Annotated in this window: 65 protein-coding genes, 1 tRNA gene and 2 pseudogenes (2 of these 68 only partly in view); 62 read left to right on the top strand and 6 right to left on the bottom strand. The window is 43.6% G+C overall.

Annotation, left to right across the window (positions count from 1 at the left end):
- The 12 genes and pseudogenes from J2S23_RS00625 to J2S23_RS00565 form a co-directional block, all read left to right on the top strand.
- Positions 1-131, top strand: the 3' portion of a protein-coding gene (locus tag J2S23_RS00625; RefSeq protein WP_307120830.1) for a DUF2829 domain-containing protein. 106 nt of this gene lie to the left of the window's left edge; the window shows 131 of its 237 coding nt (coding positions 107-237); its start codon lies off the left edge, out of view; the stop codon is at positions 129-131.
- Positions 124-822 (top strand): 3-oxoacyl-ACP reductase, encoded by a 699-nt coding sequence (locus J2S23_RS00620; RefSeq protein ID WP_307120829.1) that lies wholly within the window; start codon positions 124-126, stop codon positions 820-822. Before J2S23_RS00625 ends, J2S23_RS00620 begins: the two co-directional genes overlap by 8 nt.
- Positions 819-1,077 (top strand): annotated as a pseudogene (locus J2S23_RS11370) (DUF3977 family protein). The gene J2S23_RS00620 and the pseudogene J2S23_RS11370 overlap by 4 nt, the downstream one beginning before the upstream one ends.
- Positions 1,074-1,517, top strand: coding sequence for an ASCH domain-containing protein (locus J2S23_RS00605; RefSeq protein ID WP_307120827.1), 444 nt, complete (start codon positions 1,074-1,076; stop codon positions 1,515-1,517). Before J2S23_RS11370 ends, J2S23_RS00605 begins: the two are co-directional and overlap by 4 nt.
- A 129-nt stretch (positions 1,518-1,646) precedes the next feature.
- Positions 1,647-3,026 carry a bifunctional UDP-N-acetylglucosamine diphosphorylase/glucosamine-1-phosphate N-acetyltransferase GlmU gene (gene glmU, locus J2S23_RS00600; protein WP_307120826.1) on the top strand — a complete coding sequence of 460 codons (1,380 nt, stop codon included), beginning with the start codon at positions 1,647-1,649 and terminating at the stop codon, positions 3,024-3,026.
- Between the two features lie 242 nt (positions 3,027-3,268).
- On the top strand, positions 3,269-3,721 hold the full coding sequence (locus J2S23_RS00595) for a LytTR family DNA-binding domain-containing protein (RefSeq protein WP_307120825.1): 453 nt from the start codon (positions 3,269-3,271) through the stop codon (positions 3,719-3,721).
- Positions 3,711-4,169, top strand: coding sequence for a hypothetical protein (locus tag J2S23_RS00590; protein WP_307120824.1), 459 nt, complete (start codon positions 3,711-3,713; stop codon positions 4,167-4,169). Before J2S23_RS00595 ends, J2S23_RS00590 begins: the two co-directional genes overlap by 11 nt.
- The gene (locus tag J2S23_RS00585) at positions 4,162-4,995 is read left to right on the top strand and encodes an ABC transporter ATP-binding protein (RefSeq protein ID WP_307120823.1); all 834 of its coding nucleotides are present in this window, start codon (positions 4,162-4,164) and stop codon (positions 4,993-4,995) included. The genes J2S23_RS00590 and J2S23_RS00585 overlap by 8 nt, the downstream gene beginning before the upstream one ends.
- The gene (locus J2S23_RS00580; protein WP_307120822.1) at positions 4,992-5,780 is read left to right on the top strand and encodes a DUF2705 family protein; all 789 of its coding nucleotides are present in this window, start codon (positions 4,992-4,994) and stop codon (positions 5,778-5,780) included. The genes J2S23_RS00585 and J2S23_RS00580 overlap by 4 nt, the downstream gene beginning before the upstream one ends.
- 127 nt (positions 5,781-5,907) lie before the next feature.
- Positions 5,908-6,486: an NUDIX hydrolase gene (locus tag J2S23_RS00575; RefSeq protein ID WP_307120821.1), complete on the top strand. Its 579-nt coding sequence runs from the start codon at positions 5,908-5,910 to the stop codon at positions 6,484-6,486.
- Positions 6,461-6,763: a cell wall synthase accessory phosphoprotein MacP gene (macP, locus tag J2S23_RS00570; protein ID WP_307120820.1), complete on the top strand. Its 303-nt coding sequence runs from the start codon at positions 6,461-6,463 to the stop codon at positions 6,761-6,763. The genes J2S23_RS00575 and macP overlap by 26 nt, the downstream gene beginning before the upstream one ends.
- Before the next feature lie 10 nt (positions 6,764-6,773).
- A complete protein-coding gene (locus J2S23_RS00565) occupies positions 6,774-7,466 on the top strand; it encodes a 5'-methylthioadenosine/adenosylhomocysteine nucleosidase (protein WP_307120819.1) in 693 nt (230 codons plus the stop codon).
- Between the two features lie 40 nt (positions 7,467-7,506).
- Here the strand turns inward: J2S23_RS00565 and J2S23_RS00560 are convergent, their stop codons facing one another.
- Positions 7,507-8,151 carry an HAD family hydrolase gene (locus J2S23_RS00560; protein WP_307120818.1) on the bottom strand — a complete coding sequence of 215 codons (645 nt, stop codon included), beginning with the start codon at positions 8,149-8,151 and terminating at the stop codon, positions 7,507-7,509.
- 201 nt (positions 8,152-8,352) lie between these two features.
- On the opposite strand from J2S23_RS00560, the gene J2S23_RS00555 reads away from it, so the two are divergent.
- Positions 8,353-9,702: a glucose-6-phosphate isomerase gene (locus J2S23_RS00555; RefSeq protein WP_307120817.1), complete on the top strand. Its 1,350-nt coding sequence runs from the start codon at positions 8,353-8,355 to the stop codon at positions 9,700-9,702.
- Between the two features lie 48 nt (positions 9,703-9,750).
- Here the strand turns inward: J2S23_RS00555 and J2S23_RS00550 are convergent, their stop codons facing one another.
- Positions 9,751-10,536, bottom strand: coding sequence for a peptidylprolyl isomerase (locus tag J2S23_RS00550; RefSeq protein WP_307120816.1), 786 nt, complete (start codon positions 10,534-10,536; stop codon positions 9,751-9,753).
- Between the two features lie 149 nt (positions 10,537-10,685).
- On the opposite strand from J2S23_RS00550, the gene J2S23_RS00545 reads away from it, so the two are divergent.
- The 3 genes and pseudogenes from J2S23_RS00545 to gloA2 form a co-directional block, all read left to right on the top strand.
- Positions 10,686-11,219: a hypothetical protein gene (locus J2S23_RS00545; RefSeq protein WP_307120815.1), complete on the top strand. Its 534-nt coding sequence runs from the start codon at positions 10,686-10,688 to the stop codon at positions 11,217-11,219.
- Between the two features lie 22 nt (positions 11,220-11,241).
- A complete protein-coding gene (locus tag J2S23_RS00540; protein ID WP_307120814.1) occupies positions 11,242-13,620 on the top strand; it encodes a DNA translocase FtsK in 2,379 nt (792 codons plus the stop codon).
- Between the two features lie 29 nt (positions 13,621-13,649).
- Positions 13,650-14,018 (top strand): annotated as a pseudogene (gene gloA2, locus J2S23_RS00535) (SMU1112c/YaeR family gloxylase I-like metalloprotein); the annotation flags it as partial.
- A gap of 28 nt (positions 14,019-14,046) precedes the next feature.
- Here gloA2 and J2S23_RS00530 read toward each other — a convergent pair.
- Positions 14,047-14,403, bottom strand: coding sequence for a DUF3397 family protein (locus J2S23_RS00530; RefSeq protein WP_307120813.1), 357 nt, complete (start codon positions 14,401-14,403; stop codon positions 14,047-14,049).
- 148 nt (positions 14,404-14,551) lie between these two features.
- Here J2S23_RS00530 and rplK point away from each other — a divergent pair, with 148 nt between their 5' ends.
- The 10 genes from rplK (at position 14,552) to J2S23_RS00480 (ending at position 23,164) form a co-directional block, all read left to right on the top strand.
- Positions 14,552-14,977, top strand: a complete 426-nt coding sequence (gene rplK, locus J2S23_RS00525; protein ID WP_307120812.1) for a 50S ribosomal protein L11 — start codon at positions 14,552-14,554, stop codon at positions 14,975-14,977.
- A gap of 89 nt (positions 14,978-15,066) precedes the next feature.
- A complete protein-coding gene (gene rplA, locus J2S23_RS00520; RefSeq protein WP_307120811.1) occupies positions 15,067-15,756 on the top strand; it encodes a 50S ribosomal protein L1 in 690 nt (229 codons plus the stop codon).
- Positions 15,757-15,835: 79 nt separating this feature from the next.
- Complete coding sequence (locus J2S23_RS00515; protein WP_307120810.1) at positions 15,836-17,212, top strand: MATE family efflux transporter; 1,377 nt, start codon at positions 15,836-15,838, stop codon at positions 17,210-17,212.
- Positions 17,213-17,303: 91 nt separating this feature from the next.
- On the top strand, positions 17,304-18,029 hold the full coding sequence (gene pyrH / locus J2S23_RS00510; protein WP_307120809.1) for a UMP kinase: 726 nt from the start codon (positions 17,304-17,306) through the stop codon (positions 18,027-18,029).
- Between the two features lie 18 nt (positions 18,030-18,047).
- Positions 18,048-18,605, top strand: coding sequence for a ribosome recycling factor (frr, locus tag J2S23_RS00505; RefSeq protein ID WP_307120808.1), 558 nt, complete (start codon positions 18,048-18,050; stop codon positions 18,603-18,605).
- Between the two features lie 68 nt (positions 18,606-18,673).
- Positions 18,674-19,531: an RNA-binding virulence regulatory protein CvfB gene (cvfB, locus tag J2S23_RS00500; RefSeq protein WP_307120807.1), complete on the top strand. Its 858-nt coding sequence runs from the start codon at positions 18,674-18,676 to the stop codon at positions 19,529-19,531.
- Positions 19,532-19,640: 109 nt separating this feature from the next.
- On the top strand, positions 19,641-20,150 hold the full coding sequence (msrA, locus tag J2S23_RS00495) for a peptide-methionine (S)-S-oxide reductase MsrA (protein ID WP_307120806.1): 510 nt from the start codon (positions 19,641-19,643) through the stop codon (positions 20,148-20,150).
- Entirely contained in the window at positions 20,150-20,365 is a 216-nt protein-coding gene (locus J2S23_RS00490; RefSeq protein ID WP_307120805.1) for a YozE family protein, read from the top strand. The genes msrA and J2S23_RS00490 overlap by 1 nt, the downstream gene beginning before the upstream one ends.
- A 66-nt stretch (positions 20,366-20,431) precedes the next feature.
- Positions 20,432-21,397, top strand: a complete 966-nt coding sequence (locus J2S23_RS00485) for a PhoH family protein (protein WP_307120804.1) — start codon at positions 20,432-20,434, stop codon at positions 21,395-21,397.
- A gap of 261 nt (positions 21,398-21,658) precedes the next feature.
- A complete protein-coding gene (locus J2S23_RS00480) occupies positions 21,659-23,164 on the top strand; it encodes a phosphohexomutase domain-containing protein (RefSeq protein ID WP_307120803.1) in 1,506 nt (501 codons plus the stop codon).
- Positions 23,165-23,234: 70 nt separating this feature from the next.
- Here J2S23_RS00480 and ald read toward each other — a convergent pair whose 3' ends face one another.
- A complete protein-coding gene (ald, locus tag J2S23_RS00475; protein ID WP_307120802.1) occupies positions 23,235-24,347 on the bottom strand; it encodes an alanine dehydrogenase in 1,113 nt (370 codons plus the stop codon).
- 132 nt (positions 24,348-24,479) lie between these two features.
- Between ald and J2S23_RS00470 the strand changes: the two genes are divergently transcribed.
- The 4 genes from J2S23_RS00470 (at position 24,480) to J2S23_RS00455 (ending at position 27,404) form a co-directional block, all read left to right on the top strand.
- A tRNA-Thr gene (locus tag J2S23_RS00470) sits at positions 24,480-24,552 on the top strand.
- Between the two features lie 109 nt (positions 24,553-24,661).
- Positions 24,662-25,081 carry a low molecular weight protein-tyrosine-phosphatase gene (locus J2S23_RS00465; protein ID WP_307120801.1) on the top strand — a complete coding sequence of 140 codons (420 nt, stop codon included), beginning with the start codon at positions 24,662-24,664 and terminating at the stop codon, positions 25,079-25,081.
- 81 nt (positions 25,082-25,162) lie between these two features.
- Positions 25,163-25,576, top strand: a complete 414-nt coding sequence (locus J2S23_RS00460) for an MORN repeat-containing protein (RefSeq protein WP_307120800.1) — start codon at positions 25,163-25,165, stop codon at positions 25,574-25,576.
- Positions 25,566-27,404, top strand: coding sequence for an acyltransferase family protein (locus J2S23_RS00455; protein WP_307120799.1), 1,839 nt, complete (start codon positions 25,566-25,568; stop codon positions 27,402-27,404). The genes J2S23_RS00460 and J2S23_RS00455 overlap by 11 nt, the downstream gene beginning before the upstream one ends.
- Before the next feature lie 373 nt (positions 27,405-27,777).
- On the opposite strand, the gene rsmG is transcribed toward J2S23_RS00455, so the two are convergent.
- Positions 27,778-28,491: a 16S rRNA (guanine(527)-N(7))-methyltransferase RsmG gene (rsmG, locus tag J2S23_RS00450; RefSeq protein WP_307120798.1), complete on the bottom strand. Its 714-nt coding sequence runs from the start codon at positions 28,489-28,491 to the stop codon at positions 27,778-27,780.
- 91 nt (positions 28,492-28,582) lie between these two features.
- Here rsmG and J2S23_RS00445 point away from each other — a divergent pair, with 91 nt between their 5' ends.
- The 17 genes from J2S23_RS00445 (at position 28,583) to J2S23_RS00365 (ending at position 43,858) form a co-directional block, all read left to right on the top strand.
- Positions 28,583-29,152 carry a LemA family protein gene (locus tag J2S23_RS00445; RefSeq protein ID WP_307120797.1) on the top strand — a complete coding sequence of 190 codons (570 nt, stop codon included), beginning with the start codon at positions 28,583-28,585 and terminating at the stop codon, positions 29,150-29,152.
- 1 nt (position 29,153) lies between these two features.
- The gene (htpX, locus tag J2S23_RS00440; protein ID WP_307120796.1) at positions 29,154-30,053 is read left to right on the top strand and encodes a zinc metalloprotease HtpX; all 900 of its coding nucleotides are present in this window, start codon (positions 29,154-29,156) and stop codon (positions 30,051-30,053) included.
- 10 nt (positions 30,054-30,063) lie between these two features.
- Positions 30,064-30,600 carry a DUF177 domain-containing protein gene (locus J2S23_RS00435; protein ID WP_307120795.1) on the top strand — a complete coding sequence of 179 codons (537 nt, stop codon included), beginning with the start codon at positions 30,064-30,066 and terminating at the stop codon, positions 30,598-30,600.
- Positions 30,601-30,686: 86 nt separating this feature from the next.
- On the top strand, positions 30,687-32,111 hold the full coding sequence (gene gnd, locus J2S23_RS00430; RefSeq protein ID WP_307120794.1) for an NADP-dependent phosphogluconate dehydrogenase: 1,425 nt from the start codon (positions 30,687-30,689) through the stop codon (positions 32,109-32,111).
- Between the two features lie 3 nt (positions 32,112-32,114).
- Positions 32,115-32,807 (top strand): winged helix-turn-helix transcriptional regulator, encoded by a 693-nt coding sequence (locus tag J2S23_RS00425; protein ID WP_307120793.1) that lies wholly within the window; start codon positions 32,115-32,117, stop codon positions 32,805-32,807.
- A gap of 220 nt (positions 32,808-33,027) precedes the next feature.
- Positions 33,028-33,870: an SAM hydrolase/SAM-dependent halogenase family protein gene (locus J2S23_RS00420; protein ID WP_307120792.1), complete on the top strand. Its 843-nt coding sequence runs from the start codon at positions 33,028-33,030 to the stop codon at positions 33,868-33,870.
- Positions 33,871-33,879: 9 nt separating this feature from the next.
- Positions 33,880-34,428, top strand: coding sequence for an ECF-type riboflavin transporter substrate-binding protein (locus J2S23_RS00415; protein WP_307120791.1), 549 nt, complete (start codon positions 33,880-33,882; stop codon positions 34,426-34,428).
- Between the two features lie 175 nt (positions 34,429-34,603).
- Positions 34,604-35,590: an oxygen-dependent tRNA uridine(34) hydroxylase TrhO gene (trhO, locus tag J2S23_RS00410; RefSeq protein WP_307120790.1), complete on the top strand. Its 987-nt coding sequence runs from the start codon at positions 34,604-34,606 to the stop codon at positions 35,588-35,590.
- 163 nt (positions 35,591-35,753) lie between these two features.
- Complete coding sequence (locus tag J2S23_RS00405) at positions 35,754-36,257, top strand: DUF6773 family protein (protein WP_307120789.1); 504 nt, start codon at positions 35,754-35,756, stop codon at positions 36,255-36,257.
- A gap of 377 nt (positions 36,258-36,634) precedes the next feature.
- Complete coding sequence (locus J2S23_RS00400; RefSeq protein WP_307120788.1) at positions 36,635-37,408, top strand: nucleoside phosphorylase; 774 nt, start codon at positions 36,635-36,637, stop codon at positions 37,406-37,408.
- 1 nt (position 37,409) lies between these two features.
- Positions 37,410-38,048 carry a uridine kinase family protein gene (locus J2S23_RS00395; RefSeq protein ID WP_307120787.1) on the top strand — a complete coding sequence of 213 codons (639 nt, stop codon included), beginning with the start codon at positions 37,410-37,412 and terminating at the stop codon, positions 38,046-38,048.
- Between the two features lie 81 nt (positions 38,049-38,129).
- Positions 38,130-39,812, top strand: coding sequence for an ABC transporter ATP-binding protein (locus J2S23_RS00390; protein WP_307120786.1), 1,683 nt, complete (start codon positions 38,130-38,132; stop codon positions 39,810-39,812).
- The gene (locus J2S23_RS00385) at positions 39,802-40,635 is read left to right on the top strand and encodes an energy-coupling factor transporter transmembrane component T family protein (protein WP_307120903.1); all 834 of its coding nucleotides are present in this window, start codon (positions 39,802-39,804) and stop codon (positions 40,633-40,635) included. Before J2S23_RS00390 ends, J2S23_RS00385 begins: the two co-directional genes overlap by 11 nt.
- Positions 40,636-41,491: 856 nt before the next feature.
- Positions 41,492-42,292: a sensor histidine kinase gene (locus tag J2S23_RS00380; RefSeq protein ID WP_307120785.1), complete on the top strand. Its 801-nt coding sequence runs from the start codon at positions 41,492-41,494 to the stop codon at positions 42,290-42,292.
- 1 nt (position 42,293) lies between these two features.
- Positions 42,294-43,031: a LytR/AlgR family response regulator transcription factor gene (locus J2S23_RS00375; RefSeq protein WP_307120784.1), complete on the top strand. Its 738-nt coding sequence runs from the start codon at positions 42,294-42,296 to the stop codon at positions 43,029-43,031.
- Between the two features lie 261 nt (positions 43,032-43,292).
- Positions 43,293-43,541, top strand: a complete 249-nt coding sequence (locus J2S23_RS00370; protein ID WP_307120783.1) for a prevent-host-death protein — start codon at positions 43,293-43,295, stop codon at positions 43,539-43,541.
- Complete coding sequence (locus J2S23_RS00365) at positions 43,541-43,858, top strand: type II toxin-antitoxin system RelE/ParE family toxin (protein WP_307120782.1); 318 nt, start codon at positions 43,541-43,543, stop codon at positions 43,856-43,858. The genes J2S23_RS00370 and J2S23_RS00365 overlap by 1 nt, the downstream gene beginning before the upstream one ends.
- Positions 43,859-44,561: 703 nt before the next feature.
- On the opposite strand, the gene J2S23_RS00360 is transcribed toward J2S23_RS00365, so the two are convergent.
- A complete protein-coding gene (locus tag J2S23_RS00360) occupies positions 44,562-44,873 on the bottom strand; it encodes a hypothetical protein (RefSeq protein ID WP_307120781.1) in 312 nt (103 codons plus the stop codon).
- Between the two features lie 107 nt (positions 44,874-44,980).
- On the opposite strand from J2S23_RS00360, the gene J2S23_RS00355 reads away from it, so the two are divergent.
- The 15 genes from J2S23_RS00355 to J2S23_RS00285 form a co-directional block, all read left to right on the top strand.
- Positions 44,981-45,757, top strand: coding sequence for an aminoglycoside 3'-phosphotransferase (locus tag J2S23_RS00355; RefSeq protein ID WP_307120780.1), 777 nt, complete (start codon positions 44,981-44,983; stop codon positions 45,755-45,757).
- A gap of 13 nt (positions 45,758-45,770) precedes the next feature.
- Positions 45,771-46,547, top strand: coding sequence for a recombination regulator RecX (recX, locus tag J2S23_RS00350; RefSeq protein WP_307120779.1), 777 nt, complete (start codon positions 45,771-45,773; stop codon positions 46,545-46,547).
- An 86-nt stretch (positions 46,548-46,633) separates the two neighbouring features.
- A complete protein-coding gene (ntdP, locus tag J2S23_RS00345; RefSeq protein ID WP_307120778.1) occupies positions 46,634-47,167 on the top strand; it encodes a nucleoside tri-diphosphate phosphatase in 534 nt (177 codons plus the stop codon).
- 113 nt (positions 47,168-47,280) lie between these two features.
- Positions 47,281-47,685, top strand: coding sequence for a GNAT family N-acetyltransferase (locus J2S23_RS00340; RefSeq protein WP_307120777.1), 405 nt, complete (start codon positions 47,281-47,283; stop codon positions 47,683-47,685).
- A 150-nt stretch (positions 47,686-47,835) separates the two neighbouring features.
- Positions 47,836-48,153: a DUF960 domain-containing protein gene (locus J2S23_RS00335; RefSeq protein WP_307120776.1), complete on the top strand. Its 318-nt coding sequence runs from the start codon at positions 47,836-47,838 to the stop codon at positions 48,151-48,153.
- Between the two features lie 92 nt (positions 48,154-48,245).
- The gene (locus tag J2S23_RS00330) at positions 48,246-48,485 is read left to right on the top strand and encodes a DUF1858 domain-containing protein (RefSeq protein WP_307120775.1); all 240 of its coding nucleotides are present in this window, start codon (positions 48,246-48,248) and stop codon (positions 48,483-48,485) included.
- Positions 48,478-49,812, top strand: coding sequence for a DUF438 domain-containing protein (locus tag J2S23_RS00325; RefSeq protein WP_307120774.1), 1,335 nt, complete (start codon positions 48,478-48,480; stop codon positions 49,810-49,812). Before J2S23_RS00330 ends, J2S23_RS00325 begins: the two co-directional genes overlap by 8 nt.
- On the top strand, positions 49,809-50,063 hold the full coding sequence (locus J2S23_RS00320) for a DUF1912 family protein (protein WP_307120773.1): 255 nt from the start codon (positions 49,809-49,811) through the stop codon (positions 50,061-50,063). The genes J2S23_RS00325 and J2S23_RS00320 overlap by 4 nt, the downstream gene beginning before the upstream one ends.
- A 31-nt stretch (positions 50,064-50,094) precedes the next feature.
- Complete coding sequence (locus J2S23_RS00315; protein ID WP_307120772.1) at positions 50,095-50,514, top strand: helix-hairpin-helix domain-containing protein; 420 nt, start codon at positions 50,095-50,097, stop codon at positions 50,512-50,514.
- A 281-nt stretch (positions 50,515-50,795) separates the two neighbouring features.
- Positions 50,796-51,203 (top strand): VOC family protein, encoded by a 408-nt coding sequence (locus tag J2S23_RS00310; protein WP_307120771.1) that lies wholly within the window; start codon positions 50,796-50,798, stop codon positions 51,201-51,203.
- Positions 51,184-51,765 carry a GNAT family N-acetyltransferase gene (locus J2S23_RS00305; protein ID WP_307120770.1) on the top strand — a complete coding sequence of 194 codons (582 nt, stop codon included), beginning with the start codon at positions 51,184-51,186 and terminating at the stop codon, positions 51,763-51,765. The genes J2S23_RS00310 and J2S23_RS00305 overlap by 20 nt, the downstream gene beginning before the upstream one ends.
- Positions 51,762-52,319 carry a GNAT family N-acetyltransferase gene (locus tag J2S23_RS00300; RefSeq protein ID WP_307120769.1) on the top strand — a complete coding sequence of 186 codons (558 nt, stop codon included), beginning with the start codon at positions 51,762-51,764 and terminating at the stop codon, positions 52,317-52,319. Before J2S23_RS00305 ends, J2S23_RS00300 begins: the two co-directional genes overlap by 4 nt.
- Positions 52,319-52,672 (top strand): VOC family protein, encoded by a 354-nt coding sequence (locus J2S23_RS00295; protein ID WP_307120768.1) that lies wholly within the window; start codon positions 52,319-52,321, stop codon positions 52,670-52,672. Before J2S23_RS00300 ends, J2S23_RS00295 begins: the two co-directional genes overlap by 1 nt.
- A gap of 1 nt (position 52,673) precedes the next feature.
- Positions 52,674-53,255 (top strand): GNAT family N-acetyltransferase, encoded by a 582-nt coding sequence (locus tag J2S23_RS00290; RefSeq protein WP_307120767.1) that lies wholly within the window; start codon positions 52,674-52,676, stop codon positions 53,253-53,255.
- A 1-nt stretch (position 53,256) separates the two neighbouring features.
- A protein-coding gene (locus tag J2S23_RS00285; protein ID WP_307120766.1) for an HsdM family class I SAM-dependent methyltransferase crosses the window boundary here: on the top strand, positions 53,257-54,766 show its 5' portion. Its footprint extends 473 nt past the window's final position; 1,510 of the gene's 1,983 nt are visible here — the first part of the coding sequence; the start codon lies at positions 53,257-53,259; the stop codon falls past the right edge of the window.

Here is a 54,766-nt window from a genome sequence, read left to right as displayed (position 1 = left end):
TCAATGGCACCAAACTTGAGGCGACGCCCTACTTCCTCATCAATGTAACCGGTGAAGGCGAAGGCTTCTCCATGTGGAGTCCGACACCTTGTGATGTGCTGGCGACAGATTGGGTGGAAGTCCATGACTAAACGGGTGCTAGTCACAGGCGCTTCATCCGGCATTGGTCTTGCTCAGGCAAGGCTTTTTTTGGAAAAAGGCTACGCGGTTTACGGGATAGATCTGGCTGAAAAACCAGCTCTCTCCGGTTCATTTGAGTTTCTGCAGTTGGATCTGACAGGAGATTTGTCAGCTGTGTTTGACTGGTTGCCAAGGGTTGATATTCTCTGCAATACGGCAGGAATCTTAGACGATTACCTGCCGCTCTTAGACATGCCAGAAGACCGGTTTGAGCAGGTCTTTCAGACTAATTTTTTGGCCACAGTCAAGCTGACCCGCCACTACTTGGCTGACATGGTGTCTCGACAATCAGGCATCATCATCAATATGTGCTCGATCGCTTCTTTTCTAGCAGGCGGTGGCGGAGCGGCCTACACAGCTTCAAAGCACGCCTTAGCAGGCTTTACCCGCCAGCTGGCGCTGGACTATGCGTCGTCTGGCATTCAGGTCTTTGGTATCGCACCAGGAGCTGTAGAGACCAATATGACCAAGGCTGATTTTGAGCCTGGTGGCCTAGCTGACTGGGTGGCTTCAGAGACCCCCATTAAACGCTGGACGCAGCCAGAAGAAATTGCTGAATTAACCCTCTTTTTGGCATCAGGAAAAGCCAGTTCCATGCAGGGCGAAATTGTCAAGATTGATGGTGGTTGGAGTTTGAAATGAAAAGGAATATTGAAATTGGATTTGGGAATCGCTACTTTGTTCGGACGGAGTTTGAAAGACCAGATGGGACAGAGTATGAGGTCAAAGGCTTCAGGTTAGATTCAGTTCCAATCCGTCTATTTACGCGTTTGGTTAGGTCAGACAGTTTATGTCCTAGATAGCAAATCGGGTTTGAAACGAGAACTCAAAGACCGCAAAGCTTACAAGATAATTGTCGGACTGGTGTCCGACTGGCAAGGAGAAATAGAATCATGACAGGACAAGACATGTGGGTGGCATATTGCCAGCTCCACCCAGAAATTACACAGGAGATGGACGCCTGGGCCTTTGGAGCTTTGCCAGATGAGTTGGCAGGCCTGGTCCTAGCAGGGACAAAGACAGCCACTGCCTCATCATACGATGAACACTTGCACTATGGGGAGCCTGTTGGTGAAGTTGGAAATCTTAGTGTCGTCTTAGATGGTCAGGATAATGCCGTTTGTATCATCGAAACCACTAACATTTCCATCGTCCCTTTTAACCAAGTGTCTGCTGACCACGCCTTTAAAGAAGGGGAAGGCGACCGAAGCTTGGCTTACTGGCGTCAGGTCCATGAGGAGCTATTTACAGAATGGCTAGCAGAAGCAGGCCTGGTCTTTACAGAAGATTCCAAGATTGTCTTGGAAGAATTTCGAGTGGTTTATCCGACATCATAAGATTTAAGCTGGCCCTGCCAGCTTTTTTTGATCCCGTCTCTGAGGCGACAAAATCCCTTTAAAATGGTATAATAGGGCGATTTACAATGAAAATTATTGTGATAAAAAAGTGATAAAAGGTAAGAAATAATGACAAACTATGCAATTATTTTGGCGGCGGGTAAAGGGACCCGCATGAAGTCTGACCTCCCAAAGGTTCTTCATAAGGTAGCAGGCATCTCCATGTTGGAGCATGTCTACCGTGCGGTCCAGGCCATTTCACCTGAAAAAATCGTGACCATCGTTGGGCATAAGGGAGAATTGGTCCAGCAAGTCCTTGAGGGGAAGACGCTTTTTGCCGAGCAAGCCGAGCAGTTAGGAACAGGCCACGCGGTTATGATGGCGGAGCCGGAACTTTTAGATGCGAAAGGCCAAACCCTTGTCATTGCAGGGGATACACCGTTGATTACTGGTGAGAGCCTTCAAGAGTTGATTGACTACCACGTTAGCCATAAAAATGTGGCTACGATTCTGACCGCACAAGCTGATAATCCTTTTGGCTATGGCCGGATTATCCGTAACGATAAGGAAGAAGTGGTTAAGATTGTTGAGCAAAAAGATGCCAACCAATACGAGCAAAAAATTACAGAAATTAATACAGGGACTTATCTCTTTGATAACCAAGCCCTCTTTGCGGCCCTTAAAAACATTAATACGGACAACGCGCAAGGTGAATACTACCTGACAGACGTCATCTCTATTTTCCGTCAAGATGGCGGCAAGGTCGGTGCCTACAAACTCCGTGATTTCAATGAAAGCTTAGGAGTCAATGACCGGTTGGCCTTAGCGACCGCTGAAAAAGTGATGCGTCAGCGTATCAATGGGCAACACATGGTGAATGGCGTGACCTTTATCGATCCCGCTGCGACCTATATCGACATTGATGTGGAAATTGAAGCAGATGTGGCCATTGAAGCCAATGTGACCTTAAAAGGCCACACCAAGATTGGTTCAGGATCGCTCTTGACCAATAACACCTACATCGTCGATGGTGTTGTTGGCAAAAATACGGTTATCACAGCCTCTGTGATTGAAGAAGCAGAAGTTGCAGATGGCGTTACCATGGGCCCTTATGCTCATATTCGCCCAGGTAGCTTAATCAAACGTGATGCCCACATCGGGAACTTTGTGGAAATCAAGGGCTCAACGATCGGTGAGAACACTAAGGCTGGTCATTTGACCTATATCGGTAACTCGCAGGTCGGCAGCAACGTTAACTTCGGTGCCGGCACCATTACCGTTAATTACGATGGGCAAAACAAATTCCCAACAGAGATTGATGACAATGCCTTTGTAGGGTCTAACTCGACCATTGTTGCCCCTGTTCGCATCGGGAAAAATGCCTTGGTCGCAGCAGGCTCTACAATCACAGCAGATGTTCCAGATGATGCCGTAGCCCTTGGACGTGGCCGTCAGGTCAACAAAGAAGATTACGCCAAAGGGAAACCGCATCATCCAGATAGCCAATAGAACTGGATTGGGCAAGGGCTTCATTCCTAGTCTCGTGGCACGAATCACTTGCTCTGGTGTTTTTCAGATGGTCTACTAAACGCTACGCTAGTTTGATTTTATTTCATACCTATTAATTGGCTGGGCTATCCCGGCCTTTTTTATATGGAAAAATGCAGTTTATCGCTGCTTTGTGTATCTTATCTAAGAAGAGATTTTTAGGGAATCATTTTTTGCTATAATAGTCTAAAAGGAGGCTAGGTGTGAAGTTAAGACTGGAAAAGATTGTTGATGGGGAGGAAGAAGTACTCATCCGCTACCATCAGATGAATGTCACCGTCCAAGCTATAAGCGACTTGCTTAGTCAGGGACAGGATAGATTGGCGGTCAGTGATGAAGAGGGCAAGCGCTACCTAGATGTTGAAGCCGTTTTGTATTTTGAATCGATTGATGGCAAAAGCTTCGCTTATACACAAGATGCCGTTTATCAGGTCAATCAGACCCTCAAGGACTTGGTCTATGCTTATGGTAAAAAAGGCTTTTTTCGATCAGCCAAGGCTATGGTTATCAATATCTACCGCATTGCCAGCTTTAAAAGTCAAGCCTTCGGTCGCCTTCAAGCCACTTTAGACAATGGCGAAGAGGTGTTGATTTCACGTAAGTATGCGGCCGCATTGCGACAGATTTTGGAGGAAGGAGCAGGCAATGAAGACTAAGTGGAAACATGTTTTAAGTCAAGAAATCGGCATTAAGTACAAGGCAGGTATTTACAGCATTTGCCATCTCTTTTATATCGCTATCTTTTTGATTAATCAGCAGAAATATGAGATTAACCTAATCCAATTAGCCCAAATCGTCCTTCTGGCTTGGACGATTAACCACATTGAAGTCTACATTTTTGCCAATTTTGATGAAGCAGCCGATCAGTTGACAGGGAAATGGTGGCTATCAGCGCTCACCTGCTCTGTCTTGTACATGATAGCAGCTAACTGGCTCAATTGGTTTCAAGGCAGTCTTTCTGTTTTAGTCGGTTTTGGAACCTATCAGTTATTTTGCTACTGGGGCGTTTATATCAACAATAAAATAAAACGTCATATTGACAGTAAACAACTCAACCAGCTGTTGAAGACTTATAAACAAGGAAAGGAGAAGAAGGATGTCTGAAACGATTATTGCGATTAGCCAGCTCAAGAAATATTACGGCAAACATATGGCGATAGAGGATGTTTCCCTTACGGTTAACAAAGGCGAGATTTTTGGTTTTTTAGGGTCCAATGGTTCTGGTAAATCCACTACTATTCGCTGTCTCTTAGGTCTAATCAAGGCGACTTCGGGTCAGTTTAACCTGTTTAATGATCGCTATGAGTCCTTGACAGAATGCTTGAACCAGATCGGTTATATGCCATCTGAAGCCATGTTTTACCCTCAGATGAAGGTTAAGGATGTCATTGCATTTGCCGCCAAATCCCACCGCAAGGATTGCAGCCAAGAGGCAAAACGGCTCTGTCGCATTTTAGAAGTGCCTGTAGATAAGAAGATTCAAGACCTGTCTCTGGGAAATCGCAAGAAAGTGTCCATCGTCTGTGCGCTCCAACACAAGCCTCAGCTGCTCATCTTGGATGAGCCGACCTCAGGTCTTGACCCCCTGATGCAGGAACGTTTTTTCAGTCTGGTCAAGGAGGCTTGCGCAGCCGGCAGCACCTGTTTCTTGTCGTCTCACAATCTGTCAGAGGTTAAAAATAATTACGACCGTCTGGCAATCATCAAGGAAGGGCGGATCCTTACGATCGACACCGTAGAAAGCCTGACCCGCAGTCAAAACAAACGAGTGACCTTATGGAAAGGCGGTCAGCAAGAGAGTTTCTCCTATAATGGGACTAGTGCTGAATTGTTGGAGCGATTAGTCACGGAAGCACCTGATGATTTTCTGGTGGAAGAACCAACGCTAGAAGAGCTTTTTATGCATTATTACGAGGAGGGAGCAAAATGATTTTAGTGACGCATGAACTGAAACAAACCTTTAAAAGCTTAATGATTTGGTCGCTCTCTGTGGGCTTCATTTGCTGGGGTTGTATCATTCTATATAAGAGTGTTGAGGGCAGTCTATCCAATGTAGCGGACATGTACGCCAATATGGGCGAGATGACCAAGGCTCTGGGGCTTGATAAGGTGAGCTTAGCGACGCTGGATGGCTACTTTGCAACGGAGATCGCGCTCATGTTTGGGCTTGGTGCAGGCCTGTTTGCCAGTATGCTTGGTGCAGGTAGCCTTTCCAAGGAAGAAGAAGGCCACACTAGTGAGTTTCTCTATACCTTGCCCCACAGCCGCACTCGGATTATTTTTGGGAAATACCTCAGTTTGCTCATCGCCTTGCTATGCTTTAATCTGATTTGTGTTGGTTTTGAGCTTCTAGCGATTTGGCAAATGAAAATGGATTTTTCCTATGACCACTTTGTCGGCTATCACCTGCTCGCTTTTTTGATGCAGGTCGAGTTGATGACAATCGGTTTCCTCATTTCCAGCCTCAGCCACCGCAAACAGATGGGAGCTGCCCTAGGCTTGACCCTGCTACTCTATGCTATGGATTTGATGGTGCGTATTGTCCCTGACTTGGATAAGCTCAAATACCTGACGCCCTATTATTATGCCAACGGAGCAGATGTTTTCAGCAAGACGGACTTGGACTGGTCTTTGGTTGGCACTGCTATTTTAGTGATCTTACTGTCACTCGCAGCTGCCTTTGCCATTATGCGCCGCCGTGATATTCAAGCTTAATCGTAAAAAATCTCGCTAGGGCGGGATTTTTTCTGTGGGAAAGTGAGAGAGTGGGTGAAGAATGGCTTTTTTGCTGCTTTTGTAGTAGAATCAATGGTAGATGTAGTTAGAGGAGCAAAAGTGTCTCATGAATTTTGAAGAAAAAACGCTGTCTCGTCAAGAGATTTTTAAGGGCCATATCTTTACCGTGGCTGTTGATGAGGTCGAATTGCCAAATGGTCTCGGACAGGCTCAGCGCGAATTAGTGTTCCACAAGGGAGCCGTAGCGACCCTCGCCATTACCCCTGATGGCAAGCTGCTCTTGGTCAAGCAATACCGCAAGGCCATCGAGCGGGTGAGCTTAGAGATTCCAGCAGGGAAGCTTGAGGTTGGTGAAGCGGGCAGTGAAGAAGCAGCGGCTTTGCGGGAGCTTGAGGAAGAAACAGGTTATACCACAGACAAGCTGGAGCTTTTATATGATTTTTACTCCGCTATCGGTTTTTGTAACGAACGGATTCGGCTTTACCTGGCGGAGAACTTGATTAAGGTCGAGAACCCGCGGGAGCAGGATGCGGATGAGACCATTGAGCTCATTGAAATGACTTTGGAAGAAGCTAAAACAGCTATTCAGTCTGGGGACATTTGTGATGCCAAGACCATCATGGGCATCCAATATTATGAATTAATGAGAGGTGATCGCCATGGGCAAGCCTTTACTAACAGATGAAATGATTGAACAAGCAAGGCGAGAGCAGGGTTATGAAGGTTGGTCAGATGATCAAGCGACCAAGGAAATACACTTTGACCGGAGAGATTTGAATCGTTTTCAGTCAGGGTCTTCTAATCTTGATGAAACGAGACCGATTCAAGTCGAACCAAGTATTAAAAAAAGCCGGCGTCTTGAAAACGAAAAGCGCAGTGGTTTTCAAAGCAAACTCAATCAAATTCTGTTTGTTTTGATCCTCTTGGCCATCGCTCTTGTCTTTGCCATTTTGTATTTATAGGAGAAAACCATTGAAAATTGGAATTATTGCGGCCATGGAAGAAGAACTCAAGGCCTTACTTGAGGTACTGCAAGATGGGCAAAAGCAACTGCACTTAGGCAAGGTTTACCATGCCGGCCATATTGGCCGCCACGAAGTGGTGCTCGTAGAGAGCGGTGTTGGTAAGGTCATGTCTGCCATGAGTGTGGCGATTCTGGCAGACTATTACCAGGTCGATGCCGTTATTAATACCGGGTCAGCCGGTGCTGTGGCTAAAGGCCTGCAAGTCAGTGATGTGGTAGTGGCTGATCGTTTGGCCTATCACGATGTGGACCTGACTGCCTTTGGTTACGCTTATGGCCAAATGTCTGCTCAGCCCCTGTATTTTGAGTCCAGCCCTTACTTTATGGCTGAAATGAAAAAAGTTCTGTCATCCTTTGGGATGAATACAGCTGTTGGCTTAATCACGACTAGTGACAGCTTTATCGCAGGACAAGATAAAATCGACCAGATCAAACAGCACTTTCCAGAAGTGCTGGCCGTTGAGATGGAAGGCGCGGCCGTTGCCCAGGCTGCTCACAGTGTTGGGAAGCCCTTCCTTGTCATTCGTGCCATGAGTGATACGGCAAGCCACGATGCTAATATCAGTTTCGATCAATTTGTCATCGAGGCTGGCAAACGCTCAGCTCAAGTGCTTATTCGCTTTTTAGAAACCTTAATATAAAAAGAATCCCTGATTGCACTGAAATCAGGGATTTAAAGGTCTATTTCATCAATGATAAATCAAGCTTGCTGTAGTCAGACACGACGAGGTCACAGGCGGTTAAATCTTGGGCAGGATAGTCAGGGTTAGCAAATCCAATGCAGGTCATACCGGCAGCCTTGGCCGCGAGGCTGCCATTTTTAGTGTCTTCAAATACTAAGCAATCTTTGGGATCGGTTTGAAGGAGGGAGGCCGCTCGTAAGAAGACATCAGGTTCTGGCTTGGAATGCGCCACTTCCTCTCCGCTAACTAAAAACTGAAAGTAGGGCGTTAATCCAAGTGCTTGAAGGTTGCGCTCGATTTCATGCTTAGGGGACGAGGAAGCCACTGCAAGCGGGTAACCAAGATCATAGAGAGACTTGATGAGTTGCTGGGCACCTTTGATAGCGCGAACACCATTAGAGGCCATCATGGCTTCGCGACGTGCATTCATTTCGCTAATGAGATCTTCAACGCTCTCGCTCAACTGGCATTCTTCCTTCATCACTTGCCACATGTATTGGAAGGTTGTTCCCATGAATTGGTATTGGTAGGTTTCGTCGGTCTCAATCCCCTTGTCTTGTAACAATTGTGTCTTGGTTGTTAAGAAAATATATTCTGAATCTACAATGACACCGTCCATGTCAAAAATAATAGCTTTTACCATGTGCACTCCTTCTGTCTTTCCTTTATAAACCATTGTAAAGGATTTCAAAGAGTAATTCAAGCCTGTAATCAAGAGGATTTAGGAAAATGAGTGAAAAGGAAATGAAAGGATTGCGAAAAATGTAACAAATTAGAGTAATTGATTGAAAAAAATGCCATAAAGCGGTATGATATAAAGCGAATAACCCGTATGGAGGAAAAAATGACACATATTACATTTAATTACAGTAACATTCTTGACAAGTTTATCGGTGCCCACGAAGTGGACTACATGCAATCACAAGTCACTGCTGCTGATAAATTGCTTCGTGAAGGAACTGGATCAGGTAGTGATTACCTTGGCTGGTTAGACCTTCCTGAAAACTATGACAAAGAAGAGTTTGCTCGTATCTTGACAGCGGCTGAAAAGATCAAATCAGACAGCGATGTCCTTGTTGTGATTGGCATCGGTGGTTCTTACCTTGGGGCGCGTGCGGTGATTGATTTCCTTAACCACCACTTTGCCAACTTGCAAACCAAAGAAGAGCGTAAAGCACCGCAAATCCTTTATGCAGGGAATTCTATCTCATCTACTTATTTGGCTGACCTTGTCGAATACGTGCAAGACAAAGATTTTTCTGTTAACGTGATTTCAAAATCAGGGACAACGACAGAGCCTGCGATTGCTTTCCGCGTTTTCAAAGAACTTTTGGTTAAGAAATATGGGCAAGAAGAAGCTAACAAGCGTATCTATGCAACGACTGACCGTGAAAAAGGAGCGGTTAAGGTAGAAGCTGACGCCAATAACTGGGAAACCTTTGTCGTGCCAGATGATGTTGGTGGTCGCTTCTCAGTCTTGACAGCTGTTGGTCTTTTGCCGATTGCCGTGTCAGGAGCTGATATTCAAGCCCTTATGGATGGGGCTAATGCGGCCCGTCAAGCCTACAACTCAGACAAGATTGCTGAAAACGAAGCTTACCAATATGCGGCTGTCCGTAACATCCTTTACCGTAAAGGCTACGTGACTGAAATCTTGGTTAACTACGAGCCATCGCTGCAATACTTTAGCGAGTGGTGGAAGCAGTTGGCTGGTGAGTCTGAAGGGAAAGACCAAAAAGGGATTTACCCATCATCCGCAAACTTCTCAACAGACTTGCACTCTCTTGGTCAATTCATCCAAGAAGGAAACCGCAATATCTTTGAGACGGTTGTTCGTGTGGACAAGCCTCGTAAGAATGTTATTATCCCTGAATTTGCAGAAGACCTTGATGGTCTTGGCTACATCCAAGGTAAGGATGTTGACTTTGTAAACAAAAAGGCAACAGACGGTGTGCTTCTAGCCCACACAGATGGTGATGTTCCAAACTTGCACTTGACCTTGCCAGAGCAAGATGAGTTCTCACTCGGCTATGCCATTTACTTCTTTGAATTGGCGATTGCCATTTCTGGCTATCTCAATGCCATCAACCCATTTGACCAACCAGGTGTTGAAGCCTACAAGAAAAATATGTTTGCCCTTCTTGGCAAACCAGGCTTTGAAGACTTGTCTGCTGAACTCAATGCCCGTTTGTAACAGCTATAAAAAATTCGCTCATCCCTAGGATAGCGAATTTTTTACTGTTTAAAAGGCGTAATCTTTAACGATTTCAATGCTGTTGATGGTGATATCGGTCATCGGTTTGTCACTGTCGTCCGTATCAGTTGCAGCGATACTATCCACAACATCCATTCCTGAAATGACTTGACCAAAGACGGTGTATCCGCCATCTAAGGAAGGATTGCCACCGTTTTTGTAAGCCTCAATGATTGGCGCTGGGAATCCTTCTGGGTCTAGTCGAGAGCTGAAATCTTGGGTATTTTGATTGATGAAGAACTGGCTACCATTGGTATCTGCCCCAGCATTGGCCATGGCAAGGGCTCCACGGATATTGTAGAGGTAGGCAGAGATTTCATTGGCAAATCCTCGGCCACTATCGATGCTGTCATCCTTGCCAGCCCAGATAGATTCTCCTCCAGTACCGTTACCTAGTGGGTCTCCCCCTTGGATCATAAAGTCCTGAATCACTCGGTGGAAAATAACCCCATCATAATAACCGGCCTTTGCATGCGTTAAGAAGTTTTCAACTGCTAACGGCGCATACTCAGGAAACAGTTTAATCGAAATATCTCCCGAGCTTGTATGGAGAATGACTTGGGCCTCATTATCAGCGACTGTTTCAGATAATTGTGGGAAAGCGGACGAATCTGCTTTCAAAGCTTCTGCATACTGGGCGGATAAGGCGTTTGTATCAGAAGAGGAACTGCTTTGGGAGGTTGAGGAAGATGTTGACGTTTCTTGGTCAGAGGACTTACTGCAGGCCCCTAAAAATAAGGTTGTTGCTAAGACAAAGGGGATAAATTTTTTCATAAAGATTCCTTTCGATTCTCAGTAATGCCCTTATTCTACCATAATCTAAGATCGAAACCAAGCGCCGAAAGCATTCCATATCATTGATTTGTAGAGCCGTGGATTTCTGTGGTATAATAGAGGGTAACTGTTTTAGAAAAGATACGAAAATGGCTGATAAACAAACGACTTATTATGATGACTACCCTATAAAGCCCTATATCTCTCCAGAAAGAGATTTAGCCGAAGAAACTCTTGGATTTAAGCCTGTTCCAAGACGAAACATGGAACCGTTAGAGGATGGTCTTTTAGCAGGCGATATCATCCTGCTTTGGCGCATTGCCTTTGGGACCTTTACGACAGATAGTGTGATGCCAAAATACCTCGAATATACCTATGGGATTGATGGGCAGACGCATTTGAAAAAACTGGAGACAGAGGGTTATATCCTAAAAGAAACGGCCGTGGATTCGTTGGACCATATCACAGCAACTGTCAAAAAGACAATTTTAAAGGATTCTGGTGTTTCAGGGCTTTCAAAATATAGATCAGCTGAACTAGATGACCTCATCAAAACACATCTTACCGAAGTTGCGTTAGCAAGCTATTTTGATATCCGAGGCTATGGTTTAACGGGTAAAGGCCAAAAGGCCCTGGCTAATCATCAAGCGGTCGTTGACCGTCATCCCAAGAAAAAATTTTAGGTAGAAAGAGTAACAATCCTCAATGGTACAACAAAAGAAAAAATCAACAAAAGGAAAGACAACGAGACGGCCAACTAAGGCAGAACAAGCTCGGCAGGCAGCTGTAAATCGAATGGTCATTAGCTTTGTTTTGACCCTCATTCTGTTATTTGCCGCCTTGCGCCTAGGAGCAATGGGAGTCACCTTGTATAACCTCATGCGTATGGTGGCGGGAAGCCTGGCTTACCTTGCGATTGGAGCAATTGTTTTCTACCTCTTTGGCTTTAAATGGCTGCGCAGAAACCGTCACATTTTTTGGGGCTTCCTGCTCTTTTTTGTAGGTCTAGCACTTGGGTTCCAGGCCTATTTTGCGACGCAAAATCCTAATGGCGATGCCTTGACGACCCTTTGGGCTCACCTATCTCAGGACCTGCGTCAATTTAAGGTTAGTTATTTTGCAGGCGGTGGCCTTCTAGGAGGGGTGTTGCATAAATTCTTGGCGACACTCTTTGCCAATGTTGGCGCCTATGTGTTTGCGGTTCTGATGACTCTTGGCGGTCTTTTGGCTATGAGCCCTTGGAGTCTTTATGATGTCAGCCAATTCCTTTTGGGGAAATGGCAGAGCTATAGACAGTGGTCGGCAGAAAAAGCCGTCATTCGGGAAGAGAAAGCTGAGGCTAGAAAGGCTGAGGCTGCGCAGCTTCTAGAAGATTCTGAGCCATCTGAAGAGGAGTTGGCCCAAAGTGACTCAGACTTATCACGGCAAATTGACTTGGAGACAGGAGAGATTCTTCCTCCTGGATTTGAAAAGGCAGTATCACCTAAACCTCAGCCAGAGATTAGCCTCAATCAGCCAGTTTATGATGATTATGAGGAATGGGGGGCACCAGCAGGTTTTGACCAAGAGACCGATCAAGAGCTGATTAGTGATGTGACGGATCCTGAAGCCTTTGAAGATGATGGTGAGGAAGTCTTGGTGGATTTCACGCCTAAAGCACAACTTCAGTATAAACTCCCAACCATCGATCTTCTTCCACCTGTAAAACCCAAAAACCAGCTTGGCGAGAAGAAAATTGTTCGCGATAATATCCGTAAACTGGAAGAAGCCTTTGAAAGTTTTGGCATCAAGGCAACGGTGGAACGCGCTGAAATTGGCCCGTCTGTTACTAAGTACGAGGTTAAGCCGGCTACAGGTGTCCGGGTGAACCGCATTGCCAACTTATCGGATGATCTGGCTCTGGCACTTGCCGCCAAGGACGTCCGGATCGAGGCGCCAATTCCAGGAAAGTCGCTCATCGGGATTGAGGTGCCCAACTCTGAAATTGCAACCGTCAGCTTCAGGGAACTTTGGGAACAAGCCCAGACCGATCCTGATAATCTCTTAGAAATTCCACTAGGAAAAGCTGTCAATGGCAGTGTCAAATCCTTCAACTTGGCTCGCATGCCTCATCTCTTGGTCGCAGGTTCAACTGGCTCAGGGAAATCCGTTGCGGTTAATGGCATCATTGCTAGTATCCTGATGAAGGCCCGGCCTGATCAGGTCAAGTTCATGATGGTAGACCCCAAGATGGTCGAACTCTCTGTCTATAACGATATTCCACATCTCTTGATTCCTGTTGTGACCAATCCACGTAAGGCCAGCAGAGCCTTGCAAAAGGTAGTTGACGAGATGGAAAACCGATACGAGCTCTTTAGCCGTTTTGGTGTTCGTAACATCGCAGGGTATAATGCCAAGGTTGAGGAGTGGAACCGCCAATCTCAAGAAAAGCATATTCCCTTGCCTCTGATTGTGGTGATTGTCGATGAGTTAGCGGACTTAATGATGGTGGCCAGCAAAGAAGTGGAAGATTCCATTATTCGCATTGGGCAGAAGGCACGTGCGGCAGGGATTCACATGATCCTTGCGACTCAGCGACCTTCTGTGAATGTTATCAGCGGATTGATTAAGGCCAACGTGCCTAGTCGTATTGCCTTTGCCGTATCGAGCGGTACCGATTCACGGACAATCTTAGATGAAAATGGTGCTGAGAAGCTCCTAGGGCGTGGGGACATGCTCTTCAAGCCCATCGATGAAAATCACCCGAGTCGTTTGCAAGGATCCTTTATTTCGGACCAAGAAGTTGAAGATATCGTGACCTTTATTAAGAATCAAGCCGAAGCCGATTACGACGATGCCTTTGATCCTGGAGAAGTATCGGATAACGACAGCGATTCTGGTGCAGGTGGTGGAGAAGGTGATCCGCTCTTTGAGGAAGCCAAGGCCTTAGTGTTGGAAACACAAAAAGCTAGCGCCTCCATGATTCAGCGTCGTCTTTCAGTTGGGTTTAACCGAGCTACCCGACTGATGGAAGAGTTAGAAGCAGCTGGTGTTATCGGTCCTGCAGAAGGTACGAAGCCCCGCAAGGTTTTACAACAAGAATAGTAAAGGAAAACTATGGACTTTAGTCAGCCCATCATGTTGCCATTATTAGTAGAGACTACACAAAAACTAAACAGTTCTATGTCGATCTGCTTGGCTTTGAAGTCATCTCAGAACACCCTCGTCCAGACAAGGGCGACACGATTATCAATGTTGCCCAGGGCAATCTGGTCCTAGAACTCTTTATCAAACCAGATGCCCCAGCAAGGCCAGCCCTGCCCTATCCTGAGCATTCGGGACTGAGGCACCTAGCTTTTAAAGTTAATTCTGTAACAGATTATTTGGAACAGTTTGACCAGTTAGGTATTCCTCATCAGGGGCGTCGGTATGATGACTTTGATGGCAAGGCCATGGCTTTCTTCTTTGATCCGGATGGCCTTCCCCTTGAAATTCACGAATAAGAAAAGGCGTTCCAAATCTGGACGCCTTTTAAGCTACAAAAATTAGAATATAAATCACAAGAGCTAAATAAAAGATGAGGGTTAACAGAAAACTCAACCGCCAAAAGATTTTGAAGGCCCGCTTTATAGGAACAGTTCTTTTTTTGATAAAGTAGTAGATGATAATGCCAAGCAACAATAGGGCTAGGAGCAGGACGTAGAGGGCTAAAAGACTATGATAAAAGGTGCGGGCACTGACGATGTAAAGAGCAATCGCATAAAGCGGTAACGCAACATCAGGCACACCTATGTTAAAATGGCGCAAACGAAAGAGCCCTGTAACCGCCATGGCCAAGGGAAGCCCAAGAAATAAAAATAAGACAGATACGATTTTGAGGAATAACATATCTCTATTTTAAATCAAAAAAGTAGGTTTGTAAACTTGAAATCTCAAAAAAAATAGTGTAGAATAGAAAGGTATGTGAGATTTACATGCTTGTGGGAGGTAAAAATCTTTAATTACCGCCAAAACCACAATAGGAGGATTTTATATCATGGCTAAAAAAGTCGAAAAACTTGTAAAACTTCAAATTCCTGCCGGTAAAGCTACTCCAGCTCCACCAGTTGGTCCAGCCTTGGGTCAAGCAGGGATTAACATCATGGGCTTCACAAAAGAGTTCAACGCTCGTACAGCTGACCAAGCTGGTATGATCATTCCAGTTGTTATCTCTGTATATGAAGACAAATCGTTCACTTTCATCACTAAAACTCCACCAGCTGCTGTTCTTTTGAAAAAAGCTGCAGGTGTTGAAAAAGGATCAGGTACACCTAACAAGACTAAGGTTGCTTCAGTGACACGTGCGCAAGTACAAGAAATTGCTGAAACTAAAATGCCAGACTTGAACGCTGCTGATCTTGAGTCAGCGATGCGTATGATCGAAGGTACTGCTCGCTCTATGGGATTCACTGTTACTGACTAATAGTACCCTAGACCCGCTCACTTCATCATTACACTGAGTGATGTGGGAGATGAAAATCGATATGACCACTTTACAAGGAGAACTAAAAAATGGCTAAAAAAAGCAAACAAATGCGTGCTGCACTTGAAAAAATCGACAGCACAAAAGCATACAGCGTTGAAGAAGCTGTAGCACTTGCAAAAGAAACTAACTTTGCAAAATTCGATGCAACTGTAGAAGTTGCATACAACTTGAACATCGACGTTCGTAAAGCTGACCAACAAATCCGTGGTGCAATGGTATTGCCAAACGGTACTGGTAAAACTCAACGTGTTTTAGTATTTGCTCGTGGTGCTAAAGCTGAAGAAGCTAAAGCAGCTGGTGCAGACTACGTTGGTGAAGACGACTTGGCTCAAAAGATCCAAGGTGGTTGGTTAGACTTTGACGTGGTAATCGCAACTCCAGACATGATGGCACTTGTTGGTCGTCTTGGTCGCGTCTTGGGTCCACGTAACTTGATGCCAAACCCTAAAACTGGTACAGTAACAATGGATGTTGCTAAAGCAGTTGAAGAGTCTAAAGGTGGTAAAATCACTTACCGTGCTGACAAGGCAGGTATCGTGCAAGCTATCATCGGTAAAGTTTCATTTGATGCAGACAAATTGGTTGAAAACTTCAAAGCCTTCAACGATGTTATCGTTAAAGCTAAACCAGCTACTGCAAAAGGAACTTACATCACTAGCTTGAACATCACAACTACTCAAGGTGTAGGTATCAAAGTTGATACAAACTCATTCTAAGAGTAAGGTTTTATATATGACAAAACGGATGCCTGACTTGGCTCCGTTTTCTCTTTGAAAAATAATAGAGGAGGAATGTATGGAGAAAGAGACTCATCCCTTTGGGCAAAAACCCATCCCAGAACTGTTACGGTCTTTGGCTATTCCAGCCGTTGTTGCTAATATTGTCAATGCCCTGTATAATATCGTCGACCAAATTTTTATTGGGCAAGGTGTTGGGTATTTAGGTAATGCTGCTACCAATGTTGCCTTTCCTTTAACAACAATCTGTCTAGCTATCGGTTTAATGCTAGGGATTGGGGCTGCCTCAAAGTTTAATTTAGAACTTGGTAGGAAAAATCCTGACCTAGCCAAGAAGGCTGTTGGGTCGACGGCTTCAACATTACTCATACTAGGTATCGTAATGTGCCTAACCATGCGGCTCTTTCTTGAACCGATGCTTATCAGTTTTGGTGCAACTGACTCTATTTTAGAATATGCTAAGATTTATACTGGCATTACGAGTCTTGGGATACCGTTTCTCTTATTTTCATTGGGAACAAATCCCCTCGTTAGAGCTGATGGTGCCGCTAAGTATTCGATGGCGGCCATTATCGCGGGAGCCTTATTAAATACAATTCTGGATCCCATTTTTATTTTCATCTTTGGATGGGGAATTGCTGGCGCAGCTTGGGCGACTGTTATGAGCCAAATGATATCAGCATCGATTTTGATGATGTACTTTAGACGCTTTAAATCTGTTACATTTGAGCGAAGTGATTTTCGTCCGAATTGGTCGATGTTTATCACGGTTTGCTCACTAGGCATGGCCTCTTTTATCAATCAATCATCTAATGTCTTAGTTCAAATTGTGACTAATAATGCGTTGAAAACTTATGGTGAGTTATCTCAGTATGGTGCAGATATTCCCATTGCCGTGGCCGGAATTGTTGCCAAAGTTAATGTGATTTTAATAGCAATTGTCATCGGAATTGTCCAAGGCTCCCAACCTATCTTGAGTTATAACTATGGTGCTAAAAATTTTGATCGTGTTCGTGAGACCATCCAAGTTGCTTTAAAAGCAGTTAGTATTGTTTCCCTAGTGTGTTGGATAGGTTTTGAGCTCTTTCCTAAGAACATTTTAAGTATTTTTGGATCAGGTTCAGATCTTTATTTTGAATTCGGGATTCGTTACATGCGTATTTTCTTTCTCGTTTCGGCTATTAACGGGATTCAAATCTTTTCGGCAACCTTTTTCCCAGCTATTGGAAAAGCCAAGATAGGAGCTTTTATTTCCATTTTCAAACAAGTCGGATTAGTTGTTCCCTTACTTTTACTTCTACCGTTACTCTATGGTGTAGAAGGTCTAGTTATTGCTATTCCGATTGCTGACGTGATAGCCTTCATGTTGGCAGGCTATCTCTTGCTAAAGGAATATCAAAAAATGGGCAAATGGTTAGCTGGTCATCAGCATTAATTTTCCTACTAAGGCTCAAAAAATTAATCCCAGCACTACAAAAAGTAGGCCAAATATGGTAGAATAAGAGGGATAAAAAAAGGAGTGTAAGATGGTTCGACCTAAATATAGACGTGTATTGATAAAACTTTCTGGAGAAGCTTTGGCTGGAGAAAAGGGAGTTGGTATTGATATTCCAACTGTTCAAAAAATTGCCCGTGAAATTGAAGAAGTCCATGATACAGGAGTTGAAATTGCCCTTGTTATCGGAGGTGGCAACCTCTGGCGCGGGGAACCTGCAGCAGAAGTCGGGATGGATCGGGTTCAAGCTGATTACACAGGTATGTTGGGAACTGTTATGAACGCCCTTGTGATGGCTGATAGCCTAAAACAAGTTGGCGTGGACACTCGGGTACAAACAGCCATTGCTATGCATCAGGTGGCTGAGCCTTATGTTCGCGGACGTGCGTTACGACATTTGGAAAAACGTCGAATCGTTATCTTTGCAGCAGGTACAGGATCGCCTTACTTCTCAACAGATACTACGGCTGCCCTCCGTGCGGCTGAAATCGATGCTGATGCCATCTTGATGGCTAAAAATGGTGTTGATGGTGTCTACAATGCGGATCCTAAGAAAGATCCAGAAGCTGTGAAATTCTCTGAATTGACTCACGTCGAAGTGATTCATAAAGGACTGAAAATCATGGATTCTACAGCAGCTACTCTGTCTATGGATAACGATATTGATCTGGTCGTCTTTAACATGAATGAAGCTGGAAATATTAAAAAGGTTGTCCTTGGTGAACACATCGGAACAACTGTTTCAAACAAAAAATAAGAGAAAGTTGGAAATCTTATGGCAAACCCTATTGTTGAAAAAGCGCAAGAGCGCATGACTCAGTCGCACCAAAGTCTGGCGCGTGAATTTGGTCATATTCGTGCTGGTCGTGCCAATGCCAGCCTTTTAGACCGTATTTCAGTAGAATACTATGGCGTGGACACGCCTCTTAACCAGATTGCGTCTATCACTATACCAGAAGCGCGTGTCCTCTTGGTCTCTCCATTTGATAAGGGATCTATCAAAGACATCGAGCGTGCGATTAACGTATCTGACCTTGGCATTACACCGTCTTCAGATGGTTCTGTGATTCGCTTGGTTATTCCTGCGTTGACTGAAGAAACACGTAAAGACTTGGCCAAAGAAGTGAAAAAAGTTGGCGAAAATGCAAAAATTGCCATCCGTAACATCCGCCGTGATGCGATGGACGACGCTAAGAAGCAAGAAAAAGCCAAAGAAATTACTGAAGACGAGTTAAAGGGTCTTGAAAAAGACATTCAAAAAGTAACAGATGATGCCATCAAACATATTGATGACATGACCGCAAACAAAGAAAAAGAACTCTTAGAAGTTTAACAGAATTAGGGTGAGAGAAAACCTCATAGCTAGGTATCTTTCGCCCTTTTTTGAAGAAAGGATGACCAATGAATACATTATTGGCAAATTTTACGACAGGTCTCATCACCTCTGAAAATGAACACTTTTATTTTGTGCAAAAAGACGGAATGACCTTGGCCTTAGATAAGTCAGAAGGCGAGCATCAAATCGGTGACATGATCAAGGGCTTTGTCTATACTGACAGCAAGCATAAGCTGCGTTTGACAACCAAAGACGTCTCAGCGGATCTTGACCATTACGGTTGGGGAACAGTGACCGGAGTCCGTAAGGACCTTGGCGTTTTTGTAGATACTGGACTTCCCGATAAGGAAATTGTCGTTTCTCTCGATATTTTACCTGAAATGAAAGAATTGTGGCCTAAGCAAGGTGATCAGCTTTACATTAAGCTAGAAGTGGACAGCAAGGACCGTATCTGGGGAATTCCAGCTCAGCCTGACGTTTTCCAAGCCTTGGCTGGGCCAGCCTATGACAACATGCAAAACCAGACCCTCAAGGCTATTGTCTACCGCCTCAAATTATCAGGGACTTTTGTTTATCTGCCAGATAACAATATGCTTGGTTTTATCCATCCGTCTGAGCGCTTCAGCGAGCCCCGCCTAGGGCAAGTACTGGAGGCTCGTGTGGTCGGTTTTAGAACAGTTGACCGGACCCTTAACCTCTCTCTGAAACCCCGTTCTTTTGAGATGTTAGATAATGATGCTCAAATGATTTTAACCTATCTGGAAAGTAATGGTGGCTTTATGACCTTAAATGACAAGTCTAGCCCAGAGGACATTAAGGCTGTTTTTGGCATTTCGAAAGGCCAGTTCAAAAAAGCTCTTGGAGGTCTTATGAAGGCTGGAAAGATTAAGCAAGATCCTCTAGGGACTGAGTTAACATCATAGTCTTTGAACTCTTTGATCGATAAGATGAAAGAGTTTTTAACTGGCTTTAAGACATTTTTATAAAATTTTGCTATAATGCTAAAAATACGTGAAGACAAGGAGATTAGTTATGGAAAGAGCAATATTTGCAGGTGGCTGTTTTTGGTGTATGGTGCAACCCTTTGAAGAGATGGATGGGGTAGAATCGGTCCTTTCTGGCTATACTGCCGGTTATGTGGAAAACCCAACGTATGAGGAGGTTTGTGCTGGGCACACAGGCCATACTGAGGCTGTTGAGATTATCTTTGACCCAGCCAAGATTAGCTATGCGGAGCTTGTGGAACTCTACTGGGCTCAGACAGATCCAACTGATGCCTTTGGCCAATTTGAAGACCGCGGGGACAACTACCGTCCTGTGATTTTCTACGAAACAGACGAGCAACGTCAGATTGCAGAAGCTTCAAAAGCAGCCTTGCAAGCCTCTGGACGTTTTGCAGGACCGATTGTCACGACCATTGAGCCAGCTCAACCCTTTTATCCTGCTGAGGAATACCATCAGGCGTTTTACAAGAAAAGTCCTGAGCGCTATGCGCTCTCTAGCCAACGTCGTCATGACTTCTTAGAAAGGAACTGGAACTAGTGCGTAAATCCTTTTACAGCTGGCTGATGACCCAGCGCAATCCCAAGTCAAATACTCCGGTAGCGATTCTAGCAGACTTGGTATTTGAAGACACAACCTTCCCAAAACATACCGATGACTTTGAGATCATCAGCCGTTACTTAGAAGATGCGGCGACTTTCTCCTTTAATCTGAGTGAATTTGATCAGATTTGGGATGACTACATAGCTCATTGAGATACAGCTTGGAATATTTTTGCTATAATAGAAGAAGTAAAACAAGTTTTTTGAAAAGGACATAATTTGAAAGAACATTCTATCGATATTCAACTCAAACACCCTGATGATGCTTTGCATCTATTTGGTAGCAACGAACGTCATCTGAGGCTCATGGAAGATGAACTTGAGGTGGTGATTCATGCTGGCACAGAAGTCGTGCAAGTGATTGGGGAAGAGGCGAATTGTGAGCAGGCCAAATTGGTCATTCAAGCGCTGTTGGTATTGGTTAATCGCGGTATGCTTGTCAATACGACCGATGTTGTCACTGCTATCAACATGGTCCGTAATGGTGAGATTGACAAGTTCATTGCCCTCTATGAAGAAGAAATCATCAAGGACAATTCAGGGAAACCGATTCGTGTCAAAACACTGGGACAAAAGATTTATGTGGACAGTGTCAAGCATCACGATATTGTTTTTGGGATTGGCCCAGCCGGAACCGGTAAGACTTTCTTAGCGGTGACGCTAGCTGTAACGGCTCTAAAAAAAGGTCAGGTCAAACGCATTATTTTGACTCGGCCAGCCGTTGAAGCTGGAGAAAGCTTAGGCTTCTTGCCTGGTGACCTCAAGGAAAAGGTTGATCCTTATCTGCGCCCTGTTTATGATGCGCTTTACCAAATTTTAGGAAAAGACCAAACGACCCGTCTGATGGAGCGTGAAATTATTGAAATTGCACCGCTTGCCTACATGCGTGGACGGACCTTAGATGATGCTTTTGTCATTTTGGATGAAGCTCAGAATACGACCATCATGCAGATGAAGATGTTCCTAACGCGTTTAGGTTTTCATTCTAAAATGATTGTCAATGGGGATATCAGCCAGATTGACTTGCCAGGAAAGGTAAAGTCGGGTCTGATAGATGCCCAGGAAAAGTTACAGAATATCAAACAGATTGATTTTGTTCATTTTTCCGCTAAAGACGTGGTCCGTCATCCAGTCGTTGCAGAAATCATCAATGCCTATGAAAAGGAAAGACGCGATATAGACTAACGCTTATCTAGGACTCATTTGTTACTCAAAGAATGCCGAATAGTTAGCCCATCTGCTAGGTGAGAATTTTACTTGCCGTGTGCGAAAAATCTATCGCTAGACCCCATAAGAGTGTCGGAGGTATCCGGCCTCTTTTTTTGTTTCTTGATAAGGGCTTACTTTTTTAATACTGCAGATGAAAAGAAACATGAAAATTGTTCCCATAAGATGAAACTTATGCTACAATAGGCTTGAAAACAGTTACAAACCAAGGAGGTATCTATGTCAGAGTTGGTAAACTTGCAAAATGGTTCAGATATCCGGGGGATAGCCATAGCTACAGAGGAGTTGGAGGTGACCCTAAGTCCTGAAGCGGTTACTCAAATCACGTCAGGGATAATTCATTGGCTCCGAAAAGACAAAGAAGACAGTTATCAGTCGGGGAAACTTTGTATCGGAGTTGGTCGAGACAGTCGTTTGAGCGGTGAAGCTTTAGCAACAGCCTTAATGACAGAAGCGACTCGTCAAGGGGTAGATGTCATTGATTTTGGGATGGCAACAACGCCAGCCATGTTTATAGCCACCCAATACCAAGACTTTGCCTGTGACGCTGGTATTATGATAACAGCTAGCCACCTACCCTATTATTTCAATGGTATTAAGATATTTAGCCAAAAAGGTGGGGCTGAGCATGAGGATATTGACTTTATATTAGATAACACATCACCTAACAGTAATGGGCATCAAGGAAAATGCCGTCGTGCGGATCTGATTACATCATACGCAGCAGATTTGGTCGCTAAGATTCGCAAAGGAAGCGGTCTAATCACAGATCAGCCGCTTTCGGGCATGAAAATTATTGTCGATGCTGGAAATGGAGCAGGAGGCTTTTTTGCCACTCGAGTTCTGGATGAGTTAGGCGCTGATACATCTGGTTCTCAATTTCTAGAGCCGGACGGACACTTTCCAAATCATATTCCCAATCCAGACAACAAAGAAGCCATGGCTAGTATCCAGCAAGCTGTGCTCAAGCATCAAGCAGATTTAGGTATTATTTTTGATACCGATGTGGACCGCGCGGCAGTTGTCACAAAAAGTGGTGAAATTCTAAACCGGAATAATTTGATCGCCATTCTCAGTCACATCACCTTGGCAGAGCATCCTGGCACTAGTATTGTGACCAATTCGCCTACCTCAGACCACTTAAAAGACTTCATCGAGCAGTTGGGTGGTAAGCAAATCCGCTATATCTCAGGTTACCGTAATGTTATCAACCGAGCCATTGCAGCAAATGAAGCAGGTATCGATTGTCAACTGGCCATTGAAACCAGTGGGCACGCGGCCTTTAAGGAAAATTATTTCCTTGATGACGGAACTTACGTTGCAGCAAAACTCTTGATGCTCTTACCAACCTTAGCTCAGCAAAATCAAACCTTAGATGATTTAATCGCAGATTTAAAGCAACCGGTTGAAACTCAAGAAGTCCGATTTAAATTAGAAACAAAAGATTTCAAGGGCCTCGGCCAGCAAGTGATTCAAGACCTGGCAACCTATGATGTAACCGGTTGGACCATCAATCCAGAAAATGAAGAAGGTATCCGAATCACCTTATCAGAGCCGTTTGGGCAAGGCTGGTTCCTGCTTCGCCTCAGCCTTCACGAGCCCCTCTTGGTTCTCCAAATTGAGAATGACCAGACAGGGCACATGCCGACAGTTCTCAAAGAGATACAGACATTTTTAGATGCTTATCCTCTGGTCAATCAAAGCCAACTGAATCAACTCCTCTAAAGAGACCTGATCCAAAGATTCAACCACTCAAAAAGCGCCCCCCTGACAAAGGGGTTCGCTTTTTCATTAGTTAGATCAGTTCTTCGATAGATTGATGCTCTAGGTTTAAGCCCTCAGCTACCGGCAGGCTTGTTAAATGGCCTTGGTAGGTTGTAACCCCTTGGAGGAGCCCGTCGTCATCTTGAACCGCTTTTTTAAACCCTTTGTTTGCTAACTCTAAAATATAAGGAAGCGTCACATTGGTTAAAGCAATCGTTGATGTGCGAGGCACGGCTCCTGGAATATTGGCAACAGCATAGTGAAGGACGCCATATTTTGTATAGACAGGCTCATCATGTGTTGTTGTCTGATCAGCAGTCTCGATGACACCACCTTGGTCAACTGCAACATCGACAATGACAGAGCCTGGACGCATGGTTTTCACCATATCTTCTGTAACGAGTTTAGGGGCTTTAGCTCCTGGAATCAAGACAGCTCCGATAACGAGATCAGACTCTTTGACGACTTCAGCAATATTGAGTGGATTTGACATCAGGGTTTGGATTTGACTGCCGAAGACTTCTTCCAATTCGGACAAGCGTTTAGCAGAGATATCCAGAATGGTTACTTGAGCACCGAGTCCGAGAGCGATTCGAGCAGCATGCGTTCCCACGACACCGCCTCCGATAATGGCAACCTTGCCTTTTGGAACACCGGGGACACCACCAAGCAGAACGCCAGAGCCGCCTTCTTGTTTGGTTAAAAATTGGGAACCGATCTGAACAGCCATACGGCCAGCCACTTCACTCATCGGTGTTAAAAGAGGTAATTGCCCTTGAGCGTTTGTCACAGTCTCATAAGCAATACTGTTTGCTTTGCTGGTGAGCATCGCTTTTGCTAAAGCTGGTGCTGCAGCCATATGGAGGTAGGTAAAGAGATTGAGATCTTCTCTCAAGTAGGTATATTCTGATTGGAGGGGTTCTTTTACTTTGACAACGAGATCAGCAGCCCAAGTTTCTTCCGCACTTGGCGCTATTTGGGCACCTTGAGCCGTATAGTCCGCGTCTTCAAAACCAGATCCGAGACCTGCTTGTGTTTCTACAAGGACCTGGTGTCCGGCTTGAACGAGAGCATACACACCTGCTGGGGTTAGAGCAACCCGGTTTTCGTTGTTTTTAATTTCTTTAGGAATACCAATTAACATATGATTCCCCTTTCTTTCTAGTATGTCTATTTTAAAGAAAAAAAACTGAGATTTCAAGTAGTGACCCAAAAACTGAAAAATCGAGACAATCTATTGACAGCCTATAGGGCCTATGATATACTTTAACAGTACGCTGATTTAGCTCAGTCGGTAGAGCGCATCCATGGTAAGGATGAGGTCGCCGGTTCGATCCCGGCAATTAGCAGTTTTTAACGCCTTGAGCTTGCTCAGGGCGTTTTCGTTACCCATCTCCGTTCGCTAGGTTCAAAAAAGGGACGTGTTTAGCAAAAGGGGATATACAGAAAGGATTAGTGATGAAAAAAGTTTGCTTTGTTTGCCTCGGAAATATATGCCGTAGTCCTATGGCGGAGTTCGTGATGAAGTCATTGACGGACCAAGTGGAAATTGAAAGTAGAGCGACCTCTGGCTGGGAGCATGGCCACCCGATTCACCAGGGGACACAGACAATCTTTCGGCAGTATGGAATTCCTTTTGATAGCCAAAAAAATTCGACTCAGATGAGTCAATCTGACTTTGAATACTTTGATCTTATCATTGGGATGGATGCTTCCAACGTTACCAATCTTAAAACGATGTCTGATCCTAAGTATCATGATAAGATTGTACCTTTTGCATCAGAATCAGTACCGGATCCTTATTATACTGGTGATTTTGAAGAAACTTATCGCCGCGTCCTAGCTGGTTGTCAAGATTGGGTAAAAAAATTGTCATAAAATCGTCATTTTTCTCAATAAACGCTTAGAATTCGCCCTGAAATATAGTATAATGGTTGAAGTATAGGAGTTTTTGAGATTATGGAATTGATTCAGTATTATTATGAGCGTATAAAACCACATTTGCATCGGCGAACATTTGAAATCGCCGCTGTGGGACTAATTGTCCTATGTGGTCTTTTTGTCTTGCTTCTTAGTTTTCCTAAGACAGTTAAAACCAGTTATAACGATGGTGCTATTGTCTATGAAGGACAGGTAGTCCGCCAAAAGATGACTGGGCAAGGGAAGATGACTTTTGCAAATGGCGATACTTATGAGGGGGATTTTTCAAATGGAACCTTTCAAGGAAAAGGAATGTTTAGAGCTAAATCCGGTTGGAGCTACGAAGGGGAATTTGTCAATGGTTTAGCACATGGCAAAGGCAAGTTGACGACTGAAAATGGGGTAGTCTACGAAGGAGTCTTTGAGAAAGGAGCTTACCAAGATGCGAATTAAATGGTTTTCATTGGTCAGAATCCTGGGGATGTCCTTGGTCTTACTCTACCACTTTGCGCCAACTATCTTTAAGGGAGGCTTTCTAGGGGTAGATATCTTTCTAGTCTTTTCAGGTTTCTTAACAACAGCTATCTTTTTAGATGAATTTTCCAAAACAGAAACAATTGACTTATTAGGCTTTTATAGGCGGAGGCTCTATCGTATTTTGCCACCAGTCTTGCTGATGATTGGGGTCGTCATTCCCTTTACCCTTTTAATCCGAAGTGATTTTAGGGCAGGAATCGGCTCTCAGATTGCTGCAGTCATTGGGTTTGTAACGAATTATTTCGAAATTGCACAAGGTGGGTCATACGAGAACCAATTCGTTCCTCACTTATTTGTTCATACCTGGACCTTAGCGATGGAAGTGCAACTTTATATTGTTTTGGGGGCCTTGACTTGGGGTCTGAGTCGCTTGGCTAAAACCAAGGAGCAGCTAAGAGGGTTTTTATTTGCTTTATCTGGTCTATTTTTCCTAATGACTTTTGGACGTTTCATTTGGAGCACCTTTAACAGTTATAATTTGTCCTCCATTTATTATGCGACTGGAAAACATGGCTTTACCTTCTTTTTGGGTGCTATCCTAGCAACCTTTACAGGGGTTGCACAAACTACGACAGCTTACAAGCAATTTGTACAAAAATTGGATACCAAGAAACACATCGGTCTTATCGTTGGAGCTGTCTTGGTTTTAGGGATTCTAACATTTACGGCAAAGTTTGAAAGCCTCTGGACCTACTGGGTAGGGTTTATCTTAGCCAGTCTTGCGACCATTGTTTTGATTTTCTCCCTTCGTCTGCTTCATGACAAAACGCCAACGATAGCAGAACCTGCTGTATTAGGATACTTGGCCAATATAAGTTATGGTGTCTATCTCTTTCATTGGCCCTTCCTTATTATTTTCTCAGAGATGGCCAACAAAGGGATTGCCATTGGTCTGTCTCTGCTTTTCTCGATAGCATTTGCTAGCCTGTCGTTTTATATTTTAGAGCCTTTACTAATTGGGAAACCTGTCACTCTGATGGGTGTTGAACTGGATCTTAATAGTGCTAAAAAACCATTGGCTATTATTGCGTCTATATTTGCCTTGTTTACCATTGGGCTATCAGCCTTTTCGCCACGTATCGGTGCCTTGGAAAAAGACCTCATGCTCAAAGGACTAGAACAAGCAGATACCAAGATGCTTCAGACCCGCTCCTTAGTGGATAACAAAGTGGCCTCAGATTATGGTGTCATGGAAGGAACGGTTGTCATTGGTGATTCTGTGGCACTTCGAGCTAGCGATGGCTTATCAGCCGCCATTGACGGCGTTATTGTTGAAGGAGAGGTTAGCCGAACACTGGAAGGAGCTTATGAATTCCTCCAAGAGAGCATTAAAAATCAAACCTTGCCTCAAAACATTGTGATTGCTGCAGGAACAAATCCCATTACCAATTACCAAGAAGTTTTGGATAACATCGTCAAGACGGTTCCTCAAGGTCATCGCCTAATCCTAGTGACACCATACGATGGTCGTGTGGCTGGTAATCCTGAGGCCTTACCAAATGTTACCAGAGATTATGAGTTGGAGTTGGCTCAGAAAAACAGTTGGATTACAGTAGCAGACTGGCATAAGGTTGCTAGTAACTCTCCACAAATCTGGCATTTTACGGATTATGTCCATTTTGGTAATGATGCAGATAGTATTAGTGAAGGTCAAGACATTTACGCTAAGACAGTCACTGATGCCTTGGAAAAAGCAAGCCAAGAACCTGTCAAATTAACCATGACAGAGGAATCCAAGGATTAAGAAGCGTTCATATGACAAAAAACCGTCGTTGCTAATCAACGGCGGTTTCAGATTGAAGACAAAGTCTCTTTTGAAACTTTCCTTAGGTTTCTCGCATTCTAGTTTTCAGGCTCAAACTTAAAACGATCCACTGGATCGTTTTAGCAGACGATAGCGACTCCCTTCGGGATTCCAAACCCAAGTTTCAATAATTGCTCGCTTAGCTCGCAAAAAATCAACTCTTTAAATCCTTGGTAGAACTTCGTAATGTCCTGTTGACAAAAAAAACTAGGGTTTAACGATCTCATACGTTTGAACAATTAGGCTGAGATTCTGCTGTCTTATTGTAGTCAATCTGGATATGCTCTGTCTATCTCAGTGATATGATTGAGTATCAGAGAGGATTTTTGTTTGGAGTACCTGCTTTACGCGGGTATTTTTTTGGTGTTTCTTTCTTTTTGGTAACTACGGTTAGATTTCTAGGGTCTCCGTTTGGTAGCTGATAATCAGTACTTGTAGTCAGCTGACTAAAAAGAAGATTGAGGGCCTGTTTGGCGTCAGCATTTTCTTGGTCAGCCGAACTTGCTTTAAGGGCAATGAGCTGTCCACCAACTTTCAAGAAAGGAATGGTCAATTCGCTCAAAACTTGCATGCGAGCAACAGCTCGAGCTGTTACGAGGTCAAACTGGGCCCGAAACTCGCTTTGTTGCCCTAAATCTTCAGCCCTGCCATGGTAGAAGTGGACGTGAGAGAGTCCCAAGGTCTCTGCTAGGGAATTCAAGAAGGTAATGCGTTTGTTCAAAGAATCCACAATGGTAACGTCCAAATTAGGACAGAGGATTTTCATCGGCAGGCTCGGGAAACCTGCACCAGCTCCAATATCTAACAGGCGAACAGGCTCATTCTTGATAATACCTTGGAGAACTGGAGCGAGGGAATCATAAAAGTGCTTGAGATAGACCTCTTCCTTATCTGTAATGGCAGTCAAGTTCATTTTTTGATTCCAAGTGACTAAGTGCTCGAAATAGGCTTCAAATTGTGCTTTTTGATGATCAGTCAATAAAAAGCCTTGGTCAGCAAGGAGCTGGTAAAAACGGTCAGGTGTCATAGGGTATCCTTTTCTCTTAAACTACACCCATTTTATCATAAATTTAAGTATTTTTGATATAATAGGAATAGTAAAATAAAGGAGACTCAAAATGGATATTATCATTGTTCTAATTGTTTTAGTGGCCTTAGTGGCATGGGGGATTTCCATGTATAACGGTCTTGTCCGCAGTCGTATGCATACAGAGGAAGCTTGGAGTCAAATCGATGTGCAATTAAAACGTCGGAATGACTTAATTCCTAACTTGATTGAAACGGTCAAGGGCTATGGAAAATATGAGCAAGAGACTTTGGAAAAAGTGATTCAACTGCGCAATAAGGTTGCTAGTGGGGCAACACCTGCTGAGAAGATGGAAGCAAGTGATGAATTGAGCCGTCAAGTAACAGGGCTTATGGCTGTTGCAGAAGCTTATCCCGATTTAAAAGCATCAGCTAACTATACTAAGCTTCAAGAAGAATTGACCAACACTGAAAACAAGATTGCTTATTCTCGTCAATTGTTCAACTCAACCACTGGAAACTATAATGCCAAATTACAAACGTTTCCAAGTAATATTTTTGCCAAATTCTTTGGTTTCCAACCAAGCATTTTCTTAGCAATTCCTGAAGAGGAAAAAGTGGTTCCAAAAGTTGATTTTGGCCCTAATGGATTAGGTGACTAATATGCTTTATGACCAAATTTCAGCCAATAAACGTAGGACCATCGTCCTCTTACTAGCCTTTTTTAGCTTGCTCGCCTTGGTGGGGTATGGTGTGGGTTATCTTTGGTTGGAATCTGGTCCTGTAGGTACTGTTATGGCTCTTATTGTCGGAGCAGTTTATGCTCTGGCTATGATTTTTCAATCCACCAATGTGGTCATGTCCATGAATAATGCTAAGGAAGTGACCGCCGATCAAGCACCGGAACTGTATCATATTGTGGAAGATATGGCCTTAGTGGCCAATGTTCCCATGCCTCGTGTCTTTGTCATTGAGGACGATGCTTTAAATGCATTTGCAACAGGCTCAAAACCTGAAAATGCTGCAGTAGCGGCAACGACGGGACTGTTGAGAACGATGAATCGGGAAGAACTCGAAGCAGTTATGGGGCATGAAATCAGTCACATCCGAAATTATGATATTCGGATTTCAACCATAGCAGTGGCTCTTAGCTCAGCTATCACCATGTTGGCCTCGATGAGCCAACGTATGATGTGGTATGGTGGCGGTCGCAATAGACGCAATAACCGTGATAGTGGAGGCGATGGTTTTCAAGTCATCATTCTCGTTCTATCGTTGCTTGCTGTTGTTTTAGCCCCTTTAGCAGCCACCTTGGTTCAATTAGCCATTTCACGGCAACGAGAGTATCTTGCAGATGCCTCTTCGGTTGAATTAACCCGCAATCCCGAAGGAATGATCCGTGCTTTGCAAAAGTTAGATCAAAGCAAGCCCATGTCACGGCCTGTAGATGATGCTAGCGCAGCCCTTTATATCAATGACCCTAAGAAAAAAGGTGGGCTTCAAAAACTCTTTTACACACATCCACCGATTGCAGATCGCATTGCGCGTCTGCGCCAAATGTAAGAAGGAAAAAATGTTTCGATTATTAGATATCAAAAAAAATCCAGAGGGAGTAAATTTCTCTGAAAAACTAGATCTCAAAGCTGATCTCCAAAGTCGCAATCCTGATATTCTTGATTTACTAGACGTTGAGGCAACTGGCCAAGTCAAGTATGACAACAAGATGTACTTTTTGGATTATCTGTTATCCTACCAAATGACCCTACCGTCAAGTCGTTCAATGGAACCAGTCTTGATGACAGAAAGTTATCCTGTTTCAGAAATTTTTATGGAGGCAGCAGATTTAGAAAGTCTTGCTGGAGATGTTGAAGCGGATTTGATCTTGGTGGTTGAAGGAGACGAGATAGATCTGGCAGAAAGTGTGGCTGATAATATTCTGCTAAGCGTTCCTCTTAAAGTTTTAACCCCTTCTGAAGAAGCTGATGATGCTTACCCAGAAGGTCAGGATTGGCAAGTCTTATCAGAAGAAGAATATGCTATCAGCCAAGCTGAGAAAAAAGAAGCTAATTCACCATTTGCTGGTCTGTCTGGCTTATTTGACCAAGAGTAGTAAAAGTTCAGAATATTTCAAAATCCTTGAAATAGGACTTTTGAAAGTGTATAATAGAATAAATTTGGAATGAGGAGTATCATTTAATGACTAAAGCAAACTTTGGTGTAGTAGGGATGGCTGTTATGGGCCGTAACTTAGCCCTTAACGTAGAATCACGTGGCTACAAAGTGGCTATCTATAACCGCTCAAGTGACAAGACTGAGGACGTCGTTGCAAGCAATCCTGGTAAAAACCTTTTGCCAAGCTACGATGTGGAAAGCTTTGTAAACTCTATTGAAACACCGCGTCGTATCATGCTCATGGTTCAGGCTGGTAAAGGGACTGATGCAACGATTCAATCACTTTTGCCTTACCTTGATAAGGGTGATATTTTAATTGATGGTGGGAATACATACTTTGAAGACACCATTCGCCGTTCAAAAGAATTGGCAGATTCTGGCATTAACTTTATCGGTACAGGGGTTTCTGGTGGTGAAAAAGGTGCCCTTGAAGGCCCATCAATCATGCCTGGTGGTCAAAAAGAAGCCTATGAATTGGTTGCTGATGTCTTAGAAGAAATCTCTGCCAAAGCTCCGGAAGACGGCGCACCATGTGTGACCTATATCGGTCCAGACGGTGCTGGTCATTATGTCAAAATGGTCCACAATGGTATCGAATATGGGGATATGCAACTCATCGCTGAGTCTTATGACTTGATGAAAAACTTGCTCGGTTTATCTACCGCTGAGATGGCTGACGTCTTCACAGAGTGGAACAAAGGTGAACTGGATAGCTACCTAATCGAAATCACATCAGATATCTTGACACGTAAAGATGACGAAGGTCAAGACGGACCAATCGTAGACTATATCTTAGATGCTGCAGGTAACAAGGGAACAGGTAAATGGACTAGCCAATCATCACTTGACCTTGGTGTGCCATTGTCTCTGATTACGGAATCTGTCTTTGCACGTTACATCTCCACTTATAAGGATGAACGTGTTGCTGCAAGCAAGGTCTTGCCAGCACCAGCTCCTTATCAGTATGACGGGGACAAGGCTGAGTTGATTGAAAAAATCCGTCAAGCCCTTTACTTCTCAAAAATCATGTCTTATGCCCAAGGGTTTGCCCAATTGCGTGTCGCTTCCAAAGAGTATAACTGGGATCTTCCATTTGGTGAAATTGCATCAATCTGGCGTGCAGGTTGTATCATTCGTGCGCGTTTCTTGCAAAAAATCACAGATGCTTATGGACGTGATGCAGATCTTGCTAACTTGCTTCTTGATGAGTACTTCATGGATATCACGGCTAAATACCAACAGGCTGTCCGTGATGTGGTAGCCATTGCGGTTCAAGCAGGAGTTCCGGTACCAACTTTCTCAAGTGCGATTTCTTACTTTGATAGCTACCGTGCAGCGGACCTTCCAGCGAACTTGATTCAAGCCCAACGCGATTACTTTGGTGCGCACACATATGAGCGTAAAGACAAAGAAGGCATCTTCCATTACTCATGGTATGATGAGAAATAAGCTATGACGAAAAAAATCCTCATCGTTTCTAAGGAAAGGGGTTTGGCCCAGTTCACTTCGATGGAACTTCAAAAAATTGAATTTCTGGTAGACGTGGTCGATGATGGAACGTCAGGGCTCACGTTTCTTGGAGAACGCGACTATGACCTCATTTTGGTGGATTTTGTGCTGACCGATATGACCAGCAAGGCTTTTGCTGAGCAGTTAAGCCTTCTTAAGCCAGCTTCCGTACTGATAGTGATTGCAGATCGAGAGGAGGCTGAAAAGCATCAGGAAATCATCGGTCAATACGCTGTTGCTATAGCAATTAGACCTCTCATCATGGAGGAGTTGATTGACCAAATTCATCGGATTTTCAGAGGTCGGGAATTCATTGATCAACATTGTCAATTCATCCAAACAAGGACCAGTTTTAAGGACTTGAGGATTGATACTGAAAATCATACGGTTTTCCGTGGTGATGAGCAGATTTTGCTGACGCGACGGGAATATGACCTTCTGGCCACACTGATGAGTCAAGGGAAACCATTGACCCGAGAACAATTGCTGGAGCAGGTTTGGAAGTACGAATCAGCAACTGAAACCAATGTTGTTGACGTCTATATTCGCTATTTAAGAAGCAAGATTGATCGGCCAAATCAACCGTCTTATATCGAGACGGTGAGAGGAGTCGGTTACGCCATGCAAATGGTTTAATAAATGATGTAAAATGAGGAGGTTGGGATTCTTAATCTCAGCCTCTTCTCCTGTGTTAGACAAATTATGGGTAGGGTTGTCAGGAGTGATAGGGATATGGAATATCAAAGGGCAAATATAAGTGAGCTACCCTCCTGCCTATAACCTTGTATAGTTAAGAACTATTATTCTAACAAAAGCTTTTATGGTAGAATGAAAGGACATTATTTAAGGAGGTTCTATGTCTAATCATCTCTTGGTTTTACAGTCGGATTTCGGGTTAGTGGATGGAGCTGTAGCGGCCATGATTGGGGTTGCTTTGCAAGAAGATCCTACCTTGGTTGTCCATAATTTAACACATGACATCACACCCTATCACATCTTTGAAGCGTCTTATCGGTTGTTTCAAACGGTTGAATATTGGCCAGAAGGCACGACATTTGTATCGGTAGTGGATCCTGGAGTGGGCTCAAAACGCAAAAGTGTTGTAGCCCTTACTGAGAAAAATCAATACATTGTGACGCCAGATAATGGTACACTTAGTTATTTGAAAAAATTCGTGGGCATCAAGGCTGTTCGCGAAATTTCTGAAGTTGAAAATCGTCGTAAAAATACGGAAGATTCCTATACCTTCCATGGGCGAGATGTTTATGCTTATACGGGTGCTAAGTTAGCCAGTGGGCATATTCGCTTTGAGGACGTCGGTCCAGAACTTTCAGTAGAGCATATTGTTGAAATTCCAACGGTTGAGACAGTTGTGACGGACCATTCGGTTAAAGGTGCTATTGACATTTTGGATGTCCGTTTTGGATCTTTGTGGACCTCGATTAGCCGGTCGGAATTTTACCATTTGAACCCAGAATTTGGCGATCGCTTTGAAGTCACCATTTACAACAATGACATGTTGGTCTATCAAAACCAGGTCATTTACGGCAAATCGTTTGCTGATGTTCGTATCGGTCAACCGATTATCTACATTAATTCGGTTTATTGTGTAGGAGTGGCCATTAATCAAGGCTCATTTGCCAAAGCCTATAATGTTTCTGTCGGAGCTAACTGGCAGATTGAATTTAAAAAAATTTAGGAGTTTATTATGAAAGATATACCTATTAAAACCGTCGTTGCCATTGGGATTGGGGCAGCCCTCTTCTTCTTAATTGGTCGCTTTATCAGCATTCCAACGGGAATTCCCAACACGAATATTCAGTTGCAGTATGCTGTTCTGGCCTTGTTTGCTGTTCTTTATGGGCCTTTGGCAGGTTTTCTGATTGCATTTTTAGGGTCAACTCTCATTGATTTTACTGCTTATGGTAGTCCATGGTGGTCTTGGATCCTCGCTGCTGGCGTTTTTGGCTTGATCCTAGGTTTTGTGGGCAAAAAGCTTCGCATCGAATCAGGCATCTATACGCAAAAAGACATCATTTTGACAATTGTAGGGACTCTGGTAGGTGTCGTCATCGCCTGGGGGATTCTGGCACCGATCGGTGATATTGTCATCTACAGCGAGCCTTCATCTAAGGTTTTCACACAGGGCTTAGTAGCTGGCTTATCCAACGCTATAACAGTTGCTTTAGCTGGAACGGCTCTCTTGGCCATCTATGCTAAGACACGTGTCAAATCAGGATCTTTAACAAAGGATTAACCATGATACAGACAAAAGAATGCTGAAAAGAATGCCAAAAGGTTTTCTTTCTCAGTCTTCTTTTTTTATAAGCAAAATAGTTTTAGAATCCTTGAAAAGTGTTTATAATAAAAAAGATGAAAAGTTTCATTTTCATACAATAAGCCTGACTGCAACAGGCAAAAAGGAGACAAAAATGTCAGATATTCGTGTATTACTTTACTACAAGTATGTTCCTATTGAAAATGCCGAGGCTTACACACAAGAGCACTTAGAATTTTGCAAATCGATCGGTCTTAAAGGGCGTATCTTGATTGCTGATGAGGGCATTAACGGAACTGTTTCAGGAGACTACGAAACCACTCAAAAATATATGGACTGGGTTCACAGTGATGAGCGCTTCGCAGACCTCTGGTTTAAAATTGATGAAGAAAATCAAGATGCCTTTAAGAAAATGCATGTGCGTTACAAAAAAGAGATCGTTCACCTTGGACTGGAGGATAACGACTTTGATAACGACATCAATCCACTTGAAACAACAGGTGAGTACCTCAATCCTAAACAGTTTAAAGAAGCACTTCTCGATGAGGACACAGTTGTCCTCGATACGCGTAATGACTACGAATACGATCTCGGGCATTTCCGTGGCTCTATCCGTCCGGATATTCGTAACTTCCGTGAGCTTCCACAATGGGTACGTGACAACAAGGAAAAATTCATGGACAAACGTGTAGTTGTCTACTGTACAGGTGGCGTTCGCTGTGAAAAATTCTCTGGCTGGATGGTCCGTGAAGGCTACAAGAATGTTGGCCAATTACACGGTGGTATCGCTACCTACGGTAAAGATCCAGAAGTTCAAGGCGAGCTTTGGGATGGTAAGATGTATGTCTTTGATGAACGTATTGCTGTTGACATCAACCACGTTGATCCAACAGTTGTCGGAAAAGACTGGTTTGACGGGACGCCTTGTGAACGCTATGTCAACTGTGGCAATCCATTTTGTAACCGCCGTATGCTAACGTCTGAAGCAAATGAGCATAAGTACCTCCGCGGGTGTTCCGCAGAGTGTCGCGTCCATGAGAAAAACCGTTACGTCGCAGAACATAATCTTTCGCGTGAAGAGGTTGTGGCGCGTCTAGCTGAAATTGGTGAAACCTTACCAGAAGCTGTTATGCAAGCATAAACCTATTGTAAGAATGAAAGCTCAGCTGTCGCTGAGCTTTTATTTGTCCTAAAGACAATGAAAAGATTTACAGTTTCATTTATTTTTTCTGCTATCTAGGTCTAGGATTACCTCAAAAATTACGGTATAATAAGGAAAAATGGAGAAAGAAAAGGAATTCCTTATGAATGAACCGATAAAACAGAGTGATCGAGCCAATCGTCAGATTAGCATGCACCAACAGATTATGACAGAGATGGTTTATCTATTAATTCTCATACTATTAGGATCAGTGATTGTCAAAATGTTTATCTATGATTGGGAACTGGTTTCCTATGTAACAGAATTGATTTGTTTAGGAGTGGCCATACTGTATAGCCTTGTTCGGCATATTCGCTTGGGTGTTAATATCGCAGTGGAAAAAACGGGTGGTTGGAAGGTCGCTCTCTTTTCTAGTGTTTTGCTGACAGGCGTTTTTGCCATCTTTCAGTATCAAGCTAAGGAGAGGCAGTATGTCAATCCTTGGGACACCACTTTTTTAACTGTTGTTGGGGTCTTTTTCCTAGCAGTGCTATTGGTACAGCTTGTCCTTCAATTGCTTATCTATTATAGAAAGCGTCAGAAAAAGGCTGCTCTAGAAGCCCAGTATAAGCAAGTAGAAGAGACATTAAACAAAACTTTAGACTAGAATTGAGATACTTTAATTGGCTTGGGGCAAAAACGTCTCAAGCTTTTTTAGGGTGTTCGTTTTAGGGCCTATCATAGCAGTCATTATTTGAAAGGTTAAAAGTTAGGCAGAAAGCTGTCCTAGCTAGCCCTAAATCAGGCCGTGGGGTGTTAAAAAAGTCATAGATTTTGCTAGCGTCCGTTGTAGCCCAATAGGGAGCATAAAAGTCTATTTCAATTTAGGAGATACCAACACTCTCTTAGAGTGTTTGCTTTCCTTCTTTTTCTTAAAAAGTGCTTGCCTTTAAGAATTCTCCATGGTAGAATAGGGCATTCTTCAAAAATCTTTTAAGGGGCCAAGAAATGGCTTAGAATAATGAGGCAGAAGGAGGAACAGGTATGATTTTGACAGCTTTTGATTCGGAGAAAAAGGCGATTATTAATCCAGAAGACTTGAACCCGAAAATAGAGGATTTTCCAAAGGTCGTGGTGTCTTGTTTTGCGAGAGAGACCTTCAGGAGATTGGTTACTGATTTTTCGGGACAGGAATTGACTCGAACAGCGATTGCGAATCAGGAAATTCCGATTTATGTTGCAGATGTCAATAGTCAGAAGATTGGATTATTTAATTCTGTCGTTGGAGCGCCTGCCTGTGTCGCTATTTTAGAAGATTTGGCTGCTATGGGTATGGAGACCTTGGTTCTTTTTGGTACGTGTGGTGTTTTGGAGGAAAGTATTAAGGAAACGTCGATTATTGTACCAACCATGGCGATTCGTGACGAAGGGACGTCTTTTCATTATGCTCCCCTGTCAGATGAAATCCTTGTCAACCAACACACACAAGAGCAATTTTTAGCCTTTCTCAAAGAAAAAGGCATTAGCTATACTACCGGAAAGGTCTGGACGACAGATGGTATTTACCGAGAAACGATTGGAAAACTGAATCATTGTAAAGACTTAGGAGCTATCTGTGTTGATATGGAGGCTTCAGCTGTCGCTGCCTGGGCTGATTTTCGCCAGATCAATGTCTGCCATTTCTTTTATGCGGCAGACCATTTATCGGAAGAAGCTTGGAATCCGAGAAGCCTGTCCAACACGGCAGACCTTGATGAAAAGGATAAAATCGCAGCTTTAGCCATGGCATTAGCGCTGTCCTTTGCGGAGGAAATTTAAAATGCAGGAGCTTTTAGAAGACATTCTAGCATGGGTAAAAACAAGAGAGCGTTCAGTCATTCGGATTTGTGGACATGGTGGCTCAGGCAAATCGACCTTAGCGACAGACCTGTATCAGTCGCTACCCCAAGGCCAGGCTAATCTACTAGGGACAGACCCCTATGTTATTTTAGGGAAATACAGTCAAGATGCTTTGTTATCCTATGACATTGATGGGCAAACGGTTCAACATGCTATTACAGCATGCCATCCCTTGCGGCACGAGCTATCCAGCTTGAAGCGTGATTTGCAGATGTTGGCTTCTGGTATGGATATTTTAACTATTGAAACACCTTGGCAGGCGCAAGAACGTATAGTAGCAAATCGCCCGGTGACCATTGTGGAAGGCATGTCGGCAACCTTTTTAGAGGCGGAACTCTTTGATTTATCCATTTTTTTAACGACAAATGCTGATACCGAATTGAATCGACGCCTTGCAAGAGACACTAGCCTTCGAGGGAGAGAGAAGCATTTTGTGGAGCAAACGCATGTTCATAGGCGAAAACAATACGACCTCTACATGGCTCCTTTAGCTAAAGATTTTGATGTCGTTGTCACTCAAAATGGAAATGAGTTAGCGGTCACAAAGAGTCTCTGGTAAGCTAAAATCTATGGCGGGTTATAGGAAATAGGAAGGCAAAAAAGGCTGACATTTCAGCCTTTTTAGTTTACAATAAGAGGGATGAAGAAAAAGATAATCGAATTTAAAAATCTAACCTTTCAATATGATGCTCAGGCAGAACCGACCCTTAACCAATTAGACATGACGATTTATGAGGGGGAAAAAGTCTTGATTGCAGGCCCTTCTGGTTCAGGCAAATCTACCATTGGGCAATTATTAAATGGCATCATTCCTCACATTTATAAGGGAGAATTGTCAGGGGAATTGTTGTTAGCTGGGAAACCTGCCTTTGAATCGTCTATTTATGATAAATCTCAAATCGTTTCAACCGTTTTGCAAGATACAGATGGCCAGTTCATAGGTTTATCCGTAGCAGAAGATATGGCATTTGCTCTAGAAAATGACCAGGTGCCTCAGAACGAAATGCAGAAGCAAATTGCTAAGTGGGCGCAGCAACTAGAACTCAGCGATTTATTAGACCATCGACCTCAGGACTTATCAGGTGGTCAAAAACAGCGGGTCAGTTTGGCAGGGGTTCTAATTGATGAAAGCCCGATTCTTCTTTTTGATGAGCCTTTAGCCAACCTTGATCCACAGGCCGGTCGGGATACCATCGCGCTGATTCAACGACTACAGGAGTCAACCAAGGCAACTACTCTAATCATAGAACACCGCTTAGAGGAAGTTTTAGCCCTCCAGTTAGATAGGGTTATCTTGATTGATGATGGGAAGATTGTGTTTAATGGTGCACCGCAGTCCCTACTGGCGACGACTTTGCTGACAGAGCATGGTATCCGAGAGCCTCTTTATCTCTCTGTTTTGCGAGACTTAGGCTATGACCTAACTAGTGATAAGCCTCTGGATCAGTTATCTCAATTAGATTTAACTGCTGTCACTATCCCGCAGTTGCCTCAGAGCACCGTTCCTCAAAACAATAGCAAAGAACCGCTCCTTACTGTACGAAACCTTACCTTCGGCTATACTGAGCAGCCGATTCTCAAAGGGATTACCTTGGATTTACACGCAGGAGAGCGTCTGGCTATCGTCGGCAAAAATGGAGCTGGAAAATCGACCTTAGCCAAGGTCCTGTGCCAGTTTGTGGAGGCAGAGGGTGAATTTCTCTGGGAAGGTCAGTCCATCACAGGCGATTCCATCAAGGAGCGGGCAGAGCGTATCGGCTATGTGCTTCAAAATCCTAACCAGATGATCAGCCAAACCATGATTTATGATGAGGTTGCGCTAGGATTACGGTTAAGAGGCGTCGAGGAATCAGAGATTGAGCGGCGCGTGCATGATGTTTTAAACATTTGTGGACTTTACGCCATGCGAAAATGGCCCATCTCAGCCTTGTCCTATGGCCAAAAAAAACGGGTCACCATCGCTTCCATCATGGTTCTAGGAGCTAAGGTACTTTTACTTGACGAGCCTACGGCTGGACAAGATCAGGCCCATTATAAAGAAATGATGCGATTTTTGGATCAATTAGCTCAAATGGGTCACACCATTGTCATGATTACCCATGACATGCAGTTAATGTTGGAACATAGTGACCGCTGTGTGGTTTTGGTCGACGGTCAAATCAAGGCAGACCAGTCTCCCATTGAGGTGCTTTCTAATCTGAATCTTGTCCGTCAGTCCCATTTACGGGAAACTAGTATCTTTACCCTAGCTCAGCGCTTAGGCGTTGATCCGGTAGGGCTCTCTTATGTTTACAAAGAAAGGAATCAGTCGCATGGCCTCTAACTCCAAAGTTCTTGGTTACCAGCCGGGGCAAAGCTTTATTCATCAGCTATCAGGGGTCAGCAAACTGATTTTCTTTATTCTTGTGTCAGTTTCGGTGATGTCGACCTATGACACACGTCTGATCCTAGCCGTTTCTCTTGGGAGTTTGCTCCTCTTTCAATTCTCAGGAATTAAATGGCGACAAGTTCGCTTTGTTCTGATTTTTATCGGTATTTTCTTGGTTCTTAATTTAGTGACCATTTACCTCTTCAGTCCTGAGTACGGCGTGGGAATCTATGGCAGTCGAACGGTCATAGCCCAAGGATGGGGACGGTTTACAGTGACTGCTGAACAATTGTTCTACCTCTTTAATGTTTTTATCAAATATTTATCTACTGTCCCCCTAGCGATTCTCTTCTTAACGACCACACACCCTAGCCAATTCGCCTCAAGCTTAAACCAGATCGGTGTGTCCTATAAAATTGCCTATGCAGTGAGCTTGGCCTTGCGTTACGTGCCGGATTTACAGGAAGAATATGGCATGATTAAAAAAAGCCAAGAGGCTAGAGGATTGGAATTATCTCAGAAAGCAACATTTGTGCAACGGATTAAGGGCAACCTTCAAATTGTTCTTCCCCTGATTTTTAGCTCCCTAAGTAGGATTGAAACCATTTCGACCGCCATGGAGTTGCGCCGATTTGGCCAACACCAAAAAAGAACGTGGTACAGCTACCAACCCCTAAAGAGAAGCGATTACCTCACAATTGCTTTGGGAGTGACAATCTTATGCCTTACTTTTCTGCTATTTTTTACCAATGGTGGACGTTTCTTTAATCCCTTTTAATTCCAGAAAAAGCTGAGACGCGAGTTCAGCTTTTTTATTTGGCTTAATCCGTTAGTGCTTTCCCCATTCATAGGTGTCAGATTAAAAGGGGAGTCTTGACCGTTTGTGATGAAAAGACGACCGTTTATGAATGTTGTAACCATAAAGTTCTGGAAATGCTATACTACTGACAGATTTTAAGACAAATACCTTGATATTTAAATCATTTGTATTATAATTTAAACATTCAGAATATTTCGTCTTAACTAATGAAACAGAAAGGAGAGACGATATGTTTGATTGGGAAAAAATTTTCGGAGCATTGAAAGGACGTAAGCCTTAAGGCATACGCCTTCGAGGAGAAGTCATGAATATTAGAGACTATATTGGGTTTATTGCGCTTTTCTCTCAAATCTTACTTTACTTACTAGTCTATTTAAGAATTAGAGGAGAAAGGTTCTCAAGAACATTTTTATTTCAATTTTTCATGGTTGAATTAATTAGAATCATGACACTCGGTGCGGCTTCTAATGCATTAGTCATTTTAGAACTATTCTTCATTGGGAAGAATCATTTTAAAGAAACAGAAAAAGATAAACAGTTATTTTATGCTTTGTATACTTTCAATTATTGTTTTATTTTTACGAATTTCATAGATCTTTTTATTGAGGAATTTGTTTCATCATCACTATTCAGTGAATTTTACACAACTTTTTGGTTCTTATCAATACTCTTCTCTTATCTTATTCATGAATTTTTATTTCATAAGCTAAAACTTGATACTAGTTATTTAAAAGATGAAGATGAATTTGTAACGGAGAAAATTATAAGACCTTTGAATAAAACGTTAATAAGTTCTGTTGTTGTTTTAGTTGGAATGCAGTTTTTTGAAATCTTTTTTCATCGGGAGGCCGTTTCTCATTACACCAAATCCTTGATTTTTGCCTATATCTTCCTCATTATTAGTGTGCTGATTCTCTTGAATAATAAACTCATCGCTTACAAGGAAGAAATTATGCGTCGGGAGAAGGAAGCACAGTATGAGCGTCTGAACCTATACACCCGTCAGGTCGAGCAGATGTATCAGACGGTTCGGGGGTTCAAGCATGATTATAAGAACATGCTGATTTCCCTAGAAGAAAGTATTCGGACGGGAAATATCGATGAGGTTCGATTTTTGTTTCATGAAATCCTAATCAGGGCAAATGTTGCCCTGTCAGAAGGTGAAAACATTGATGACCTGTCTTATCTGGAAAACCCGGCCCTCAAGAGTCTTTTATATCATAAGTTGATGGAAGCAACGCGAGATGGGGTTGAAGTTGTGATTGAAATCAAGCAGGAAATCCGTGACGTGAAAATGGATTTGCTGGATTTTGTCCGCCTGCTCTCAGTCCTTTTAGACAATGCCATCGAGGCTGCTAAGATGGCAAGCAGACCTCGGCTAACCTTAGCCATTGTCCAGGACAAGGGTCGCCATATTGTTTATGTCAGTAATTCCAAGGCAGAAGGTTTGGTTCCAATCCATCGCATTTACCAAAAGGATTATTCAACCAAAGGGAGTAATCGTGGCACAGGGCTCTTTAACGTTCAGGAAATCGTTGAGAGGTTTAACCATGTGATGCTAGAAACGGAACAAACAGAAGATACTTTCACGCAAATAGTCTATATAGGAGGTTAGGGTGAATATTTACATTTTAGAAGATGAGCTTTACCATCAAACGCGCCTTCAGGAAGTGTTGGCAGAGATTGCGAAACAGTTGGGAGTTCCCATGACCATTCAAATGGTAACGGGAAAGCCGGATGAGTTGCTGGAGAATATCACAACTTTTGGGCGGGAGCAGTTGTATTTCTTGGACATTGAGTTAAAAGGTCAAGAAAAGAAAGGCCTTGAGGTCGCCCAAAAGATTCGAGAGAAAGATAACGAAGCGACAATTGTCTTTGTCACGACGCATTCAGAGTTTGCGGCCATCACCTACCGTTACAAGGTCGCCGCCCTTGACTTCGTGGATAAGGAAAAAGAGACAACCGACTTTACCAAGGATATCTTATCCAGCATTCAATTTGTGTTAGAACGTAATGAAAGCATGGATTCTGAGGATGTTTTTGAAATCCAAACGCAACAGCGTCATATTCGTGTACCTTTTCAGGAGATTTATTACATTGAAACCAGTCAGACAGCTCATAAATTAATCCTCTGGACAGATCGTCAACGGATTGAGTTTTATGAGAGTATGAAGGAGATTGAGGCAATGGAACCAAGATTTTTCAGAGCCCACAAAGCGTTTTTAATCAATCCCAATAAGGTAAAGGAAATTGACCGACAAGAAAACCTGGTCCATTTTTCCAATGGGATGACCAGCCTGATTTCAAGACGCAAGGTCAAGGCCTTGGAAGACCTTATAAAATTAAAAAAATAGACCCTTTAGGATCTATTGTCATATTGAAGACAAGTATGGGAGTCTCAAGTCTATTTAACCAATTGTGAAGATAGTTAGTTAAGCGAGTTATTGAAAAAAGATTAGGGCAGTTCGGTCTGAACTAAGTTCAAACCGAAAACCCAAAGATTAATGACCTATGTTACCTGTTTTCAAATAGACGATGGAATAAAGTAAGCCGACTTGAAGAAAAAACTATCATATGATAGAATTAAGTAAAATATTAAGTAAGTAGGTGGTAGCATGGAAAATATCGTACCTGTTTCTGATATGCGTTATTATAACCAAACGCTAAGTGATGTTTCTGTTGGCTCTCAGGTTATCTTAACTCGTAATGGAAAAGCAGAATATGTGGTAGTCGACATTGAAGAATGGCGACATACCAAAGCAACATTACGCTTGTTTGAGGAATTACAAAAGGGCTACCGTTCTTTAGCGAATGAAAAGACCTATTCGCCAGATGAATTAGCTGAGCGGTTAGGGATTGAGTGATGAGCTATAACGTAATAACTTCAAGTGAAACTGTCCGAGACATTGAGGAAGCAGTTTTTTACAAAGAGGGCCTAGGCGTGTATCCAGAAAACATCGTAAAGTTCAAACAAGCTATTGTTTCGACAATCAGGAATTTAGCAGATTCGCCTAAAATTGGATCTAACTTATCAGCCAGAATTGACATAGAAACAGAGATCAAGTATAGCATGATTGATGATTATATCTTGTTTTATGAAATCGAAGCTGATACTGTTAAGGTCTTACGATTGTTGCCAGCTAAAACCAACTGGATGAATACGATTCTGAAATATTTTTGATTTAATAAGCATGAGGGCGCATCAGCGATGCGGTCGGTGGTGTGAAGCATCAAGTGAGTTGGGCGACTAGAAACGGATAGTCAAATGGTCACTTTCGAGTGTCGGGTGTAGGCTTGCTTTTAGTTTTGGACTGTAAAGATCCCGAATAAGTTATTTAAAAAGATCTGAAAGGGTCTTTAATCTGGGGAGAGGGAAAGAAGTCATGATCGAAAGAAATTGGTTTCCCCTCCCTTTTTCAGTTTTTAGGTTCAGGCTGAGAATGTCCATCCCCAGTCCTTCTCACTCCACCCCAGCATAGCTGAAACAGTCAAAAAGTGACTGTTTGAGGTTGGAAATAGGGGAAACAACATTTCCTTCTTTTAACAGGGCTGTAAAATCTGATGAAATCGGCGAATTAGAGGCCACTCAGCACCGGCTCATTGGTGCTAAAGCGCGTAATGACCTGTACAGGGGTAACGCTAAAACGGGCAAAGCCAGTGAGTGTTACTCCCAACCACTGCGACTTGTTTACTGATGATAAAATATGAGAAGGCTAGGACTTTTGTCCCAGCCTCAAAGTAAACCTAAGTTTTAAGCCTCTCAAAATTTTCGAGAACCTGAAATTATTGCGTTTCAGCTTCTTTTTATTACGGCGGAAAATTTCCGTTTTTGTTCACTAAAATCCTTCATTCAAAATCATTAGTCAACCTTTTGAAAATCATCATCATAGAAAACTGGCGACTAAGAGACTGAAAAAGATGAAGATGAGTGAGAAGTATATCTTATAGCCTAGGGGATGGCGAGGGTTAAGACCGATGCCAGAACGTCCTATATGAACATGAAAAAGTGGCTCAGAAGGGCTATGGTCACCTCGATAGGTATAACAGATATTAGCACAAAAGCCAATCAATAGAATCAGAAGGCTTCGAACAAAGAAATGACGACTGGCTGTTGGAGGAATGAAGGCAAAACCAAATAGGAAAAGGGTCGTGATGGCAACAGCTGTCATCAGCCAGTTAAACTGTTTTTTATTCATGATTCCCTCTAGCTTAATATTATAATATACTTATACCTAGTTTAAAGGATTGCCAATGTTCTGTCAAGCCTTGGTATCGCTCGCTAGAACTATGGTATACTAATGATATGATGAAAGAAACGATAACGCTTGATTTAGCAGATTTTCCAAGCAAAATTCAACCATTTTTGAAAAACACTCAAGTCTTTGATAGCAGTTCTCATTCTGGGGCTCAGGTTTTCTACCTTGATCAGGGGTTTTATTTAAAAGTAGCTCCAAAAGGGCAGTTGGCTCAGGAAGCCCAGCTTGGTCAGTGGTTTTGGGAGAAGGGACTGGGAGTTGAGCTTGTTACCTATCTGACAGATGATCGGGACTATTTAGTTACGAAAGCAGCGGATGGTCAAGATGCTACGCACTTTCTGGCAAATCCGCGAAAACTGTGCCAGGTATTGGCCAGTATTTTAATGCACTTGCATGCGATGACTCCAGATGACTTTCCGAGGGAAAACCGCTTAGCAGACTATAAAGACTTAGCCGTATCGAACTATCAAGCTGGTACTTTTTATGAACCTGCTTTGTTACCGAGGTTTGGCTTAAAAACGCGTCAAGAAGCCTATGATTATGTTCAAGCTTATAAGGATACCTTAACAGAAGACTGCTTGATCCATGGGGATTTTTGCTTGCCGAACATCATTTTGAAGAAGGACTATCAGTTTGATGTCCTGATTGACTTTGATTCGGCTGGCTGGGGCGACCGTCATATTGACCTTTTTTGGGCCATTTGGTCTTTGAATTACAATCTGGGAACAGATGGCTATGGAGACTATTTTTTAGACTGCTATGGGCGAGACAAGGTTGACCTAGAACGCTTAAAATTAATTGCCGCCTTTGAGGCATTTGGCTAGGAGACAGGGATTTATGAAAATTACAGCTATTGAAAAAAAGAAACGGCTCTATCTGCTAGAGCTGGATGGGTCTGACAAGCTCTATGTGACCGAAGATACCATTGTCCGCTTTATGTTGTCAAAAGACAAAGTGATTACCCCTGAAGAGTTGAGTGAAATTAAGGATTTTGCCCAGTTTTCATACGGGAAAAACTTGGCTCTTTATCAGCTGTCCTTTAAGCAACGCACAACGCGTGAAGTTCGGGATTATTTAGCCAAGCATGAGATTGAAGAGAAAACCATGGAGCGTGTTATTAAAAATCTTCAAGCAGACGGCTGGTTAGATGACGCCAAGTTTGCAGCAAGCTTAATAGAGCAGAACTTGCTTTCAGGAGATAAGGGAGGCTATGTTCTCAAGCAAAAACTCCTTCAAAAGGGTATTGCAGCAAGCATCATTGATGAAGCCTTGGCGGAGGCGGATTTTTCAGAAGTCTGTCAGCGCGTGGCTGAAAAACTGCTTCGGAAATACGAGGGGAAATTCCCTACTAAGGGCCTCAAAGACAAATTAATCCAGAATCTAACAAGCAAAGGGTTCTCCTATAGCGAAGCCAATCAAGCGGTCCAAGGTCTTGAACTCGAAAAAGACCAGGAAAGTGAGCTGGACCTCATTTACCGGGAGCTCGACAAGCAGTACCCAAAATACAGCCGCAAGTACGAGGGCTATGAGCTCAAACAACGCTTGACGCAAGCGCTAGCTCGGAAAGGGTTTGATTTTTCGGACATTGCTTCGGCATTAAGGGAGTATTTGTAATCTTTCATATTAAAAAAGTGAAATTTTACTAAAAATATGGTAGACTATTTGAGTAAAAACTTAAAATTGTAGAAAGTTGGTAAGCCATGAAACTACCAAAAGAAGGCGACTTTATTACAATTCAAAGTTATAAGCATGATGGGAACTTGCACAGAACATGGCGAGATACCATGGTACTCAAAACAACAGAAAATGCTCTCATCGGGGTCAATAATCATACCCTGGTGACCGAAAACGATGGCAGACGATGGGTAACTAGAGAACCTGCCATAGTCTATTTTCATACCAAATACTGGTTTAATATCATCGCTATGATTAGGGATACAGGCATATCTTACTACTGTAATTTAGCCAGTCCTTACCTGATGGATAGCGAAGCCCTCAAGTATATTGATTATGATTTAGATGTCAAGGTTTTTACGGATGGTACCAAACGCCTACTGGACGTTGAGGAATATGAACGTCACAGGCGAGAAATGAACTATCCAAAGGAAATTGATTATATTTTAAAGGAGCATGTTAAGATATTGGTGGATTGGATTAACCAAGAAAAAGGCCCCTTCTCTGAAGCCTATGTCAATATCTGGTATAAACGATACCTTGAGCTCAAGAATCGTTAAAGTCGCAAAGTAGAACCCTCACTGGATGTCCAGTGAGGGTGTCTTTTCCAAAAGGAGACTAGCGTTTTAAGATATGGTAAGGCTACATTAACTAAGGGAGATAGAAAGAAAAGATGACAGTTATCCAAGATTTTATTGATCGCATCTTTGAAGACCAATACCAAACCCAATTTGGACCGGCCAAAAGTCTGGCTGAGCAGTCTGACACCGTCACCCTGACCCGAGAGGTTGCGGGTGAACTGGTCGCTGTCCTTCAAGCGCGAATCAGTCTGGCGAACGCCCACATCACGTCTTTAGTCGTTGCCCCTAGCCAGCAAGGTCAGGGCTTGGGACGAAGCTTACTGGGCGAATTTGAAGGTCTGGCTAAAGATAGAGGGATTACCAGCATTACCCTATCGACTAAGTCTTATCAGGCTGAAGGATTTTACAAAATAGTAGGCTATCAGGTATATGGTGAACTGCAAGATGTTCCCCAAAAAGGCATCACCAAATACCATATGGTTAAATACTTGAGCTAACAGTTGATTTTATGAGCAAGGCTGCTAAGCCTTATTTGCTGATAACCAAGCATTCATAGAAAGGCTAGTGGTGCGGACCACTTCCTTAAAGTTGCAATTTCATCTGATTTGGAGTACAATCTCTAATATCAAGGTAAAGGAGGGCAAACGATGGCATTTTCAAATACAAGAGGGCGTTATGCCAGTTTTGGTATTGTCACAGCCTTGCCTGGAGAGACGATTGACCTCTTTTGGGAAATCATTGACAACAAGCTCAAGGGCGTCCTGCCTCTGAAGCCTGTCCTCAAGTTTCGACTAAGCAACCGCAAAGGCAAGCTGTCCATTACCTTCACTCAGGACCAGTGCCCATTAAGGATTACCTTTGATTACGAGCAACCCTTTGATCCTTTTTTCCCACATACGGTATATGTGGTTGATAAGGATGGCAGAGAAACAGTTACATTACCTGAGGAAGCCCATATGATTTAGCCTTGAGCCTTGTGGTTCAAGGTTTTTCTAAAGAGACATGTGACAAACGGGAGGCTTTTTAGTATAATGGAAAGAGCAAAAAAGGAGACGGCATGCAAAATACCATTGATTTGAACCAGCCAGTAGCAGAGGTAATCAAAGCGCACCCTGAGTTATTGGATCTTTTGATCGATTTAGCCTTTAAACCCTTGGCGAATCCTGTTATGCGCAATACAGTTGGCAAGGTGACCAGCCTTAAGGCAGGTTCTAAAATGGCAAGCGTCTCACTGGAGAAAATTGTGACAACACTTGAAAACAATGGCTACGATGTGATTGGAGGTGACCATGACTAAGGAAAGGATAGAGGTCTTAAAGGGCATCTTACTGGACCTGCATCATGGGGCCTCGCCCGAGTCCGTTCAGGCCAGATTTGAGGAGCATTTCACGGGCGTGTCGGCCATAGAGATTAGCCTGATGGAGCAGGAACTCATCTCAGCCGAGACGGGCATCACTTTTGAGGATGTGATGCAACTCTGCGATGTCCATGCCAACTTGTTTAAAAACGCGGTACAAGATGTCGAAGTGGCTGACGCAGACAAGCCAGGCCACCCGGTTAGGGTCTTTCGGGATGAAAACCTGGCCCTCAGAGCTGCCCTGCTTAGAATCCGCCGGCTCTTGAGCCGTTTGGCTGGGGCGTCAGAGGAGGATGCGGCAGCAATCCGTCAGGGATTGACCCGTCAGATGAGCTTGCTGGGCCAGTTCGAGCGCCACTACCAAAGGAAGGAAGAACTCTTCTTTCCAGTCATGGAAAAGTATGGCCACACGGCACCGCCTAAGGTCATGTGGGGCGTCGACGATCAGATCAGGGAACTCTTTCAAGTTGCCAGCCAAGCGATCGCTTCCTTGCCTGAGGCCGATCTATCCGAAGCTAGCAAGGCCTTTGAAGCCTTTGCGGCTGAGTTTGAATCCATGATCTTCAAGGAAGAGTCGATCTTAATCATGCTCCTTCTAGAAGCGCTGACGCAGGATGACTGGATACAGATTGCAAGCGAAAGCGATGCTTATGGCTATGCCATTATTATCCCACATGAAAAGTGGGTGCCTGAGCGAGTCGCATTTGACGCGTCAGCCAGTGCTGAGTCTGATCTAGCAGACCCCAACACCCGTGTCATCGAGACACCAGATGGCCAGGTGACTATTACCTTCACGCCTAAGGCGACTTCTCAGACAGTGGTTGATCGGGAAACGCCACAAGCTTTTGGGCTCGGCCATTTGTCGGTCCAGCAAGCCGATATGATCCTCAATCATCTGCCTCTAGAGATCACCTTTGTCAATAAGGACGATATTTTCCAGTATTACAACGACAGTGTGCCGGCAGATGAGATGATCTTCAAGCGCACACCGAGTCAGGTTGGCCGCCATGTGGAGCTCTGCCACCCGCCTAAGTTCTTGCCTAAGGTCAAGGCAATCTTTAGTCAGTTGCGCTCAGGCGAGCGAGAGAAGTTTGAGATGTGGTTCAAGTCGGAGAGCCGGGGCAAGTTTGTCCATGTGACCTATGCGGCGGTCCGTAACGCGGCTGGTGAGTTTGAAGGGGTCCTGGAGTATGTGCAGGATATCCAACCTTTCTTTGAACTGGGGAGCGACTACTACCGTGACTTGGAAAAACCGGAGGGGAAATGAGTAAGGAACAGGAATTTTTAAAAGAATTTGAAGTCTGGGTCAATACCCAGGTCACCATCAATGAGATGGCCATGACGGAGAGCCGTCGGGTGCTGGAAGAAGAAGGGGATGAGCGGGCAGCAGATGCCTATATTCGCTACGAGAGCAAATTGGACGCTTATCGCTTCATCCAGGCCAAATTTGACAACTTCAAGGCTGGGAAAGCCTTTCATGACCTGCCAGACGGTTTGTTTGGGCAGAAATACTACTAAACGATTTAGCAATCAATAAGGAGATATAAGAATGGCAAAGAAAAAAGGAAATCGTAAAAAACAATTGCGTAAGCAACTGGCAGACTTGAGACGTGCAGGGCAAAACCTGGTAGATGCTGGGGTTCAAAACTTTCAGCAAGCGACTGAAAAAGTCGGAGAAAAAGCTAGCCAAGCAGTTGAAACGGTGACAGACCGTGTTCAAGAAACAGCAGAAGCCGTGGTAGAAAAAGTGGAAGAGGTTAAGGAGAAAAAAGCTGCTAAGGCTTTTGATAGCTTTGTGGCAGAGTTGGATGGTGTGCCAACAGCACGTCTCGAGACCTTCTACGCTGAAGGCATCAGCTCCCTTAAGGACTTCACTAACTGGACAGAAAAAGAACTCTTGGCCCTCAAGGGTATCGGACCTGCAACTATCAAACAATTGAAAGAATTGGGAGCGACCTTTAAAGGATAAAGTTAACATGTCCGTGGGAATTTCTATGGTAAATCTACTTGCCTTTGTCCTTAAAATCTGTTAGAATAAAGCCATTCAGAGGTGTTTTGTGAACACAATCTTACAGAAAGCGGTGGTGCTGAGAAATCCGCAGGTTGGACAAAACTGGTTGCTGAGGGCATCATGTGATAAGAACAAAGTTGCGGGTGCAAACCCGAATCTGGGTGGTACCGCGGAAATCGTATTGAAATTCGTCCCTGTCATTTGACAGGGGCTTTTTTATTTGGAAAGGAGGTCTAACCATGCTCCACCACATTGAACTCTACGTGTCGGACTTAGCAAAAAGCCGAGATTTCTACGAATTTTTGCTCCCTTTCCTGGGCTATGAGCTCTACCAAGACTGGCCTCAAGGTTTTTCCATGAAATTGGCAGAGCATTACATCGTTTTTGTCCAAACACCAGCTGATTTTTTAGAAGCAGGCTATCACCGGTGCCGAATCGGTCTAAACCATCTAGCCTTTCGTGGTGGTCGTCGAGAACAAGTTGACAACCTGCGTGAGGTCTTACGCAACAAAGGTGTTAGACTGCTTTACGACGACCGCTACCCTTATGCAGGTGGTCAAGAACACTATGCCCTTTACTGTGAAGACCCAGATCAGATCAAAATTGAAATCGTTGCGGAGGTCGCCGATGATCAACATCCTACCTAATCCTGAAATGCCTCAACTCCCCCATCTGGAGACAGACCGCCTCTACCTCAGACCACTCATCCCAGAAGATGCGCCAGCCATGTTTGCCTATGGGCGACTCCCAGAGGTGGCTAAGCTCGGTGGTTTTCCTGTCAACCAGTCGCTGGTGGAGGTGCAGACCATGATAGCAAACGATCAAACCAAGTCGGGCAATGACCTCAAGTTGCGAATTTATGCCATACTTGACAAGGCAACGAAGCAGATGATCGGGACTATAAACTTCAACCAAAAGGTGGCACCCGGCGTCCTTGCTATGGGCTATGTGCTTCACCCAGATTATTGGGGCCAGGGGCTCATGCCAGAAGCCGGTCAGGCCATGCTCAAGCTTGGTTTCGAGCACTTTGCCTGCCACAAGATTGAGCTGATCGCCTTTGATTACAACACCCAGAGCCAAAAGGTGGCTAAAAAGTTAGGTTTCACTCAGGAAGGGCGTTTGCGCCAGCGTAAGGCGGTCGATATGGTTTACCGCGATGCCTTTATCTTTGGGCTGTTGGCGGAAGAATGGCGGAGCAGGCAAGCATGAACAGCAGATTAGAGACGGAACGCCTGCTACTGAGACCCTTGACAGTAGAGGATGCCCCAGCTATCTTTGGCTATGTCAGCCTTGCAGAAGTTGCTAGGCTATCAGGCTTACCGGTGGCAACCAGCACCGCAGCTGTTCAAGACCAGCTTCGCCAGAGGATTGCCGATGCGCAAATGGGCGCATACCCAGTCATCTACGCGATTCTCTTCAAAGAGACCAATCGGCTTATAGGCACAATCGGCTTTACCAGACGCCTTCATGAGACCTGTCTGGTTATCGGTTATAGCCTTCACCCTGATTATTGGGGCCAAGGGCTTATGGTCGAGGCAGGTAAGGCGTTTGTCCAAGAAGCCTTTGCCAGCCTAAGCATTGACACGATTGAGCTCTATACCTACGCTTTTAATCACCAAAGCAGACGCATCGCCGAAAAGCTGGGGTTCCAGCAAGAACGGCTCTATCCCCACGACAAAAAGGTCGATGGTCACACTGTCCACATCGCTCAGTATGCCTTGGCGCGTGAGGAGTGGGAAAAACGAAACAAGGAGAAAGCCTGATGGATTTAAACCAATTGGATATTATTGTGAAACAAGTCCCTCAAACCAGTGAGGCATTGGAGCGTTTACTGGGAATGTCGGCAGACTACAAGGATGATCATTTTGCTCAGTTTACGGTTGGCAGTCACTGTTTGATGGTGTCTGATAAGGCCATCGTTCCGCTGGAGCATTTCCAATCCGGTGTCATTCTACATGTCCAAATAGAGGATGTGGATGGCAAATACCAAGCCCTGCAAGCAGCTGGAGAGACCATTTTAAACCTACCAACGGCTACCGACTGGGGGACTTATTCCCTCATCGTTCAAGCTCCTGAGGGGATTGTCCTCGATTTCTATCAATTTAAGGAGGCATAATATGGTTACGAGTCAAGATCAACCAATCAACACTAACTTACCAAACCTTGAAACGGACCGCCTCTACCTGCGCGAGCGCACTGTGGCAGACGCAGAAGCTGTTTTTGCCTATGCCAGTCTGCCTGAGGTGACTTGGCCAGCAGGCTTTCCACCCGTCGAAACCGTGGAAGATGAGGTTTATTACTTAGAACACGTCCTGCCCAAGCGCAATGCTGACCAGAATTTGCCAGCTGGATATGGGATTTGCCTTAAGGGAACGGATAAAGTGATCGGATCAGTTGATTTTAACCACCGCCATGCGGACGATGTTCTAGAAATGGGCTATATCCTGCATCCAGACTATTGGCAACAGGGCATCATGACTGAAGCCTGCAAAGCCTTATTGGAAGCGGGCTTTACGCAGCTTAACCTGCACAAGATAGAAATTTCGTGCTTTGATTACAACCAAGCCAGTCGCAAACTGGCTGAGAAGCTCGGCTTTACCCTAGAAGCCACCATCCGTGACCGCAAGGACGCCCAAGGCAACCGCTGTGCGGACTTGAGGTATGGATTGCTTAAGAGTGAGTGGGAGGAAAGGACATAAAATGGCAAAAAAAGAAGTTAATACCGATCTGTGGGTCCATGAACTTTTAAAAGAAGCAGGAATTCGAGATAATTTCTATGCTCAGGGAAGCAGTATTAAAGAAATCAACGATGCATTGAAATCAGCTTCTAAAAAAGGAACTGGAAAATCTGGCTTTCCTGAATATGTTGGGGTTGTTAAAGACTTTTTAATTATCATTGAGGATAAATCTGGTTTATCCAAACATATTAAGTATACAGATGATGAATTGATTGCTGATGATGTTAAGTCAAATACAGACTACGCAGTAAACGGTGCTGTTTTTTATGCCAAGCATTTATCAGATAAGGTCAGTTATAAAAAAATTATTGCACTTGGAATTAGTGGAAATGAAAAGAAGCATCGTATTACACCTGTTTTTGTGAATGAGCGCGGGGAATACTCTGAATTAGCTGATATTGAAACTCTTATTTCTTTTTCTTTAGATAATATTGATGAATATTATGTTAAAGAAATTCTTCAAGAAGAAACTAATTTTGAAAAAGAAACTGCTGAAATTTTAAAAGATGCAGCCACCCTTCACAACGATTTAAGAAACTACGGTAATATTGAAGAAAAAAATAAGCCTTTAATTGTTTCAGGAATTCTTCTAGCTTTGAGAGAAACGGAGCATGGCAATTTCTCTCTTGAGAGTTTAACTGGGGACACTGTAAAAACAGATGGTTCAAAGATTTATGCTGCAATTAAGTCTAATCTCCAGCGTGCTAATGTTTCTCCTGAAGTTAAGAAGGATAAATTACTTAGTCAATTTGCTATCATTAGAGATGATGTTAAAATCAATGAAAAAAATAATGGTCTAGGAAAGACACCGATAAAACACTTTACGGAGTTCCTTTATAAGAGTATCTATCAAAGTCTAAGATACAATAGTTCCGCTGAAGATTATCTTGGACGTTTTTATGGAGAGTTCATGTCCTATTCTGGTGGAGATGGACAGAACTTAGGGATTGTATTGACACCAAAACATATTACAGAACTTTTCTGTGATTTGGTTGACTTACAGCCAACTGATAAAGTGTTTGATCCTACTTGTGGAACTGCAGGCTTTTTGATTGCCGCCATGCATGATATGTTGGTCAAGGCAGAGAATGACTATCAACGCGAGCAAATTCGAAAACACCAGCTGTTTGGTATAGAAGAACAGTCCTATATGTTCACCATTGCTACTACAAATATGATTTTGCGTGGTGATGGTAAGAGTAATCTGGAAAACCAAGATTTTCTGCGTCAAAATCCTAGTAAACTTCAGTTGAAACAATGTAATGTTGGAATGATGAATCCACCTTACTCAATGGGGTCGAAGGCTAATCCAGAATTGTATGAAATTAACTTCACAGAGCATCTTTTAAATTCATTGGTTGAGGGTGCAAAAGCTGTCGTTATTGTTCCTCAATCTACTTTTACTGGGAAAACAAAAGATGAGAAAGAAATCAAGCAAAATATCTTGAAGCACCATACTTTAGAAGGAGTTA

The sequence above is a fragment of the Streptococcus moroccensis genome (assembly GCF_030812835.1).
Lineage (GTDB): Bacteria > Bacillota > Bacilli > Lactobacillales > Streptococcaceae > Streptococcus > Streptococcus moroccensis.
This window is presented reverse-complemented; position numbering and strand designations above follow the sequence as displayed.

What these genes read in the sequence shown, in the direction of transcription:
- J2S23_RS00465 (WP_307120801.1), top strand. Translation starts at nt 24,662, where the DNA reads ATGAAAAAAGTTTGCTTTGTTTGCCTCGGAAATATATGCCGTAGTCCT.
- J2S23_RS00545 (WP_307120815.1), top strand. Translation starts at nt 10,686, where the DNA reads ATGGCTGATAAACAAACGACTTATTATGATGACTACCCTATAAAGCCC.
- htpX (WP_307120796.1), top strand. Translation starts at nt 29,154, where the DNA reads ATGCTTTATGACCAAATTTCAGCCAATAAACGTAGGACCATCGTCCTC.
- J2S23_RS00555 (WP_307120817.1), top strand. Translation starts at nt 8,353, where the DNA reads ATGACACATATTACATTTAATTACAGTAACATTCTTGACAAGTTTATC.
- recX (WP_307120779.1), top strand. Translation starts at nt 45,771, where the DNA reads ATGAAAATTACAGCTATTGAAAAAAAGAAACGGCTCTATCTGCTAGAG.
- frr (WP_307120808.1), top strand. Translation starts at nt 18,048, where the DNA reads ATGGCAAACCCTATTGTTGAAAAAGCGCAAGAGCGCATGACTCAGTCG.
- J2S23_RS00405 (WP_307120789.1), top strand. Translation starts at nt 35,754, where the DNA reads ATGAATGAACCGATAAAACAGAGTGATCGAGCCAATCGTCAGATTAGC.
- J2S23_RS00460 (WP_307120800.1), top strand. Translation starts at nt 25,163, where the DNA reads ATGGAATTGATTCAGTATTATTATGAGCGTATAAAACCACATTTGCAT.
- J2S23_RS00415 (WP_307120791.1), top strand. Translation starts at nt 33,880, where the DNA reads ATGAAAGATATACCTATTAAAACCGTCGTTGCCATTGGGATTGGGGCA.
- trhO (WP_307120790.1), top strand. Translation starts at nt 34,604, where the DNA reads ATGTCAGATATTCGTGTATTACTTTACTACAAGTATGTTCCTATTGAA.
- J2S23_RS00305 (WP_307120770.1), top strand. Translation starts at nt 51,184, where the DNA reads ATGATCAACATCCTACCTAATCCTGAAATGCCTCAACTCCCCCATCTG.
- J2S23_RS00325 (WP_307120774.1), top strand. Translation starts at nt 48,478, where the DNA reads ATGACTAAGGAAAGGATAGAGGTCTTAAAGGGCATCTTACTGGACCTG.
- J2S23_RS00385 (WP_307120903.1), top strand. Translation starts at nt 39,802, where the DNA reads ATGGCCTCTAACTCCAAAGTTCTTGGTTACCAGCCGGGGCAAAGCTTT.
- gnd (WP_307120794.1), top strand. Translation starts at nt 30,687, where the DNA reads ATGACTAAAGCAAACTTTGGTGTAGTAGGGATGGCTGTTATGGGCCGT.
- J2S23_RS00550 (WP_307120816.1), bottom strand. Translation starts at nt 10,536, where the DNA reads ATGAAAAAATTTATCCCCTTTGTCTTAGCAACAACCTTATTTTTAGGG.
- J2S23_RS00590 (WP_307120824.1), top strand. Translation starts at nt 3,711, where the DNA reads ATGAAGACTAAGTGGAAACATGTTTTAAGTCAAGAAATCGGCATTAAG.
- J2S23_RS00420 (WP_307120792.1), top strand. Translation starts at nt 33,028, where the DNA reads ATGTCTAATCATCTCTTGGTTTTACAGTCGGATTTCGGGTTAGTGGAT.
- J2S23_RS00295 (WP_307120768.1), top strand. Translation starts at nt 52,319, where the DNA reads ATGGATTTAAACCAATTGGATATTATTGTGAAACAAGTCCCTCAAACC.
- J2S23_RS00370 (WP_307120783.1), top strand. Translation starts at nt 43,293, where the DNA reads ATGGAAAATATCGTACCTGTTTCTGATATGCGTTATTATAACCAAACG.
- J2S23_RS00480 (WP_307120803.1), top strand. Translation starts at nt 21,659, where the DNA reads ATGTCAGAGTTGGTAAACTTGCAAAATGGTTCAGATATCCGGGGGATA.
- rplK (WP_307120812.1), top strand. Translation starts at nt 14,552, where the DNA reads ATGGCTAAAAAAGTCGAAAAACTTGTAAAACTTCAAATTCCTGCCGGT.
- J2S23_RS00585 (WP_307120823.1), top strand. Translation starts at nt 4,162, where the DNA reads ATGTCTGAAACGATTATTGCGATTAGCCAGCTCAAGAAATATTACGGC.
- J2S23_RS00400 (WP_307120788.1), top strand. Translation starts at nt 36,635, where the DNA reads ATGATTTTGACAGCTTTTGATTCGGAGAAAAAGGCGATTATTAATCCA.
- J2S23_RS00290 (WP_307120767.1), top strand. Translation starts at nt 52,674, where the DNA reads ATGGTTACGAGTCAAGATCAACCAATCAACACTAACTTACCAAACCTT.
- J2S23_RS00315 (WP_307120772.1), top strand. Translation starts at nt 50,095, where the DNA reads ATGGCAAAGAAAAAAGGAAATCGTAAAAAACAATTGCGTAAGCAACTG.
- J2S23_RS00320 (WP_307120773.1), top strand. Translation starts at nt 49,809, where the DNA reads ATGAGTAAGGAACAGGAATTTTTAAAAGAATTTGAAGTCTGGGTCAAT.
- J2S23_RS00380 (WP_307120785.1), top strand. Translation starts at nt 41,492, where the DNA reads ATGCAGTTTTTTGAAATCTTTTTTCATCGGGAGGCCGTTTCTCATTAC.
- rplA (WP_307120811.1), top strand. Translation starts at nt 15,067, where the DNA reads ATGGCTAAAAAAAGCAAACAAATGCGTGCTGCACTTGAAAAAATCGAC.
- J2S23_RS00605 (WP_307120827.1), top strand. Translation starts at nt 1,074, where the DNA reads ATGACAGGACAAGACATGTGGGTGGCATATTGCCAGCTCCACCCAGAA.
- J2S23_RS00575 (WP_307120821.1), top strand. Translation starts at nt 5,908, where the DNA reads ATGAATTTTGAAGAAAAAACGCTGTCTCGTCAAGAGATTTTTAAGGGC.
- J2S23_RS00395 (WP_307120787.1), top strand. Translation starts at nt 37,410, where the DNA reads ATGCAGGAGCTTTTAGAAGACATTCTAGCATGGGTAAAAACAAGAGAG.
- ald (WP_307120802.1), bottom strand. Translation starts at nt 24,347, where the DNA reads ATGTTAATTGGTATTCCTAAAGAAATTAAAAACAACGAAAACCGGGTT.
- J2S23_RS00425 (WP_307120793.1), top strand. Translation starts at nt 32,115, where the DNA reads ATGACGAAAAAAATCCTCATCGTTTCTAAGGAAAGGGGTTTGGCCCAG.
- J2S23_RS00560 (WP_307120818.1), bottom strand. Translation starts at nt 8,151, where the DNA reads ATGGTAAAAGCTATTATTTTTGACATGGACGGTGTCATTGTAGATTCA.
- J2S23_RS00390 (WP_307120786.1), top strand. Translation starts at nt 38,130, where the DNA reads ATGAAGAAAAAGATAATCGAATTTAAAAATCTAACCTTTCAATATGAT.
- J2S23_RS00580 (WP_307120822.1), top strand. Translation starts at nt 4,992, where the DNA reads ATGATTTTAGTGACGCATGAACTGAAACAAACCTTTAAAAGCTTAATG.
- J2S23_RS00455 (WP_307120799.1), top strand. Translation starts at nt 25,566, where the DNA reads ATGCGAATTAAATGGTTTTCATTGGTCAGAATCCTGGGGATGTCCTTG.
- J2S23_RS00330 (WP_307120775.1), top strand. Translation starts at nt 48,246, where the DNA reads ATGCAAAATACCATTGATTTGAACCAGCCAGTAGCAGAGGTAATCAAA.
- pyrH (WP_307120809.1), top strand. Translation starts at nt 17,304, where the DNA reads ATGGTTCGACCTAAATATAGACGTGTATTGATAAAACTTTCTGGAGAA.
- J2S23_RS00365 (WP_307120782.1), top strand. Translation starts at nt 43,541, where the DNA reads ATGAGCTATAACGTAATAACTTCAAGTGAAACTGTCCGAGACATTGAG.
- J2S23_RS00445 (WP_307120797.1), top strand. Translation starts at nt 28,583, where the DNA reads ATGGATATTATCATTGTTCTAATTGTTTTAGTGGCCTTAGTGGCATGG.
- J2S23_RS00620 (WP_307120829.1), top strand. Translation starts at nt 124, where the DNA reads ATGACTAAACGGGTGCTAGTCACAGGCGCTTCATCCGGCATTGGTCTT.
- J2S23_RS00435 (WP_307120795.1), top strand. Translation starts at nt 30,064, where the DNA reads ATGTTTCGATTATTAGATATCAAAAAAAATCCAGAGGGAGTAAATTTC.
- J2S23_RS00340 (WP_307120777.1), top strand. Translation starts at nt 47,281, where the DNA reads ATGACAGTTATCCAAGATTTTATTGATCGCATCTTTGAAGACCAATAC.
- J2S23_RS00300 (WP_307120769.1), top strand. Translation starts at nt 51,762, where the DNA reads ATGAACAGCAGATTAGAGACGGAACGCCTGCTACTGAGACCCTTGACA.
- macP (WP_307120820.1), top strand. Translation starts at nt 6,461, where the DNA reads ATGGGCAAGCCTTTACTAACAGATGAAATGATTGAACAAGCAAGGCGA.
- J2S23_RS00310 (WP_307120771.1), top strand. Translation starts at nt 50,796, where the DNA reads ATGCTCCACCACATTGAACTCTACGTGTCGGACTTAGCAAAAAGCCGA.
- glmU (WP_307120826.1), top strand. Translation starts at nt 1,647, where the DNA reads ATGACAAACTATGCAATTATTTTGGCGGCGGGTAAAGGGACCCGCATG.
- rsmG (WP_307120798.1), bottom strand. Translation starts at nt 28,491, where the DNA reads ATGACACCTGACCGTTTTTACCAGCTCCTTGCTGACCAAGGCTTTTTA.
- J2S23_RS00530 (WP_307120813.1), bottom strand. Translation starts at nt 14,403, where the DNA reads ATGTTATTCCTCAAAATCGTATCTGTCTTATTTTTATTTCTTGGGCTT.
- msrA (WP_307120806.1), top strand. Translation starts at nt 19,641, where the DNA reads ATGGAAAGAGCAATATTTGCAGGTGGCTGTTTTTGGTGTATGGTGCAA.
- ntdP (WP_307120778.1), top strand. Translation starts at nt 46,634, where the DNA reads ATGAAACTACCAAAAGAAGGCGACTTTATTACAATTCAAAGTTATAAG.
- J2S23_RS00540 (WP_307120814.1), top strand. Translation starts at nt 11,242, where the DNA reads ATGGTACAACAAAAGAAAAAATCAACAAAAGGAAAGACAACGAGACGG.
- J2S23_RS00335 (WP_307120776.1), top strand. Translation starts at nt 47,836, where the DNA reads ATGGCATTTTCAAATACAAGAGGGCGTTATGCCAGTTTTGGTATTGTC.
- cvfB (WP_307120807.1), top strand. Translation starts at nt 18,674, where the DNA reads ATGAATACATTATTGGCAAATTTTACGACAGGTCTCATCACCTCTGAA.
- J2S23_RS00355 (WP_307120780.1), top strand. Translation starts at nt 44,981, where the DNA reads ATGATGAAAGAAACGATAACGCTTGATTTAGCAGATTTTCCAAGCAAA.
- J2S23_RS00360 (WP_307120781.1), bottom strand. Translation starts at nt 44,873, where the DNA reads ATGAATAAAAAACAGTTTAACTGGCTGATGACAGCTGTTGCCATCACG.
- J2S23_RS00515 (WP_307120810.1), top strand. Translation starts at nt 15,836, where the DNA reads ATGGAGAAAGAGACTCATCCCTTTGGGCAAAAACCCATCCCAGAACTG.